At 37.0% G+C, this 57,671-nt stretch carries 65 protein-coding genes and 1 other RNA gene (2 of these 66 running past the window's edge); 16 read left to right on the top strand and 50 right to left on the bottom strand.

The features are described from left to right. The 8 genes from ABC371_RS15640 to ABC371_RS15605 all read right to left on the bottom strand — a co-directional run. On the bottom strand, window positions 1-465 hold the 5' portion of the coding sequence (locus ABC371_RS15640) for a class I SAM-dependent methyltransferase (protein WP_412897620.1). 216 nt of this gene lie to the left of the window's left edge; 465 of the gene's 681 nt are visible here — the first part of the coding sequence; its start codon is at window positions 463-465; the stop codon falls past the left edge of the window. A 72-nt stretch (window positions 466-537) separates the two neighbouring features. After that, window positions 538-660: a hypothetical protein gene (locus ABC371_RS15635; protein WP_412897619.1), complete on the bottom strand. Its 123-nt coding sequence runs from the start codon at window positions 658-660 to the stop codon at window positions 538-540. Between the two features lie 36 nt (window positions 661-696). Continuing rightward, entirely contained in the window at window positions 697-1,599 is a 903-nt protein-coding gene (locus ABC371_RS15630; RefSeq protein WP_412897618.1) for an SDR family oxidoreductase, read from the bottom strand. 49 nt (window positions 1,600-1,648) lie between these two features. Further along, entirely contained in the window at window positions 1,649-2,011 is a 363-nt protein-coding gene (locus ABC371_RS15625) for an SCP2 sterol-binding domain-containing protein (protein ID WP_412897617.1), read from the bottom strand. A gap of 66 nt (window positions 2,012-2,077) precedes the next feature. Next, on the bottom strand, window positions 2,078-2,689 hold the full coding sequence (locus tag ABC371_RS15620; RefSeq protein ID WP_412897616.1) for a TetR/AcrR family transcriptional regulator: 612 nt from the start codon (window positions 2,687-2,689) through the stop codon (window positions 2,078-2,080). A gap of 122 nt (window positions 2,690-2,811) precedes the next feature. Continuing rightward, window positions 2,812-4,992 (bottom strand): DNA topoisomerase III, encoded by a 2,181-nt coding sequence (locus ABC371_RS15615; RefSeq protein ID WP_412897615.1) that lies wholly within the window; start codon window positions 4,990-4,992, stop codon window positions 2,812-2,814. Window positions 4,993-5,116: 124 nt separating this feature from the next. Continuing rightward, on the bottom strand, window positions 5,117-5,398 hold the full coding sequence (locus ABC371_RS15610) for a hypothetical protein (RefSeq protein ID WP_412897614.1): 282 nt from the start codon (window positions 5,396-5,398) through the stop codon (window positions 5,117-5,119). Between the two features lie 15 nt (window positions 5,399-5,413). After that, on the bottom strand, window positions 5,414-6,364 hold the full coding sequence (locus ABC371_RS15605; protein ID WP_412897613.1) for an HD-GYP domain-containing protein: 951 nt from the start codon (window positions 6,362-6,364) through the stop codon (window positions 5,414-5,416). A gap of 320 nt (window positions 6,365-6,684) precedes the next feature. Between ABC371_RS15605 and cspD the strand changes: the two genes are divergently transcribed. After that, the gene (gene cspD, locus ABC371_RS15600; RefSeq protein ID WP_010283969.1) at window positions 6,685-6,885 is read left to right on the top strand and encodes a cold-shock protein CspD; all 201 of its coding nucleotides are present in this window, start codon (window positions 6,685-6,687) and stop codon (window positions 6,883-6,885) included. Between the two features lie 93 nt (window positions 6,886-6,978). Here the strand turns inward: cspD and ABC371_RS15595 are convergent, their stop codons facing one another. Together ABC371_RS15595 and ABC371_RS15590 are read right to left on the bottom strand one after the other, a co-directional pair. Continuing rightward, window positions 6,979-7,155 carry a zinc-finger domain-containing protein gene (locus ABC371_RS15595; protein ID WP_136378016.1) on the bottom strand — a complete coding sequence of 59 codons (177 nt, stop codon included), beginning with the start codon at window positions 7,153-7,155 and terminating at the stop codon, window positions 6,979-6,981. 109 nt (window positions 7,156-7,264) lie between these two features. Beyond that, the gene (locus ABC371_RS15590) at window positions 7,265-7,924 is read right to left on the bottom strand and encodes a ribonuclease H family protein (protein WP_412897612.1); all 660 of its coding nucleotides are present in this window, start codon (window positions 7,922-7,924) and stop codon (window positions 7,265-7,267) included. Window positions 7,925-8,110: 186 nt separating this feature from the next. Here ABC371_RS15590 and ABC371_RS15585 point away from each other — a divergent pair, with 186 nt between their 5' ends. Further along, window positions 8,111-8,794: a queuosine precursor transporter gene (locus tag ABC371_RS15585; protein ID WP_412897611.1), complete on the top strand. Its 684-nt coding sequence runs from the start codon at window positions 8,111-8,113 to the stop codon at window positions 8,792-8,794. Between the two features lie 97 nt (window positions 8,795-8,891). After that, on the top strand, window positions 8,892-9,284 hold the full coding sequence (locus ABC371_RS15580) for a reverse transcriptase-like protein (RefSeq protein ID WP_412897610.1): 393 nt from the start codon (window positions 8,892-8,894) through the stop codon (window positions 9,282-9,284). A 33-nt stretch (window positions 9,285-9,317) separates the two neighbouring features. Here ABC371_RS15580 and ABC371_RS15575 read toward each other — a convergent pair whose 3' ends face one another. Beyond that, complete coding sequence (locus ABC371_RS15575) at window positions 9,318-9,596, bottom strand: DUF6123 family protein (protein ID WP_412897609.1); 279 nt, start codon at window positions 9,594-9,596, stop codon at window positions 9,318-9,320. A 65-nt stretch (window positions 9,597-9,661) separates the two neighbouring features. Continuing rightward, complete coding sequence (locus tag ABC371_RS15570) at window positions 9,662-10,123, bottom strand: divergent PAP2 family protein (protein WP_309536658.1); 462 nt, start codon at window positions 10,121-10,123, stop codon at window positions 9,662-9,664. Between the two features lie 99 nt (window positions 10,124-10,222). Here ABC371_RS15570 and sspL point away from each other — a divergent pair, with 99 nt between their 5' ends. Then, a complete protein-coding gene (gene sspL, locus ABC371_RS15565; protein ID WP_412897608.1) occupies window positions 10,223-10,363 on the top strand; it encodes a small, acid-soluble spore protein L in 141 nt (46 codons plus the stop codon). Window positions 10,364-10,504: 141 nt separating this feature from the next. On the opposite strand, the gene ABC371_RS15560 is transcribed toward sspL, so the two are convergent. The 7 genes from ABC371_RS15560 to ABC371_RS15530 form a co-directional block, all read right to left on the bottom strand. Beyond that, a complete protein-coding gene (locus ABC371_RS15560) occupies window positions 10,505-11,368 on the bottom strand; it encodes a 5'-3' exonuclease (protein ID WP_412897607.1) in 864 nt (287 codons plus the stop codon). Between the two features lie 295 nt (window positions 11,369-11,663). Next, a complete protein-coding gene (locus ABC371_RS15555) occupies window positions 11,664-11,921 on the bottom strand; it encodes a YpbS family protein (RefSeq protein WP_412897606.1) in 258 nt (85 codons plus the stop codon). Beyond that, on the bottom strand, window positions 11,918-12,115 hold the full coding sequence (locus ABC371_RS15550) for a hypothetical protein (RefSeq protein WP_412897605.1): 198 nt from the start codon (window positions 12,113-12,115) through the stop codon (window positions 11,918-11,920). The genes ABC371_RS15555 and ABC371_RS15550 overlap by 4 nt, the downstream gene beginning before the upstream one ends. Further along, on the bottom strand, window positions 12,115-15,795 hold the full coding sequence (locus ABC371_RS15545) for a dynamin family protein (RefSeq protein ID WP_412897604.1): 3,681 nt from the start codon (window positions 15,793-15,795) through the stop codon (window positions 12,115-12,117). The genes ABC371_RS15550 and ABC371_RS15545 overlap by 1 nt, the downstream gene beginning before the upstream one ends. A 322-nt stretch (window positions 15,796-16,117) precedes the next feature. Continuing rightward, on the bottom strand, window positions 16,118-16,690 hold the full coding sequence (locus tag ABC371_RS15540; RefSeq protein ID WP_412897603.1) for an isoprenylcysteine carboxyl methyltransferase family protein: 573 nt from the start codon (window positions 16,688-16,690) through the stop codon (window positions 16,118-16,120). Window position 16,691: 1 nt separating this feature from the next. After that, window positions 16,692-17,780, bottom strand: a complete 1,089-nt coding sequence (locus ABC371_RS15535; RefSeq protein ID WP_412897602.1) for a type III polyketide synthase — start codon at window positions 17,778-17,780, stop codon at window positions 16,692-16,694. 213 nt (window positions 17,781-17,993) lie between these two features. Beyond that, complete coding sequence (locus ABC371_RS15530; protein ID WP_412897601.1) at window positions 17,994-19,073, bottom strand: PRK06851 family protein; 1,080 nt, start codon at window positions 19,071-19,073, stop codon at window positions 17,994-17,996. 558 nt (window positions 19,074-19,631) lie between these two features. Between ABC371_RS15530 and ABC371_RS15525 the strand changes: the two genes are divergently transcribed. The 3 genes from ABC371_RS15525 to ABC371_RS15515 all read left to right on the top strand — a co-directional run bounded on the left by ABC371_RS15525 (window position 19,632) and on the right by ABC371_RS15515 (window position 22,019). Continuing rightward, entirely contained in the window at window positions 19,632-19,787 is a 156-nt protein-coding gene (locus tag ABC371_RS15525) for a cytochrome c oxidase subunit 2A (protein ID WP_136378003.1), read from the top strand. A 109-nt stretch (window positions 19,788-19,896) separates the two neighbouring features. Next, window positions 19,897-20,367, top strand: coding sequence for a cytochrome c oxidase subunit II (locus tag ABC371_RS15520; RefSeq protein WP_412897600.1), 471 nt, complete (start codon window positions 19,897-19,899; stop codon window positions 20,365-20,367). After that, window positions 20,367-22,019, top strand: coding sequence for a b(o/a)3-type cytochrome-c oxidase subunit 1 (locus tag ABC371_RS15515; protein WP_412897599.1), 1,653 nt, complete (start codon window positions 20,367-20,369; stop codon window positions 22,017-22,019). Before ABC371_RS15520 ends, ABC371_RS15515 begins: the two co-directional genes overlap by 1 nt. Window positions 22,020-22,061: 42 nt before the next feature. Here ABC371_RS15515 and ABC371_RS15510 read toward each other — a convergent pair whose 3' ends face one another. The 12 genes from ABC371_RS15510 to ABC371_RS15455 form a co-directional block, all read right to left on the bottom strand. Then, window positions 22,062-23,579 carry a carboxypeptidase M32 gene (locus ABC371_RS15510; RefSeq protein WP_412897598.1) on the bottom strand — a complete coding sequence of 506 codons (1,518 nt, stop codon included), beginning with the start codon at window positions 23,577-23,579 and terminating at the stop codon, window positions 22,062-22,064. Between the two features lie 16 nt (window positions 23,580-23,595). Then, window positions 23,596-25,527, bottom strand: a complete 1,932-nt coding sequence (locus tag ABC371_RS15505; protein WP_412897597.1) for an ATP-dependent DNA helicase — start codon at window positions 25,525-25,527, stop codon at window positions 23,596-23,598. A gap of 116 nt (window positions 25,528-25,643) precedes the next feature. After that, window positions 25,644-25,829 (bottom strand): hypothetical protein, encoded by a 186-nt coding sequence (locus ABC371_RS15500; RefSeq protein ID WP_412897596.1) that lies wholly within the window; start codon window positions 25,827-25,829, stop codon window positions 25,644-25,646. A 78-nt stretch (window positions 25,830-25,907) separates the two neighbouring features. Further along, on the bottom strand, window positions 25,908-27,050 hold the full coding sequence (locus ABC371_RS15495; RefSeq protein WP_412897595.1) for a THUMP domain-containing class I SAM-dependent RNA methyltransferase: 1,143 nt from the start codon (window positions 27,048-27,050) through the stop codon (window positions 25,908-25,910). Window positions 27,051-27,219: 169 nt separating this feature from the next. Beyond that, an RNA gene (rnpB, locus tag ABC371_RS15490) (RNase P RNA component class B) lies at window positions 27,220-27,614 on the bottom strand. An 87-nt stretch (window positions 27,615-27,701) separates the two neighbouring features. Continuing rightward, window positions 27,702-28,001: a cell division regulator GpsB gene (gpsB, locus tag ABC371_RS15485; protein WP_136378034.1), complete on the bottom strand. Its 300-nt coding sequence runs from the start codon at window positions 27,999-28,001 to the stop codon at window positions 27,702-27,704. Between the two features lie 94 nt (window positions 28,002-28,095). Then, window positions 28,096-28,653 (bottom strand): SLOG family protein, encoded by a 558-nt coding sequence (locus ABC371_RS15480; protein ID WP_412899370.1) that lies wholly within the window; start codon window positions 28,651-28,653, stop codon window positions 28,096-28,098. A 132-nt stretch (window positions 28,654-28,785) separates the two neighbouring features. After that, window positions 28,786-29,022, bottom strand: a complete 237-nt coding sequence (locus ABC371_RS15475; RefSeq protein WP_412897594.1) for a CotD family spore coat protein — start codon at window positions 29,020-29,022, stop codon at window positions 28,786-28,788. A gap of 511 nt (window positions 29,023-29,533) precedes the next feature. Next, the gene (locus tag ABC371_RS15470; RefSeq protein ID WP_412897593.1) at window positions 29,534-30,796 is read right to left on the bottom strand and encodes a ribonuclease H-like domain-containing protein; all 1,263 of its coding nucleotides are present in this window, start codon (window positions 30,794-30,796) and stop codon (window positions 29,534-29,536) included. Window positions 30,797-30,811: 15 nt separating this feature from the next. Continuing rightward, on the bottom strand, window positions 30,812-33,097 hold the full coding sequence (locus ABC371_RS15465) for a DEAD/DEAH box helicase (RefSeq protein WP_412897592.1): 2,286 nt from the start codon (window positions 33,095-33,097) through the stop codon (window positions 30,812-30,814). Between the two features lie 134 nt (window positions 33,098-33,231). Then, complete coding sequence (locus ABC371_RS15460; RefSeq protein ID WP_412897591.1) at window positions 33,232-34,692, bottom strand: protein adenylyltransferase SelO; 1,461 nt, start codon at window positions 34,690-34,692, stop codon at window positions 33,232-33,234. A gap of 25 nt (window positions 34,693-34,717) precedes the next feature. Continuing rightward, entirely contained in the window at window positions 34,718-35,590 is an 873-nt protein-coding gene (locus ABC371_RS15455; protein ID WP_412897590.1) for a TetR/AcrR family transcriptional regulator, read from the bottom strand. A 154-nt stretch (window positions 35,591-35,744) separates the two neighbouring features. Here ABC371_RS15455 and ABC371_RS15450 point away from each other — a divergent pair, with 154 nt between their 5' ends. Continuing rightward, a complete protein-coding gene (locus ABC371_RS15450; protein ID WP_412897589.1) occupies window positions 35,745-37,250 on the top strand; it encodes an MDR family MFS transporter in 1,506 nt (501 codons plus the stop codon). 108 nt (window positions 37,251-37,358) lie between these two features. On the opposite strand, the gene ABC371_RS15445 is transcribed toward ABC371_RS15450, so the two are convergent. The 7 genes from ABC371_RS15445 to ABC371_RS15415 form a co-directional block, all read right to left on the bottom strand. Then, window positions 37,359-37,559, bottom strand: a complete 201-nt coding sequence (locus ABC371_RS15445; protein WP_136377992.1) for a cold-shock protein — start codon at window positions 37,557-37,559, stop codon at window positions 37,359-37,361. A gap of 142 nt (window positions 37,560-37,701) precedes the next feature. Continuing rightward, window positions 37,702-37,908: a cold-shock protein gene (locus ABC371_RS15440; protein ID WP_116352318.1), complete on the bottom strand. Its 207-nt coding sequence runs from the start codon at window positions 37,906-37,908 to the stop codon at window positions 37,702-37,704. A 210-nt stretch (window positions 37,909-38,118) separates the two neighbouring features. Beyond that, complete coding sequence (locus tag ABC371_RS15435) at window positions 38,119-39,012, bottom strand: ABC transporter ATP-binding protein (RefSeq protein ID WP_412899369.1); 894 nt, start codon at window positions 39,010-39,012, stop codon at window positions 38,119-38,121. Between the two features lie 81 nt (window positions 39,013-39,093). Beyond that, window positions 39,094-40,092, bottom strand: a complete 999-nt coding sequence (locus tag ABC371_RS15430; RefSeq protein ID WP_412897588.1) for an ABC transporter ATP-binding protein — start codon at window positions 40,090-40,092, stop codon at window positions 39,094-39,096. Window positions 40,093-40,108: 16 nt separating this feature from the next. Further along, entirely contained in the window at window positions 40,109-41,038 is a 930-nt protein-coding gene (locus ABC371_RS15425) for an ABC transporter permease (protein ID WP_412897587.1), read from the bottom strand. Continuing rightward, entirely contained in the window at window positions 41,035-41,964 is a 930-nt protein-coding gene (locus tag ABC371_RS15420; protein ID WP_412897586.1) for an ABC transporter permease, read from the bottom strand. The genes ABC371_RS15425 and ABC371_RS15420 overlap by 4 nt, the downstream gene beginning before the upstream one ends. A gap of 131 nt (window positions 41,965-42,095) precedes the next feature. Next, entirely contained in the window at window positions 42,096-43,775 is a 1,680-nt protein-coding gene (locus ABC371_RS15415; protein WP_412899368.1) for a peptide ABC transporter substrate-binding protein, read from the bottom strand. 262 nt (window positions 43,776-44,037) lie between these two features. Between ABC371_RS15415 and ABC371_RS15410 the strand changes: the two genes are divergently transcribed. The 5 genes from ABC371_RS15410 (at window position 44,038) to ABC371_RS15390 (ending at window position 46,016) form a co-directional block, all read left to right on the top strand. Then, a complete protein-coding gene (locus ABC371_RS15410; RefSeq protein ID WP_412897585.1) occupies window positions 44,038-44,733 on the top strand; it encodes a Crp/Fnr family transcriptional regulator in 696 nt (231 codons plus the stop codon). Window positions 44,734-44,846: 113 nt separating this feature from the next. Beyond that, the gene (locus ABC371_RS15405) at window positions 44,847-45,326 is read left to right on the top strand and encodes an Hsp20/alpha crystallin family protein (RefSeq protein ID WP_412897584.1); all 480 of its coding nucleotides are present in this window, start codon (window positions 44,847-44,849) and stop codon (window positions 45,324-45,326) included. Window positions 45,327-45,392: 66 nt separating this feature from the next. Then, window positions 45,393-45,590: a hypothetical protein gene (locus ABC371_RS15400; protein WP_136377983.1), complete on the top strand. Its 198-nt coding sequence runs from the start codon at window positions 45,393-45,395 to the stop codon at window positions 45,588-45,590. Between the two features lie 19 nt (window positions 45,591-45,609). After that, a complete protein-coding gene (locus tag ABC371_RS15395; protein ID WP_412897583.1) occupies window positions 45,610-45,858 on the top strand; it encodes a sporulation protein in 249 nt (82 codons plus the stop codon). 14 nt (window positions 45,859-45,872) lie between these two features. Next, window positions 45,873-46,016: a hypothetical protein gene (locus ABC371_RS15390; RefSeq protein WP_412897582.1), complete on the top strand. Its 144-nt coding sequence runs from the start codon at window positions 45,873-45,875 to the stop codon at window positions 46,014-46,016. A gap of 55 nt (window positions 46,017-46,071) precedes the next feature. Here the strand turns inward: ABC371_RS15390 and ABC371_RS15385 are convergent, their stop codons facing one another. From ABC371_RS15385 to ABC371_RS15375, 3 genes are all read right to left on the bottom strand, one after another. After that, window positions 46,072-46,467, bottom strand: a complete 396-nt coding sequence (locus tag ABC371_RS15385; protein ID WP_412897581.1) for a YppG family protein — start codon at window positions 46,465-46,467, stop codon at window positions 46,072-46,074. A 121-nt stretch (window positions 46,468-46,588) separates the two neighbouring features. Then, window positions 46,589-46,954 carry a YppE family protein gene (locus tag ABC371_RS15380; protein WP_412897580.1) on the bottom strand — a complete coding sequence of 122 codons (366 nt, stop codon included), beginning with the start codon at window positions 46,952-46,954 and terminating at the stop codon, window positions 46,589-46,591. A 29-nt stretch (window positions 46,955-46,983) separates the two neighbouring features. Continuing rightward, complete coding sequence (locus ABC371_RS15375; protein WP_412897579.1) at window positions 46,984-47,244, bottom strand: hypothetical protein; 261 nt, start codon at window positions 47,242-47,244, stop codon at window positions 46,984-46,986. Between the two features lie 203 nt (window positions 47,245-47,447). On the opposite strand from ABC371_RS15375, the gene ABC371_RS24735 reads away from it, so the two are divergent. Continuing rightward, window positions 47,448-47,552 carry a hypothetical protein gene (locus ABC371_RS24735; RefSeq protein ID WP_488192745.1) on the top strand — a complete coding sequence of 35 codons (105 nt, stop codon included), beginning with the start codon at window positions 47,448-47,450 and terminating at the stop codon, window positions 47,550-47,552. Between the two features lie 23 nt (window positions 47,553-47,575). On the opposite strand, the gene ABC371_RS15370 is transcribed toward ABC371_RS24735, so the two are convergent. After that, window positions 47,576-48,595: a DUF2515 domain-containing protein gene (locus ABC371_RS15370; RefSeq protein WP_412897578.1), complete on the bottom strand. Its 1,020-nt coding sequence runs from the start codon at window positions 48,593-48,595 to the stop codon at window positions 47,576-47,578. Window positions 48,596-48,783: 188 nt separating this feature from the next. Here ABC371_RS15370 and recU point away from each other — a divergent pair, with 188 nt between their 5' ends. Together recU and ABC371_RS15360 are read left to right on the top strand one after the other, a co-directional pair. Further along, on the top strand, window positions 48,784-49,386 hold the full coding sequence (gene recU / locus ABC371_RS15365) for a Holliday junction resolvase RecU (RefSeq protein WP_412897577.1): 603 nt from the start codon (window positions 48,784-48,786) through the stop codon (window positions 49,384-49,386). 89 nt (window positions 49,387-49,475) lie between these two features. Further along, a complete protein-coding gene (locus ABC371_RS15360; RefSeq protein WP_412897576.1) occupies window positions 49,476-52,004 on the top strand; it encodes a PBP1A family penicillin-binding protein in 2,529 nt (842 codons plus the stop codon). A gap of 33 nt (window positions 52,005-52,037) precedes the next feature. Here the strand turns inward: ABC371_RS15360 and ABC371_RS15355 are convergent, their stop codons facing one another. The 8 genes from ABC371_RS15355 to dinG form a co-directional block, all read right to left on the bottom strand. Then, complete coding sequence (locus tag ABC371_RS15355) at window positions 52,038-52,394, bottom strand: YpoC family protein (RefSeq protein ID WP_412897575.1); 357 nt, start codon at window positions 52,392-52,394, stop codon at window positions 52,038-52,040. After that, the gene (gene nth, locus ABC371_RS15350; RefSeq protein ID WP_412897574.1) at window positions 52,387-53,046 is read right to left on the bottom strand and encodes an endonuclease III; all 660 of its coding nucleotides are present in this window, start codon (window positions 53,044-53,046) and stop codon (window positions 52,387-52,389) included. Before nth ends, ABC371_RS15355 begins: the two co-directional genes overlap by 8 nt. A gap of 36 nt (window positions 53,047-53,082) precedes the next feature. Beyond that, on the bottom strand, window positions 53,083-53,793 hold the full coding sequence (locus ABC371_RS15345) for a DnaD domain-containing protein (RefSeq protein ID WP_412897573.1): 711 nt from the start codon (window positions 53,791-53,793) through the stop codon (window positions 53,083-53,085). Window positions 53,794-53,924: 131 nt separating this feature from the next. After that, on the bottom strand, window positions 53,925-55,217 hold the full coding sequence (gene asnS / locus ABC371_RS15340) for an asparagine--tRNA ligase (protein ID WP_412897572.1): 1,293 nt from the start codon (window positions 55,215-55,217) through the stop codon (window positions 53,925-53,927). 150 nt (window positions 55,218-55,367) lie between these two features. Then, entirely contained in the window at window positions 55,368-56,549 is a 1,182-nt protein-coding gene (locus tag ABC371_RS15335; protein WP_412897571.1) for a pyridoxal phosphate-dependent aminotransferase, read from the bottom strand. A 19-nt stretch (window positions 56,550-56,568) separates the two neighbouring features. Next, a complete protein-coding gene (locus tag ABC371_RS15330) occupies window positions 56,569-57,042 on the bottom strand; it encodes a cell wall elongation regulator TseB-like domain-containing protein (protein ID WP_412897570.1) in 474 nt (157 codons plus the stop codon). 15 nt (window positions 57,043-57,057) lie between these two features. Continuing rightward, entirely contained in the window at window positions 57,058-57,228 is a 171-nt protein-coding gene (locus ABC371_RS15325; protein ID WP_116352338.1) for a YpmA family protein, read from the bottom strand. Window positions 57,229-57,626: 398 nt separating this feature from the next. Next, window positions 57,627-57,671, bottom strand: partial view of an ATP-dependent DNA helicase DinG gene (gene dinG, locus ABC371_RS15320; RefSeq protein ID WP_412897569.1) — the end only. Its footprint extends 2,724 nt past the window's final position; the window shows 45 of its 2,769 coding nt (coding positions 2,725-2,769); its start codon lies beyond the right edge, outside the window; the stop codon is at window positions 57,627-57,629.

Here is a 57,671-nt window from a genome sequence, read left to right as displayed (position 1 = left end):
CCGAGGACCTGCAGTTGGACCCAACAGTCCCGCACAAAAGATACCACCTGGTTTTGTAACTCGTTTGATTTCATTGATCGCTTGCAGCGGATCCTCCGTCCACTCTATCGAGTTAATTGCCATTACCCCTGAAAATGTTGCATCTTCAAAAGGAAGTGCACTTAAATCACCTTGTACAAATGAAAGACCTTTAGACGTGCTTCGTTTATTTGCCTTTTCAATCATTTCAGCTGAAATGTCCGTTCCTATCACCCGATAGCCACGCTCAGCCAGCAAAAATGACCCGTATCCGTCACCACAGCCCGCATCTAATATTAGCGTATCGTTCTGCAGGAATTGTGTAAAAAACGGGATAATTGTGGAGCGACTCCCCGAATTCCACATTGCTTGGCTTTGTTTACTCCAAAAATCCGCCCGACCATCCCATTGCTTTTCCGCCTCTTCATGCCATTTGAAATCAGTCATCCTATCCGCCCTCCCCGCTATCTACCAATCATTATAACAAAGAAAAACAATGAGACACCAGCCTCATTGTAATTACGTAATATGTATTTTTTTATCTTGATCATGACGATGTTGCTTATAATACGTTACGATGTTTCGTACATAATCCTTGAAATCAGGGCAAGTCAATCCACCTTTTTCAAGAACTTTTTTCACTTCACTTGCGTCATACTGCGTTGAACATCTAAAATATTAGACGGCTTCCTTCTCCACTCCAAAGAATTTCCTCATAAAGGACAATGAGAGACCAAGCTCAACTAGTCTTGGAGAAATCGTCCAGGTTGGCTTTTTGCCAAGTAATTCCTCACAAATCATACGGTATAAATCTCGTGCTTGATGTGGGTTCGGATCTGTCAGATGAAAGGTTTTCCTTTCTGCTCCTTCTGCCTCTGATAAATAAACCGTAGCATCAATCAGGTAATCGTACGGTACAACATTAAATAAGACATCTCCTTTTCCCAAGTAAGGAATAGGCATAAAGCGGATCCTGTCTAAAATCCGCATGATAAAATAAGGTCCATCGAATTTCGACGTCTCACCGGTTTCGGAGTTTCCTACAGTAATTCCTGGGCGAATAATGGTAAAAGGAACATCCTCAAGCTCCTGAACAAGTATCTCAGCCTTGTATTTTGTTTCTTCGTAATGATTTTTAAATTTCTGCCCCATTTGAAGTTCAGTTTCTCTAATCATCCCTGTACGGTCTCCCGATACATATGCCGTACTAAAATATACATATCTTTCCAATCGTTGCAATGACTGAACGAACTGATTGATATTTTTAGTCCCCTCGATATTTACTTTTTCAGCAATCGGTTGTGATACAGCCAAATCATATATAGCTGCTAGATGAAAGACATGGGTTACTTTTTCACGAAGCAGATCTCTATCAACCTCTGAAAAGCCAAGTGATTCTTCGGTGATATCCCCTATTTTCACTTCAACATTATCTAAATCTTTGATTCTATCATTCGCTAGTTCAAATTGACTTGGATGAACCAACAATACAAAATGAGCACTTTCGTATTTTTGCATCAATGCATGTAGCAGTCTTGTCGCTAAAAAGCCCGGAAACCCAGTCATTAACATATGCTGCATACTTTCACTCCTTTCAAAAAGGCCAATAGCAGCCCTAAAATGAATTAACTTATAAATGTTCTTTAAGATTATATTCGCGTAAAAGCCCTTCCAACTTAATAGCTTTGCCAAGATCCCCTTTTATTTTTAATTTTCCTGTCATGAAAGCTGCAGTCCCATTTAGCTTTCCTACTAAAAATTTTCTAAAGTTTTCGATTGATAAAACCAAGGTGCAATTTGCATCTTCCACGTTTTCAGACACTGTCGCTTTACCATCTGCTAAATGAAGCTGGAATGTCCCTTCTTCATCCCCTGTTATATTAAATTGATAAATAACATTCACACCTTCAATTGGGCTTGGGTTTTGGTTAATGACCTTTTCAATTTTTCGCATTAATTCCGGTAACCTATAATTATCAATTTCATTGACCATACTACTAACCTCCTCTAAAACCGATCTGGAAAACGAGTACGCATTCGTATCCACTACTCAAAAAACTTATTCCTGCATTCCCAAATGGACGAATGCAGAAATGACAATGCGGTTAAGCAAACGAGAAATTTCTTCAAAATGAAGTTCTTCCTCTTTCGTTTCAAAAAAGAACTTCATAATAACTTCATTGATCGCCCCAACCATAGCCTGGGCAACAATTCTCATTTCTTTTTGTGAAACAGTTTCTGGGAGCTCTGTTTCTACAGTCTGTAGAATGATGTTCGCAAATACTTGGTGTGACCGTTGCCTGACTAGTTCAACATTTCGAGACACACCGACTGATTCAACAAGTAAAATTTGAGCAACATTTTTATTTTCAAAGCAAATTTGGATATACCGATTAATCCCCCCAAATGCCTTGTATGTCATTCTTTCTTCCTGTAAAATTGCACGCTTTACTTCCTCGGTCATTTCATCGCCAAGTTGTTCAAACAAGGCAACCATTAAATCTTCTTTACTTTTAAAATGCTGATAGAAGGTTGTCTTTGAAACTCTCGCCATTTCCACAATTTCAAGCACAGATGTCTTTTGGTATCCCACTTGGGTAAAAAGTGTTAGTCCAGCAAATAAAAGTTTATCTCTTGCCTCAATGGGCATGTCTGTAACAAATAACAACATTCATCCATCCATTCTTGTACGTGTACGTATCAGTATTTCTCTTTTATTGTATTAGTTTGAAAAATAAATTTCAAGAAAATTAAAAAATATTCAGTCGACATAAAAATATCGACTGAATATCCTTAGTTCCCATTTGGCACTTTTGCAGGAAACTCAAATTCTATTTTCTGAGTTTGGTCATTCCACTTCAAGTAAGCATCAAAGGTTTTATTGTCCTTTTTAAAGCCTTTGATGAGATTGGTCTTATTTCCTGAAAGAAGCTTCCCGGCATTTGTGTTCGAAATCGTTTTTCCTAAAATCTTCCCTGAAATTGTGAATTGGCATCCATTTGTTTTATAGTTTGCACAGCCATAAAATTTGCCTTTATTAATCACATTACCTCCACATTTCTTACAAGTTCCTACTACAGTACCGATTTCTTTTTTCTTATATTTGCTTGTTTGAGAACTCACATTCTCCACGTTCACATTTGAAAGATCCCATGCTCCACTTTGTTCTTTTGCATCGTCGATAATCTTTTGAGAAAGCTTTTTTGTCTGCAGCATAAAGGATGCTGGTGATGCTTGGCCCTGTCCAATTTCATGTAGACGCTGTTCCCATTTCGCTGTCATTTCAGGAGAGGCAAGGATTTTATCCCCAATCACGTCAATTAAAAGAATGCCTTTTTCCGTTGCAAATACTTGGTTCTTCTCAACCTTAATGTAGTTCCGGTCTTTAAGCATCGTGATAATGCCAGCACGTGTTGCTTCCGTACCAAGTCCTTCCGTCTTGGCTAAAATCTTCTCCAATTCATCATTTTCAATATGCTTACCAGCCGTTTTCATTAATGTAATAAGCTGCCCTTCCGTATATCGCTTTGGAGGTTGAGTTTTGCCTTCTTTTGTGTAGCTTTTTTCAACCACACCAGATTCACCTTTCTCAAGTGGAGGTAGAATGACATCCTTGTCCTTTCCATCTTCTTGAAAAAGGACTTTTCTCCACCCTTCCTGGATCATCACCTTTCCCTTTGTGATGAATTCAGCACGCTTGTCCACCAACGTTTTAACAGTTGTATAGTTAAAAATGGCTGGCTGATAATGAGCAGCAATTAATCGTTTTACAATGAGGTCGTAAATTTTCTTCTCATCACCTGATAGCTTATTAGGATCTGGGACCTGCTCCGTTGGAATAATCGCATAGTGATCTGTTACCTTCTTCTCATTCACATAGCGAAAATTATTATAAATGGATGTGATTGGAGTTGGAAAATAAGCTTGATAATCTTCCAGTTTTTGAAGCTTTGAAAAGATATCAGGAATGGTTTGAGCTTCTCCTTTTGTAATATAGCTGGAATCAGCTCTCGGATACGAAATAATTCCTTTTGTATAAAGGCTTTGTGCCACATCTAATGTTTTCTTCGGCGAAAATTTAAAAGCCTTGTTTGCCGTTGCTTGAAGACTTGACAAATTAAATAATAAAGGCGGTTGATATTCCTTCTTTTCGATTTCCACTTCAGCTATTTCAGCAGGCTTATTCTTACAAAATGCCGCAATTTTCTCTGCCATTTCCTTTGAAGAAACTCGTGACTCGTTATCCTTCATCCATTTTCCTTCATATTGTTTACCCTCAATTTGAAAGTTCGCAAAAACCTCCCAAAAGGGTTCTGATTTAAAGTTTGTGATTTCTTTTTCCCGTTTTACAATTAATGCCAACGTCGGTGTTTGAACTCTTCCTGCGGAAAACACGTCAGAAATTCCTTTTTGCTTTAACAATAAAGTATAGACTCTTGAAGCATTCATGCCGACAATCCAATCAGCGCATGCACGGGCTTTTGCTTCATAATAGAGATTTCTTGTGTCCTGCTCTAACAAGAGATTTTGAAAACCTTCCCTCACCGCCTTTTCCGTTAAGGAAGAAATCCATAAACGCTTCAATGGCTTTGTCACCTTAGCCATCTCAATAATATTTCGTATAATCAATTCCCCTTCACGACCAGCATCACCCGCATGAATGATCTCTGATACTTCAGGCTTTCGAAGAAGATTTTTGATTATCGTAAATTGCTTTGATTTTGATCTCATGACCCGATATAAGAATTGGTCTGGAATGATAGGGAGGGTTTCAATTCGCCAGCTTTTCCATGAAGGATTATAATCTTCTGGGGGTAACAACTCACAAATATGGCCTACTGCCCATGTAAAATAAGCCCCATTTGGAAATAGTGGATTGGGTGCAACCTCAATAAACCCTTGAGATTTCTTACTCTTAAAGGGAGCAGCAAGCTTCATCGCTTGATCTGGTTTTTCCGCGATTAACACTTTCATAATTATCCTCTTTTCAATCGTACTAATTATTTAATTGTATCAAAATTCAATTGTATAGTGGAATAAAGTTTTTATGGGAGAATATGGAGACTAGCATGCAGAACTTAATGGGCTAAAAAACCATTCATGATGGTTTTTTAGCTTCTCTTTTCTGTAGATACATTTGTGTTTGTTCGACGAGATGATGGATGGTTATGACCGTTAATTCCCCGTGCTGTACAGTTCCTACAGCAAAGCGACCTTGATCATCCTCCACAATAAACGAGGTACCATGATCGGCGTCCACGATTTTATCACGAATAGAAATGATTTTATTATACAAATCATTCTTATTAAGATTGATATTTTTTGTTTGTGAGGTAAACCGAATAATGAGTTCTTTTCCATTATAATTGTATCTGAACATATGAATAACCTCCATCTAATCTGCTAAAACGCGTTCGATTTGAATTGATTTTTGAATAGATAAATCGAATATTGTATTAGATACCTCAACTAATGGATTTAATAAATCATATGGATTAATGTACTTAATTCTTCCAATTTTACCGTCTGTAAGCAACACATGATGGCCAATTAATGCATTCATAATTTGCTGTAGAAATGGGACTAAAATGGTCGGATCAAGCTTTCCGAACATATCGTCATTCATTTGTTTGATGACCTGATAAAATGGTGTTGCATCATGATAAACCCGATTCGATGACATTGCATGAAAGACATCTGCTACAGCTACAATTTTGGATAAATAACTAATTTTGGAACCCTTTAAACCGAAGGGATACCCTTTCCCATCCTCTCTTTCGTGGTGTTGGAGGGCAACAAGGCTTATATCGGGGCTAATTCCAGCTGTGTTTTTTAAAATTTCATAGCCATAAATCGTATGTTTCTTTACAATTTCATATTCGGCTTTCGTTAATTTACCAGGTTTATTTAAAATTTCAGTGGGAATTTTTGTTTTACCAATGTCATGCAAGGTTGCTGCGATGGTGAGTGCTGATAAATCCTCATCAGACAATGAAAGCCATTTACCGATTAACGTCGCAATGACACCCACGCCGATATTATGTCGATATGTATAATCATCTGCAGATTGAAGCTGGTAAAACAAATGAAAAAATTGTGGTATTTCGGATGCAGTTTGGATAATTGGGATAACCGTTTGTTTAATCTCGTCTAGCGGTAGCTTTGTATGTTTTTTAACAAAATAAAAAATATCTTCTACCTGATCAATTGCTTCCTCTAGCTTTCCAGTAATGATTGATACGGGTTTAATTGATAATTCATTATTGTAATCGCTGTCAAGTGAATTAATAATACTATCAAATTCCGCTGGATGAATAACAGTGATTTTTGTTTGATCGTTCTTCATTTTGTACGACTCCCCAATAAAGCCTGTTTCTATTATTATATCAAAAAATGGAAATACCACAATAATTATTTGAAAATACAAAAATATTAAGCGTTTTTTGTAAGCGCATTTTTATTTAACACAAATTTTTTCCAAGAATACGTAAAAAACCCTCTATTCCCTTGACTTAACACGATTTTGGTTGTATATTATAAGCATCATTTAGCTAGAAGTTTAGTATTTTTTTAATGTTTTTATTATTAAAGATACATAAATGAGTGGCTATCTGAAAAAATTTTTACGTTGCACGGTTGTGCCGAAGGTTTAGGAGGAAAAGCATAATGCAAAACGGTAAAGTAAAATGGTTTAACAACGAAAAAGGATTTGGCTTCATCGAAGTTGAAGGTGGAGACGATGTATTCGTACACTTCACAGCTATCCAAGGTGAAGGTTACAAATCTCTAGAAGAAGGTCAAGAAGTTTCATTTGAAGTAGTTGAAGGTAATCGTGGACCTCAAGCTGCTAACGTTGTAAAGCTATAATTCTATTCTTACATTTTATCTTAAGAATGTGAAACCAAGGCTGATTTTTATCAGCCTTTTTTGGGGCTCTTTATCGGAAAGAGCCCTACTTAATTATGACAATTTTTCTCCATACTCCTTCAGTTTTTGACCCACTGTACAATTTTTAATACAGAAATTTTGAGCATACCGTTTTCCATATTCCTTCCGAAAATATTCTCTTACGAAACAATCTTGGCAATATGTGTCAAGCATTTCACCAACTTCCAAAATAAGTTCCTTCCGGTTCATTAACATTCAACTCCTAATTTAATCAGTTTCACTTATCTTCATCGTTATAGTCATCATTACCCGTCAGTTTTTTACTTATTTTAAGAGTATGAGGGGTAGGCTTAATTACTTAACCTTTTATTTCAAATTTACTAGAAACGAATGTCCCTTCCAATGCTTGGGTAGCTAGTCGATCTGCTTCTGTATTTTGCTTACGCCCAATTGAATGGTAATTAGCCTGAATCCCCATTTTTTGAATTTTCTCCTCGATTCGATCCAGCCATCTATTCAGGTTTTCTTCAAAGCACGGCCATTCTCCAGAAAGCTGGTTTAACACAACTTGGGAATCCCCTTTAAAGGTCACTGTAGTGTGGTGTACGCCTAATTCCTCCAATGTATTAAGCATCAGCCAAAATGCGGCATACTCTGCTTCATTATTCGATTCCATCTCTTCAAACATTTCATTAACTCTGACACGATATGTTTTTTTGTTTTGCGTATAATAAATGGCAACGCCTAAACCGGCATTACCTGATTGTATATCATATCCTCCATCGAAATAAGCCAAAATATCCTGAGGTTCAGTTTCAATTTCTTTAATCAACTTGATGAGTTCTTTTTTTGTCCACTTTGTTTGTCGCTCATCATAAAAGACAAGATCCTTCGTACGTCCTGTTCGCTCAAAGTCTTCTGCTATTCGTAAAGCATCTTCAGCAGTAACCTCATCAGACATCAAGGTGATGACTTGGTTTTTTGGCGTTTTATATGTCCATTCTAGCTTAAGTTTCATCAGGCTCATCCTCTCTAATGGAACGTATCTTCATTTTTCCTAATATTTAACTCATTATACACTTTTTCCATTCACTAAAGTACTTCCACTTTCATTCATATCGTACTATAATAAAACTTTGACAATTAAATGCGTCCTTTCGCGGTTCGTGAACTCCCGCGTTATCAAAACTATAGGAGGAATACTATGTATAATGAAGTACTTTGGTTTATTTTTGCTATTGTCAATTTTATTTTAGTCCTGGCGATTTATCGACTTTTTGGAAAACCCGGGTTATTTGTTTGGATTGGTTTTTCAACGGTGGCAGCCAACCTACAGGTTGTAAAAACGGTTGAATTATTTGGACTAACAGCTACTCTCGGTAATATTATGTATGGAACAAGCTTTTTGATTACCGATATTTTAAATGAAAAATACGGAAAAGAAGAAGCGAAAAAAGGTGTGTGGCTTGGCTTTTTCACACTGATTGCAATGACAATCATCATGCAATTTGTGCTAGCTTTTGATCCGCATGAAGTGGATTTTGCACAAGGATCTTTGGAAACCATTTTTGGACTTCTCCCACGGATTGCATTGGGAAGTTTACTTGCGTTTCTTATTAGTCAATATTCCGATGTCATTATTTACTCAAAAATTAAAGCACGGTTTCCAAAGGACAACCAACTTTGGATTCGAAATAATGGGAGTACAATGATTAGTCAGCTACTTGATACATTAATCTTCACAAGTATTGCGTTTCTTGGTGTGTATCCATTCGATGTGTGGATCCAAATTGTTGTAACGACTTACTTTATTAAATGGTTAGTAGCCTTAATAGATACACCTTTTATCTATATTGCTCGTACATTCCATAAAAATAAAAACGCATAATTGATACAATAGGATGTCTGAAAAGGCATCCTTTTTCAATTTCTTTTGAGTCTTATTAGTGATAAAATTTACTTATTCATTGATACGGAGGCATTATATGATTGAAGTGTATATCGATGGTGCAAGTGCAGGAGACCCAGGTCCATCTGGCGCCGGCATTTTTATTAAAGGAAATGGTATTGTCGAAAAGCATTCGATTCCACTTGGTATTATGACAAACCACGAAGCTGAATATTACGCTCTACTTAAGGGGCTGGAAATTTGTATTCAAAATGACTACAGAGTCGTTTCCTTTCGAACAGATTCCCAACTTGTTGACCGAGCAATCGAAAAAGAATATGTGAAAAATAAAAAATTTATACCCTTGCTCGAAAAAGCCTTACAATTATCAAAAGAATTAGATCTCTTTTTTCTAAAATGGATCCCAAGTGCACAAAATAAAGTAGCTGATGAATTAGCTAGACAGGGCATTAGAAAAAACGAAAACTGAAGGAAACCCTTGGACTTAATAGCTCCAAGGGTTTTATGACATAATATTGCGTTCTTCCACGAATTGATAGGCTTGTTTGCGATTTTGAATTTGATTTTCCTTTAGCATTTCTAATAAAGAGATGAAAAAGCTGCCGTCAAATTCCTTTTGGGCTTTTAATGTAATTTCGATTGCAACATTCACAATTTCATCGGTTGCTGCCGTATAATGCTGTCCAAATGTAATAAAACCAACTGCGTCTTCTCCGAGTATAAAACCTTTCTGGGCTAAAAACTGCAGATATTCTTTTACACGATTTTCTAATTTAAACAATTGTCCCCATCCCCAACAAAAAATACAGAATCTACCCTAATACTACCGCATTTTTTGTCGAAATTCTACGACTTTTTTGTTAAAAAATGGGCTATTGTGCCTGTAATCATTCCAAAAAGTGCACCACCAATTACTTCTTCCGGCTGATGACCAAGTCTTTCCTTCAACTTTTTTTCCTTTTGATCATGGTAATGATGGTCCTTTTGACCTGCTAATCGTTCCAGTTCTTCATCTAGTTCGTTCACTTTTATTGTTAGTTCACCGGATTGCCTACGAATTCCTTGGGCATCATACATTACGATTAACCCAAATACCGTCGATAACGCAAAATCAATGGTCGGAATTCCTCTTTTTAACGCAATAAAGGTAGCTAATGAGGATACCCCCGCTGAGTGAGAGCTTGGCATGCCACCTGTTTCAAAAAAAGTACCCCAATCCCATTTATTCGTTTTCACTTTCTTAATTGGTATTTTTAAAAATTGAGCTAGTCCAATTGTAAGTAATGCGGTTAAGATTCCTTTGTTCACGCTTCTCACCTCATGGTTAGTTTCCTAGTTCTCTTCCCTTTCTATACAAGACATAATCCAAAATAGGTTGGAAATAATACGAAATGGAGGTGACATGTCATGGCGAAAAAAGCAAACAACCGCGGGAAAGCTCCTAAAGGCGTGAATCCACAAGGGTATAATGAGAATACAGAAGAATTCTCTATGGAACCGAAAAGCGAGCTAGAAAACAGAGCAAAGAAAAAGAATACAAAGATATAATGTTGGCTAGGGTGCCCTTGGGGCATCCTTGTTTTGGAAAAATATTGCTAATGACAGTATTCCAAGAATAGTGACAGTATTTTTGGTCAAGCACCAAAATTTCTTTTGATTTAAAAAAAGAGCACTCCCAAGAGCACTCTATTAACTAATAAATTGATCCAAGCCCTTAAATTCAAGCTCGGTAAACTTTTCATGAACTTTTTCACGGTCAATTTGGATTAATGCATCCTCAAGTGAGCAGTTAATCGGAACTTCACAATGAATTCTCGCTAATTTTCGAGATAAGTGAAGCATGTCCAAATCTTCTTTAATCTTCGTCTTTTGACCTTTTGTTAAATTCTCCACATTTTCAAGAATACCTTCAATGGTTTCAAATTGCTGAAGGAGTTTCAGTGCTGTTTTCTCACCGATTCCTCGAACACCAGGATAATTATCACTTGTATCACCCATCAAAGCTTTAAGATCTACCATTTGCTGTGGGCGAATACCTTTTTCCTCTAAAAAGCTTTCACTTGTGTATTCCGCGTAATTTCCGATTCCCTTTTTCATAATAAGAACCATTATATTGTCATCAAGTAGTTGCAGAATGTCTTGGTCACCGGTCAGAATGATCACTTCGGACTCCTGGCTATATTGTTTAGCAAGCGTTCCGATGCAATCGTCGGCCTCATACCCGGATAGCCCCACATTCGGGATGTCAAATGATTCAACTACATCTTTAACAAGATCAAATTGTGGAATCAGCTCTTCTGGTGGTGCACCGCGATTTCCTTTATAATCGTTATACATTTCCGTCCGGAATGTGGAGCTGCCCATATCCCAGCAACAAATCACATGCGAAGGTTTGTACGTATTGACTGCTGTCATCATATGCTTTACGAAACCGTGAATACCATTTGTTGGTATCCCTTTACTATTTACCATAAAATAACCACTCATTGCGGTAGCATAAAAAGAGCGAAACAATAATGCCATTCCATCTATTAACATGATCTGATTTTTCATCAGCATATCCTCCCTATCAAAAATTCCTCATAAAAGAAATTATACCACATATTCACCATGCTATTGTTTGTATCTTCCTTCCAAGCAAAGAAAAAAGCCCTCTTTGTTTAGAGGACTTATTCTTAATTACTTTTCAATTTTTCAGCTTCTATTTCCGCATAGGAAGGAAATTTACGTGGTGTTATTACATTTCTTTCCGACTTATTTTTCTTTGAAGCCTGCGATCTTTCCTTTTTCAACATGCATGTCTCCTTTATAAGAGAGTTGTGGTTAGTATTAACCTAGAATGCATGTTTTATTTTCGGAACGCATATTCCTTCACCATATCTGCAGTTACAAGCTTACGTAATGGGACGATTCCTTTTTGAGCAAGTTTATTCATTTCAATCGTCACTTGATTGATCTTATCTACGGTAAATTCCTTGTTTTGCTTTGCTAAAGCAACCGCCTCGTCAATAAACAGTTCTCTTTTTTGTTCAAGAGTAACGAATGTTTTCACGATATTGTGCTGTGCATTTGAATGTTTTGTAATTGCTTCATGGACGTTTGTCATTTTTTCTCCTCCGATGTTTCCATTAGCTTTAAAATATGGGGCTTAGGTTCCCAGCAATTAAATCGATATTCTGGTTTTGTATCATAGCCTAAGCGTACACATCTGTATGTCATTATACCATTTTTTCGTTCAGCAGCGAAATTCATACAGGTTGCACATGCATGATACTTAGATTTTGATTCAGACAAAATCATCACCCCATATGTTCTGTATAATAACTTTTTAACGTTTCATGGACTTGTTTTAAACTGTCGATATCAATATCTTCAGATAAGATCTTTGTGACCCCATCAAAATACTCGTTAATTTCCTTTAATGCATTATTTTGAAGAACTTGTAGCCCTTTATTAAATTCTCGGTTATAAAAAGCAATAAGTTTTTTATTATTTTCTTCAAGATAAGAACTTACAGGTGCATCCAACAATACTTCAAGTTCATCCTGCATTTGCTTTTTTTCGTTTTTCTCAAAAAATGATTTTGGATTTTTAAACAAACTAAGCGCCTTTTTATAACGTGAGAGTTCTTCATTCACAAGACCATTTTTAAATTCAATCGATTCAAAGTCAAGTTTAACAGACTCCGAAATACTCATGTTTGGATTGATTGATTTTATTTGTTCATTAAAACTACCAAGCTGGCCATGAAGTCGCTTTGAAATAAAGGTTTCAATTCTTAATGAAGTGGCACGCATTTCCTGTGCCAAATCAAAGCCAACTGATTCCAAAAATTCCACTAAACAAGATTGTAGGGCATTTTTTAAATCACGTCCATCATCTCTAAGCGATGACGGATTAAACGCTTCCTTAAACATATCCGAAACACGAAGAAAAACTCTCTGCTTTATATAAAAGGTCAGTTCCTTAATCTCCTGCTCGACAACTCCAAATGCAGCGTTGTGATCAACACTTGTAACAATAGACTTCATTTTGGCATGCTGCTCTTTCGCTTTCTCTAGCTTAGAACGCTTAATATCCTTGTCTTCCTTCGCAGACTGAATATACGAATTAATAATAGCTGTAGCACGCTGAATATCAACATATCCTTCATTCACCGCAACCTCTGTTAGTTCATCAATAACAAAAGAATGAAAGTCCCTTTCAAATCGTTCAATGCCTGATGTTTGAAGAATACCTAGATCCTTTTCACTAACTTCATTACGCTTCTCAAGTAAAGCAGCTCGACTTGATACCGTATAAAGTCGCGGAAAACGAATTCCGTAACTAACAAGCTGTGACCCCACATACTCTTTTACATCTTCCAATTCATCAATCGTATTTGCCAAATCCGCTGCATTGATGACGAAGAACATTTTATCCATGCTGAAGGTATCTTTGACACGACCAAGCTGAATTAAAAATTCACGATCTGCTTTAGAGAAAGCATGGTTGTAATACGTCACAAATAGAATTGCATCCGCATTTTTGATATATTCAAAAGCGACCCCTGTATGGCGAGCGTTAATTGAATCAGCCCCTGGTGTATCTACTAATGTAATGCCCTGCTGTGTTAATGGACAATCATAGTAAAGCTCAATCCATTCCACAAAGCATGCCTTTTCTTCCTTTGCAACATATTCATTAAAACCATCCATGTCAGTTGTTAATGTTTGGTCTAAATGAGCAGATATGTTTTTAAACCCAGCAACTACCGCTTTTAAGAATGAAAAATGAGGTTTTTCCTTCGCATCAATTTTTTCGATATTGCTAATTTTTGAGTTAATGATCTCTATGCTTGCTTCAAGATTACCCGCTTGTTCTCCAAAAATGTGTAAGGAATGGTTGATATCATCTAGTAATTGTTTTGTTGATTTTATCTTAACAAGTACAGTCCCATGCTTGTGTTCTTCGGTTGGGAATGTAATTTTATTAATGGTTGCTGTGGTTGGATTTGGCGAAACGGGAAGAGCGTGCTTTCCCATTAATGCATTAGCAAATGACGACTTCCCAGCACTAAACGCACCAAATAATGCAACGGTAAAATGTTTATGCTTTAAACGATATGCCTTTTCCTCAATATCCCTCGCCAGTACTGAGAGACCGGTGATAGGCTTGATTAGTTCATGCGCTTTTTCTAAATGAAGAATCGCCTGGTCTGACGAACCCTTCTTTTCTTTCTGCTTTTGGTCTGGTTTATTTTCAACTTTGGACATTTCTTCTTTCTGCTTCTTTAGCTCATGGAGGATTTCTTCAGTAGAGGAAATCTCCACATGCTCAGTAAATTGCGAAAGTAAGTTTTCAACTGATTCGACACGATTGACTGTAGATTTCCCGTCCAAGATGTCTTCAAGCTTCATTCGGACTTCTGCACGTTTCTCTTCAAATTTCTTTAATGTCGAAAAAGCTTCTGAGTATACCTCATATTGTTGTAACTCGTCTTTTAAATTGGTTTCATCCTTAGCAGTACCAGCCTTTAGTTGTTCAAGAATATCGTGTAATAATGCAACTGCTTTTTGTTTATATTTTCTTTTAATATAATTTCCAACATCCTCTGTATAGGTAAGTATATACTCCCCTGTTACACCAGCACCTGGTTTAATTAAATTTTTCAACTCATCTGGAGTCAACTCAGTTGCTAGCTCGTTGCCAGTTGGTTGTTTCGTAAGTCGCAAACCTTCAACGAATCTCCCAACAAAGTCCTTCAAATGCCATTCTAATTGAGTGGACATTTTCTCTTTAACATCATGAAAGAAAGCTTGTAAACGCTCCTCACGTTCTTTTTCCGTTTTATTTTTGGAAAATAATAATCCCACTTTAAAATCCGGTTGAACAGATTCAACAAAGCGCTTGGCAAGATCTCGTGTTTGGAACGGCATAAGAATCGCATTTGATAAAATGGTTTCGATTTCTTCCATAAACTCTGTTTCGATTTTTTCGCGTTCTTTAGCAAAACTTTCTAAACGATTATTCAATTCTTCAATTCGAACTGAAATCGTTTCCCTCTCGCCCGCTGCTAATGAACGAAGCTTTTCTTTTGTAGCTTCAAGTTCCAATGCATTTTGATCATCTAAAAATGCAATATGCTCAAGAATAATTTGTCTTGCCGAATGAAAAATGCCTTCTAATAGAAGCTGATCTTTATTAGCCATTTTTTCATGAAGAAGCTGCTGAACTTGTTTGAACTGATTATGCTCGTGATCTGGCTCCTTCAATGTTGTGTAAAAAATGTCTGAGTATGCCACATTCCAGTTTTGGAATGCCTCTTCTACCCCTTGTTTAAAGGATACAAAACGTAATTCTGATTCTTTATGTTTATCGACTTGGTTTATAATTAAGTAAACTGTCTTATTTCGATCCGTTAATTCCTTTGTAAATTGGAAATTCAGCTCGGAAAGGACATGATTATAGTCCATCACGTAAAAGAGTATATCTGCTAAATGTAAAGCTGATTCTGTTGATACACGATGGGCATCATCGGTTGAGTCAATCCCTGGCGTATCCATAATGATCACTTGCTCGGGCAGTTTCATGTTGGCATGACTAATCTCAATCGATTCGATTGCTTCTCCGTCTTTCGCATATGACTTGATTACGTCATAGTCGTAGGGATGCGGGTATTCGATGATTTTACCGTTACGATAATAGACGCGTGCATATTCACGTCCTTGTTTTACTTTAACAAGGTTTGCACTCGTTGGAATTGGGCTTGATGGTAACAAACTCTCTCCAATGAGTTCGTTAATCATGCTTGATTTACCTGCTGAGAAATGACCAGAAAATCCAATCATATATTCAGTGTTATATAGTTTTTTTAGCAAGTGGATGATTTTCGAACTACTTTTTTTGTCCTTATTTTTTTCGAAAATATCATATAGGGAAGATAGACTTTTTTCTAAGTCTTCCTTTGTAATTTGTTTAACTTGTTGTGTTTGAATCATTTCTAATCCCCTTATTGAGCGATGCATAATAGTGTATATATGTATTTTACTCTACACCCCAGCTTTTGACAAAGCAGAATATTAAGAAACTATTTTTTTGCATAAAAATAACCAGGTATTCACCTGGTAACATGAATGGAATGATGATGTTTTTGACGACTTTGTTTTGGATTCGCCACATGTTGTAAGACGTGATACATAATAAACCCATATATACCAATTGTTAGAGATACAAATAATGTAAGCATCTTTTCACCAGCTTTCAACTGATAGTGATAATTATTTTCATCTACCAATTAGTGTATCACAGTTTTCATTGTTTTCAATCTTTTTTTATTGGTTTCATACCATTTAGATGTAGTCGGCTGCGAGCTACTCCAGACTGTTGATATTCCTCATGGATACTTAATGCCCGTTCTTCAACTGGAATGCGGATAGACATCATCACAAAGTTAAGCAACGAAAAGATCAATCCGGTATAATACGCCTGAAATAACAAAGGGATTAAAATGAACTCAAGAGCGACAATGATATAATTCGGGTGTTTGACATATTTATACGGACCTTTAGTCTGCACCTGACTTCCCCGCAAAATCATAATTTTCGTATTCCAAAACATCCCCAGGGAATGAAGCGCCCACACTCTTCCAAGCTGGGTTAATGCAAATAAGAAAAATAATATCGGATACAACACCGATAATTCTTTTTCACCATAGACAACCTCAGTAATAAGAGATACAAAAAATAAGCCATGGATAAGAACAATATATTTATAATGCCCATGTCCAACCTCATACCCACCTTGAGATAAAATCCATTTTTCATTTCGTTTGGCAATCCGCAGTTCAATCAGTCTCTGAGCAATTACTAGACCAATAAAAATCCAAAATATCATCCTATTTCCTCCATTGTAACAGGACTAATTCAGAGCTAAACCCTGGCCCTAAGGCAATAACTAGCCCATAATCGCCTTCTTTTCCCAGTTGATTCTCCATAAACTCCTTTAAGACATAAAGCACTGTTACTGAAGACATATTTCCTTGCCTGCGCAACACTTCTCTTGCGATCACTGTCATCGAACTCGGAAGTTCAAGGGAAGCCTCGTATGCATCCAAAACCTTTTTCCCACCGGGATGGGCAATAAAATGCTTTATATCATTAATAGAAAGTTGATTTCCATGTAAAAATGCCTCCACATTTCCCTTCAACCATGACTTCACTATGCTAGGAATATCTTTTGAAAAAATGACGTGTAGTCCTGAATTTTTAATATCCCAGCCCATTACATCCTCTGAATCTGCCATTAAGGTCGATTGCGCTGAAACAAAGGACGGACAAATAGGAGTTGCCGCATGATACTCCACTTCATCGCCAGCAATGCAAACACATGCCGTACCATCAGCAAATAATGAAGTTCCAATTAAATTGCTTTTCGTGAAATCATTTTTTTGAAAAGTTAAGCTACAAAGCTCGACTGCGAGGACAAGGACTTTTGCTTTCGGATACGCTTTACAATAATCAAACGCCCTCGCTAAGCCAGATGCTCCTCCAGCACACCCCAGCCCCCAAACTGGAATTCGCTTAGTATGTGGTTGGAACTCCATCTTGTTCATGATTCTCGCTTCAATACTTGGGGTTGAGATTCCTGAGCTCGAAATAAAAAAAATGGTTTCAATCTCTTCAGGATTTATCTTTTTCGCAAGCATTTGTTGATTCGATAAACAATTATGAATAGCTTCTATCCCATATGTAATTGCCTTTTCAATATATGTATTATTTTTATCCTCAAAGCTATGTTCTTTTCCATACCAGTCCAATGATTCACTGAAATATCTTTCTTCAATTTCACTATTAGCAAATACCTTTATGAGCCGATCAATATCTGGAAAATGTTCATAAAAGAGGTCTTTAATAAATTCAGTTGTCTTCATTTGATTGATTTTATTTGGTGGATTGCATATACCTATCGAAATTACTTTAGGCATGGAACGCACCCTTTCTCTAAACGTCATCTATAGGTTACTTTTTCCATTTTTTGAATAAGTATGCAATAAGAAAAATAGGCGTAAAAAAAGCCTTCCCAGTTAACGGGAAAGCTCACGTTTCAAAGGAGTTATTTTGTTGTTGTGCATTAATAGTATAACTCAAATTTTTCAAACATTCACTAGTAAAATTTTGGTTTGCAAATACTCTTCAAGCTATAATAATGTCGTGATGAGTTCCTCACGTTTTTTGTCGATTGCTTCAAAGTCCATTGCCGCTTTGTAGTATTCCTCAAGCTTGTCGTGAAGTCGTTTTGCCTCACTTAAAAAGTTTGTGCCGATTGTCATCTTATTTTTATATTCAAGGTTTAACTCTTCGATTTCCTTTTTAAACGTGTTTTCAATTTTTGGATCCATACATAATGCAAACATATCAACAACTTCATCCTGCTCCCGGAATGGGTCGACAACATGAGGAGCTGTACCATCTACAATTGACACACTTAGTTGTGGAATAATAATCATATCAATGCTTTTCGGATCAAAAGCACAATGGAAATACTCTACTGATAGACCATGTTGTTCGGCGTGCTTTCCTACCTTTTTCATCAATGTTGACTTTCCGCTTCCCGGTCTTCCTTTAATAATATAACGTTTTTCATATTCTTCGGTAATATTATCGATAAAATTCACCGCCCCCTTTGGTGTTGCTGCACCAAAAAACCGTCTCCGTATTGTCGGGTAATTTTCCGCTTCAAATGGCTTGCTAAAAATCGTATCAATTAAATTTTGAAGGACTGCATCTGCCTTTTTAAAGCTCATGGAAGAGACATAAATATCCTCACGCTTTAAATGAATTTTCTTTGCTTCTGCAAAAGTCTTATAAGCATTTTCAAAGTTCTTCGAGATATCATCTGTTAGTTCGATGATTTCATTCTTATATTGAATTAAGTATTCATCATTGCGATACTTCCCAAGGTCTATTACCTTCTCGACAACTCCTGGGTATCTAGGCTCGATAACATGTGGTGCCGTACCGTCTACAAATCCTAATTTTCGTTCTGGAATCACAATTCCATCTATAGAGTGATTGTCTGAAGAACAGTGTAAGTATTCGAGGTCATAGCCTTTATCCATGAATACAAGACCGATTTTTCGCATGAAGGTAGATTTACCTGTACCTGGTCCCCCTTTTAATATATAAAGAGTTTCCAATCCCTTCAATGCTTCATCATACAACGAGTAAAAACCTACACTTGAATTGGTACCTGCATAATAATTTTTTATTCTTGCCATATAAACTACCTACCTCCTTGTAGACATTCGCCTATCTTTAGACTATGGCACAGGTGCAATACGTGTGATTATAAATAAAAAAATTTTTCACTTTGTCACCAAGGAAGATGGTTTAGCAATATAATGACGATTTGATCGAGACGTAAAAAAATCACTATTCAAAAATAGTGATTAAGAGGACTTCTGATCGTTTTTCTGAACATGAATATTGATTTGCGTAATTACACTATTTCCACATTTAAAACATCTTTCTTTGTTATTTAGTAAAAGTGAATGGCATCTTGAACAATAGTATCTGATCATTTACACACTTCCTTTTTCATATAGATTATGTTTCCGTTTCCAAGACTGTTATTCGTTTTGTCACAAATTATTCAAATATTTTTCTAACCTATTGTGATAAAAATCACTGTTTTACTAGGTTTTCACTATTAATATAGTGATTAGATTAGGAATGAACAATTTGTGAAAAGCTCAAAATCGTCTAGATTTTAACAAATTGTTTTGTATGATGAAAATGTAAAAAGTTTCATAAACGCTTGAAGGGGGTCGTGATGAATGGCTAAGACACAGCTTACTAAGACAAACCAAAAAACAAAAATTGAAGATGAAAAAACTTCTTTAAAAGGAACATTAGCATCTGTATTATTACTTGGACTTTTCTTAATTTTATCTTGGTTAGGTGTCTATTTCTTGTTCTTAGATCGGGTGTAGTAATACTTCCCGTTAGGAATTCGAGGCAAGTCTTCATAAGAGTGGCTTGTACTATTTTATGAAAAAACATAAAGAAAAAGAATGTGAAAATTTGAAAGGGGAAGAAGCCATGCATTTGCATAAATATGAAAAAATATGGCTCATTTTTGGTATTGGAATCCTTTTTGTGTTCCTAGGAGTTGTTGGTGTTGGAGCGTTCGCAATGGGGCATCAGCCAGCAAGTAGCATTAAAACAATTGATCCAGAAAAAGTTGCTGAAACGGCACCGTTTGATAATCCTGGACTTGTTCATATTGAAGGAAATAAATATGAATTAAACCTTGTTGCTGAAGCATTTGCTTACACACCTAACACTATCCAAATTCCAAAAGATGCAGAAGTAACAATTAATGTAGCAACAAAAGATGTAGTTCACGGCTTTTCAATTGCCGGCACTAACGTCAATATGATGGTTGAGCCAGGATATGTGAGCAGCTATACACAAACATTTTCTAAAACCGGTGAATTTTTAGTGTTATGTAATGAATATTGTGGAGCTGGGCACCACTTAATGATGGCAAAAGTTGAGGTGACCGAATAATGTTAAATTCAAATGTCAAGGTAGACAAAAAAGATGCTAAACTAGCAATGGCACACTTTTATGTAGCCTTTATTGCTTTATTTCTTGGTGGTACTGCTGGATTACTTCAGACACTTGTTCGTTCAGGTAAATTTACATTACCTGCAGGTATTGGCTATTATCAATTATTAACCGTTCACGGAGTTTTATTAGGACTTGTTCTTACTACATTTTTTATAATTGGATTCTTATTTGCAAGCATTAGTAAAACGGCAGGTACCCTTTCAGCAAAGGGCCGTTTAGCAGGCTGGATTGGTTTTTGGACAATGACTATTGGTACTGCTTCCACAGCAACTACCATCCTTTTAGGTGAAGCATCTGTTCTTTATACATTTTATGCTCCCCTACAAGCACACCCATTCTTTTATATTGGACTTGCGCTTGTAGTAGTAGGTAGCTGGATTGGTGGATTTGCAATGTTCTCCCATTTTGGAAAATGGAAAAAAGCAAATCCTGGTAAAGTTACACCTTTATTAAGTTTCATGGCTATCATGACAATGATTTTATGGTTAGTTGCAACACTTGGTGTTGCTGCATCCGTGCTTATTCAATTTATTCCATGGTCATTTGGTTGGGTTGAAACAATCGACGTCCTTATCAGTAGAACATTATTCTGGTATTTCGGCCACCCTCTTGTATACTTCTGGTTATTACCAGCATACATGGCATGGTACGTTGTTATTCCAAAGGTTATCGGGGGTAAAATTTTCTCTGATGCACTTGCAAGATTGTCATTTATATTATTCTTATTATTCTCAATTCCAGTTGGATTCCACCACCAATTAACTGAACCTGGAATCGATCCAAATTGGAAATACTTACAAGTTGTTTTAACTTTCATGGTTGTTATTCCATCTTTAATGACTGCATTCTCATTGTTTGCATCATTCGAACTATACGGAAGATCAAAGGGCGCAACAGGTTTATTTGGTTGGTTTAGAAAGCTTCCTTGGGGAGATGCTCGTTTCCTAGCACCATTCGTTGGTATGTTATTCTTTATCCCTGCTGGTGCAGGAGGTATTATCAACGCAAGTCACCAGATGAACCAAGTTATTCATAATACAATTTGGGTAACAGGACACTTCCACTTAACCGTTGCAACAACCGTCCTGTTAACATTCTTTGGAATTGCCTACTGGTTAATTCCACATCTAACTGGACGTGTAATGACAAAAGCGATGAACAAGCTGGCAGTTGTTCAAACAATCGTATGGACAATTGGTATGACATTCATGTCAACAGCTATGCACTTTGCGGGATTACTAGGAGCTCCTAGACGTTCTGCTTTCTCAACTTATGGAGGTTCTGCCCAAGCAGCAGAATGGGTTCCATATCAAATAGCACAAGCAATTGGTGGCTCTATTCTCTTTATAGGAATCATCCTAGTTCTTGTTATTTTTGTTAACCTAGCCTTCTTTGCACCAAAAGGTGAAACTGAATTCCCTGTCGGTGAAGTGGCCGAAGAAGCAGAAAAAACACCAATGATTCTAGAAAACTGGAAGCTTTGGGTTGGTGTCCTAGCAGTATTAATCTTAATCGCTTATACCATTCCATTTGTTGATATGATTCAAAATGCACCACCTGGAGCTAAACCATTCAAACATTTACTATAAGTAAAAAAGCTACGCAACTTAAGTTGCGTAGCTTTTTAAATTTTATAATTTGTAAATCGCACGATATTTTTCATCTAAGTACTGGATTAAATAGTCTGCATTTAATCCTTCACCTGTCACGTCTTTGATGATTTCCAATGGCTTCTTAAGCCTTCCATATTGATGAATATGTTTCGTTAACCATTCTTTAATTGGATTTAAGTTCCCCTCTTCTAAAAGATCATCAAAGTTTGGGATATCCTTTAACATGGCATGTTTAAATTGAGCCGCATACATGTATCCAAGTGCATAAGACGGGAAATAGCCGAAGCTACCACCTGCCCAATGGACATCTTGTAACACCCCTTTTGCATCATTCTCAGGACGAATGCCCAAATACTCTTCATATTTCGCATTCCAAATTTCTGGTAGGTCCTTTACTTCAATCTCATCATTAAAAAGGCTTTTTTCAATTTCATAACGGACCATGATATGTAATGGATAAGTTAATTCATCCGCTTCAATTCGAATAAACGATGGCTTTGATTCATTGATTGCTCGGTAAAAATCTTCAACTGAAACTTGATCAAACTGACCACTAGCATATTCTTTTAATAACTCAAAGTTATTTTTCCAAAGTGGTAGACTTCGACCGACAATGTTTTCATAGAATAAGGACTGAGATTCATGGATTCCCATTGAAGTTCCTTCTGCAAGGTTTGTACCAACTAAATCTGCGGAAATATTTTGCTCATAAAGGGCATGACCACCTTCATGGATGGTACCAAAGACAGCTGTTCTAAAGTCATTTTCCACATAATTTGTTGTTACACGTACATCCCCTGGATTTAATCCGGTTGCGAATGGGTGAACTGTTTCATCTAGACGGCCAGCGTCAAAGTCGTAACCCATTTTCTTAAGAATTTCAAGGCTAAAATCACGTTGGTTTTCCTTTGGAAATTCTTTAAATAAAAATGACGTTTCCGGCTTATTCTGTGACTCAGTGACAGCTTTAACAAGTGGCACGATTTTTTCTCGTAATTGAGCAAATACTTGATCGACTACTTCCACTGTTATTCCTGGTTCGTACATATCAAGTAATGTGTTATATTTGTTGCCCTCGTATCCCCAGTAGCCAATAAATTTTTTCGTAAAATCGACAAGTTTTTCTAGGTACGGACGAAACATTTCAAAATCAGATTTTTCTTTTGCATCCTCCCAAACGGATTCTGCTTTAGATTGTAAAATAATATACTCACGGAACTCATCCGCTGGAATTTTTTTATTTCGTTCAAAGTCTTTTTTACATTCTTCTACGACTTTCTTCGTAATTTCATCAAGTTGTTTTTGTGCCTCAGGAGTCGTTAATTCGTTTAAATAGGCCTCCATTTCGGTAGAAGTTGACATAGCAAAAACCTCTGATGAAAGCATACCAATTACTTCAGATCGTTGCTCTACTCCCTTTTTCGGAGCACCCGTACGTAAATCCCAGTACATTACCCCAATTGCCTCATTATAGCTTGTCATTTTTTTAACTAAATTAAGAAAAGCTTGCTCAGTTTGTTGTAGTTGTTCTGACATTTTTCGTCCTCCCCCTCTATATTATATCAACCTTTGTCGGTAGAACATTTTTAATGTTGTCAATGACAAGGTTACTTGTATTATCTTCTACAAAAATACTGACAGTTCCTGCATCTTCACTTGAACGAATCAAACGACCGATGCCTTGTCTTAGTCTTAATAGCATATATGGAAGATCAACCTTCTCAAATGGTGATTCGACTCTTTTTCTTTTTGCTTGAAATACAGGATCATTTGGCGGGAATGGCAATGACCAAATGATGACATTCGATAAGGAAGGTCCAGGAATATCAAGCCCTTCCCATAAAGAAGTGGAACAAAGTATGCTGTGTTCATCATTTTGGAACGTGGACACAAGCCTACTTATTTCTTGATCCCCTTCAAAGAGAATTGGGTATTTTTCCGTGATGCAGTTCTCTTTAAACATTTGCAGTTCTTCCTTAGAATTAAATAAAAGAAGAGCCCGGCCTTCTGACTTTTCAATTTCATCCCATGCAAATTGAAATTTTGAACGGAACAGATCCTCATTAACATGAAACACAGGCATCTGAATCCTCATCTGATTTTCATAATCAAATGGGGATTCAACCGAAAACGATTGATAGTTACTAATTCCTAAGCTCTTTGCAATATAATCAAAAGATTTATTTTCAGATAAAGTAGCCGAAGAAAATACAAATGGGATCTTTTTTGAAAACACGTTTTCCGCTAAAATGGTTTCCACAGCTTGTGGCATAATGACTAGTGTGTAGCTTTCACTATCTGCCTCCCCCCAGCAAATGGCATCATTTTCTTCACCGAAGAGTTTTAATGAATATTCCATTTGATCTAAATATTCATCAACAATATGTAATTCGTATTGATCAATTGTATAAGTCTCTGCTTCGAACACTAGATTATTGCCAATCTCCACAATCATCTGATGAAGTTTATTTGCATCAGCAATTAAGTTCGCGGTTCGAACAATATCCATGCGTGCAGATCCCTCAACTGTTTGACTTTTTTCTCTAAGACATTTATAAAAATGGTCATTTTGCCAAATCGTATCTTCTATTAATTGCGCAAATTCTTCACGAACATCGTTTCCTAATAGCCTTGTTAACAAACTTTCTAAAGTCGTTTCCTGAACACGATAGGTTAACGCTTTTTGCGCAGAGAATTCAAGTAAATGACCTTCATCAAAAACAACACAACTACTCTCAGGTAAAAAGGGAAGTTGTCCTTCTCTTTTTCTGGCTTCCATTGTCCACACATGCTCCATATAAAAATCATGAGAACAAATAATTAAATCAACCGCCTTACGATAATGATCTCTAGATAATGTGAGTCCACAACGATGGCGCAAATCACATGAAAAACAATCCTGAAAGCTATCCCATGCGACAGTTTTCCATTCCTCATCTGTAAGCTCAGAATATGTTTTTCGATCCCCGTAATGATGGAATGTTTGCATAGTCGAATGACTGTGAACAAATTCTGGTAACTCCTTATAAATTTGTGAAATTTTCTCATTTGTTGTTCGACGTGTGGCATGATCCAACTTTTGTAGACAAAGATATTGATCCTGTGCCTTTGCAAGACGAACATCAATATTCAAATTTAATGCGTCAGCGATTTTTGCAATGTCTCCTTCAGGCTTCACGAGCTGTTCAATTAACGACTCGTCTGCACATGAGATAATCGCCGGCTTTCTCATATATCTCGCATAACAAATTGCATATAACAGATAAACAATTGTTTTACCAGTACCTACACCTGCTTCTGCGAACACAATTGATTTTTCCTTGAATGCTTTTTCTAGCTGAAATGCCATATATATTTGCTCATCACGAAGCTCAAAGCCTTTTTCTGGAAGGATGTCGTAAAACACATCACCGATCCATTCATTTAATTTATCAAAAAAATTTTCATTTCTGGATATTTGAAAGGGTAACCCTTCTCCAATCATCTGTAAAACCCCCAAAATCAAGGTACGCGCCAAATTTTAATTATCTACTAGTGAAGGAACTAAGTCAATATGAAAACAAGAAAACCCGCCGTAGCGAGTTTCCTTGTGATATTCGTTCATTCACTTTTATATCGTAATAAATCAACATCAATGGAAGTTGAATGAGACATTGCATGGAGTAGGTCATTTTTTGCTTGAACAATGGATTTAAGTGGATCAAGTTCTTCCCCTATCTCATTTTGAAGAGTCCGATATGTATCATTCAACGCATCTTGAATTTTTTTGAAATCTAGGTAATTCATTACTCATTCACTCCTGAATATTTATAGACACCAATAAAGTATATGTCCTTTGGAGTTGAACTATTCATGAAATCAAATTTAACGGTCTCTAGGTGGTCTCTTACCCCAATACTGATAATAGTCAGTCCGAATAAATCCGTTAAACAACTTACGTTTTTTCGTTGCAGGCTTGCCGTATATTTGTTCGAAATCAGGATGTGAAGTTAGCATATAGACGGACCATGTATCAAATGGACGAAGGGCCTCCCCCATACTGCGATACATTTCCTCAACGGCCTTTTTTTCACCAAGTCTTTCCCCATAAGGAGGATTTCCGACAATTACACCGTATTCCTTTGTTGTTGTAAAATCTCGAACCTGCATTTGTTTAAACTGGATCAAGTCTGAAAAACCAGCTTCCTCTGCATTATCCTTTGCGATTTGGATCATTCGGTGGTCAATATCAAAACCGCTGATATCAAGTGGCTGATCGTATTTAGCTAAATCTTCAACCTCTTGGCGTGCTTCATCCCATCGTTGTTTTCCAATCCAATTCCATTCCTCAGATACGAAATCACGGTTAAAACCGGGAGCAATGTTTTGCCCGATTAATGCAGCTTCTATTGGTATCGTTCCTGAACCACAAAATGGATCAACAAACGGTCTCTCCGGTGTCCAGTTCGTTAACATGACTAAAGTTGCGGCTAATGTCTCTTTTAACGGTGCCTCCCCTTGGTCGACCCGGTAACCACGTTTATGTAGCCCGACCCCACTACAGTCGATTGTGAGTGTTGCGACGTCTTTAAGTAAAGCTACCTCGATTCGGAATAATGGACCGGTTTCCTCAAACCAGCCTGATGTTTTGCGGTAATGCTTCTTAAGGCTTTCAACGACTGCTTTTTTTACAATACTTTGACAATCTGAGACACTAAAAAGTTTTGATTTTACTGATTTCCCAATAACCGGAAACTCTGCATTTTCTGGAAGTAAATCTCCCCAATTTAGGGCCTTTGTTTTTTCGAATAATTCATCAAAGGTTGTGGCTTTAAATTCTCCAACTTTTAGCTTGATACGGTCTGCAGTTCTTAACCAAAGATTACTACGGCAGATAGCTTGTTCATCAGCATCAAATGTAACCTTCCCGTTTTCAACTGTACATTCATAGCCTAAATCCCGTACTTCCTTTGCAACTATTGATTCAATCCCCATCGCTGCAGTAGCAATAAGTGTTACTTTACCCATTCACGTTCACCCTATCTATGTACAATCATTTTTATAGTAAAAGAATAAAGAATCTCAACTTGTAAAGCAAGATTTGCAACTTAAATGGTTATGTATGCAAACAAAAAGCTCTTCATCATGAAGAGCTTTGTTTCTTTATTCATCATGTAAGTATCGTTAATTAATAACGTTCTGTAAGCCATGTTTTGTTCCATCGTACTTCAGTCGGTAAAACGAATACCTCGTACTCCGGTGGTAATCATCTATCTACAAACGATAAATCGTTTGTCCTTCTCCTTGTTCATTTCCAAGAGAGAAAGTGCCCCTACCATAATTTGGGTTTCTCGCTCGTGGGGTTTACCTCGTTCCACTCTTGTAATTTCTTACAAGACTTCGTCACTGTGGCACTTTATAGGTAGTCAAACCATATCCAAAATGGACTTAGGTTTTTTTCCTGCCGTTAGCAAAGATTGCTCCTCACTACCCTAGCTTATCATTTCGCTAGGCACGAACACTACGGACATCTCAGCCCGTGCGAGCATGGACTTTCCTCTGCAGGTCACCCTGCAGCGATTACCCGAACGTTATTAATGTGTGCAAGAAATAGTATAGTAAAAAAACATTACAATTGCAAGTGATAACCGTTGGTAGTTTTTCCCAACAGTACAATCCTCAATCGTACAGTTTACTACCAAATACATGTTTTTCAAGGTTTGATAATCGTTTTAAAATATCAAAATTAGTTGTACCCGTTTGCGCCTGTGGTTGTTTCTTAAAAGAATCCTCTAGTTGACGCTTTAATCGAAGGTTCTCTTGTTGAAGCTCTTCAATTTCTTGATAAAACGTTTCATAATCCTTGATGATCACATCTAAAAATTTATCAACTTCTTCTTGTTTATAGCCTTTCATGGCCGACTTAAATTCTTTCTCAAGTATCTGCGTTGTTGTTAATTTTATTTTATCAGATAACATTAGTTTCACCTCGATACACTTTCCCCATTATTTCTGTTTCTATTTTTTCAAAAATTTAACGTATTGTCAATTTATATTCCAAAAGCTGAACCTTTCAATATTCGTTATTGGCGTATTGTTCTTCTTCAGCAATTACTTGGAGATCATATGCGTTAATCGTAATAAGCTGATAGCCTTCATTTTCACACTTCTTTTTCGCATCAGCATAAATATAACGTGGACTCCCATCCTTTTCCTCATCATATAGTATTATGAAAGCATCACTTTTGTCTAGAAAGAAAGCATTTTTCAGTCGGAATTGTGATGGATTATCATATTTTCGGTTTGTGATACTGTTTACATAGTCTGCTTGCGACAGAATTAATTGGTAGTATTCTCTGTTTGTTTCGTTCCATTTTTCATCTTGCTCAAGGAATGGAGTTATTACAGCAAGCTTGAGGTCGGGATATTCTTCTTGAAGCTCAAAAGTGATTTCAGCAGCCCAAAGCTCGACACCAAGTTGTCCACTAATGATGACCCATTCTAGTCCATCCTCAATTAAGGGGAGAAGCGCTTTTTTAAGGGCTAGTTTGATATAGTGGATTCCAGGATGGTCTTGTCCAAAAATTCCAAGTTCAAACGGTTTATATCCTGTAATTGCAACAACTTTTATCATGTCAAGACTCCTTTATTTATTGATCTTCTCTTTAGGTATCCAACTATCATATGTAAAACAGGAACCATTACAGTTCCTGTTGTGTTTTTGTTCATTTTATTTGTTACGTTTTTAAATTAAGTGAATGGTTTACCGGCCAATAAATGGTCCAGGTGGCATTGCTCCACAATTGAAGTGTTGGTTTGTTACTTCAGTCGCAACAGATTCTGTATGCGGGTAATAATGCATATGTTGATACATATGATGATTTATATGTTGCGTATGTGAAGGATGAATATGTGGAACAATTGTTTTACAGCAGTGGTGTTGAACACAACATTTCGTTGGTGATACAATAGGTTGCATTACATTTGTTGGACAATACATATTTTTTATCTCCTTTCCTTCATCTGTCTTACAGTAATAGCCTATGAAGGAAGGTAGAGTCATGTACTAATCAAAACACCTATTTTTTAGAGGATGTTTAAAAAGTGCGGTGAATATGACGCATCGAATTTCTTCGTTGGCTTGCTTCTCCGTTCCTCACGTATTAACTGCATACGCTCCGGTACTCAAAGCTGCACCGCCTCGAAATTCTCGGTCCTCTTCATCCTCCTTTTAAAACACCTATTTTTATTAGAAAATGGCATATGAGCCGTCTTTAATTCCGGTTAATATAAGGACAATTAATACCAACACAAAAAAGTATAGAAATAAAATTTTCTTATACATTCTATTCTCGCTCCATCTAAAATAATATTTCCCTTACACAAAACACTATTTTACATGGTATTACATTGTTCTACAATGACAAAAGAAGGAAGTAACCAAATTTTCATAAAATCGACATGCAAAACGCGAAAAACCGCTAATTTTGCGCTTACCCGGGTAATATTTTTTAACTTTTCCGAAGTTTTCTACATATCCTTCCGATTCGTTTCTCAAAGTCGCTCTCTATTTTCGCATTTTTTGTCTTATTATCTGAAATCCTTGATTCTTTCCATCTCATGAATCCACTATTTGCAAAGTCCCATGCGGTTTCGAAATCTTTTTCATGATGCTCAAAATATTTCGCAAGCTCTATACTTGCTACAATCGCATCCTGATCCTCCCCATTTTCATATACTTCCATGAATAGCCTCATTGCTTCTTCAAGCTTTTTCTCCTTTTTTAAAAGAAAAGCGAGGGCAAGCTTTGCTTTCGTTTCCTTTTCGGAATCTACATCAACTACTTGTTGATACAATTCCAGTGCTTTTCTGGTCTCCCCTAAGTCTTCAAGCCACCTTGCGACTTCGTATTTATCAGAGGTATACCTGTTTTTTTCATTCAAAATTACAGCACCTGATAAATGAATGTATAAAGTTAATAAAGATAAAATATCGATTTCATTATGCCTCATGACGCCAAAGATTCCATCTGGAGCCTGATTTTCCACAAAATCAAAATAAAGTATCGGTGCTAAATATCCCGGGACATCACCTTCACGTTTGATATCAAGAATTTCCTTTTCAACATTAGACAGCCTTACAGAATCAAGTTTGTTTTTCCATAGCCTTCTAGCTGCATGATACAAATCAAAATGTCCAAAATCAGGTAAGTTTGGCAGTGCATCCCGAATTAACGTATGCCTTGTTTTTACCTGTGGCCAATCAAAAGATTTTCCGTTATATGTGACTAGGGTTGTATAATCAACACTTGAAAGGAAGCTTTGGTACAACGCAACCTCAGCTCCAGGATTGGGTAAAAAATGTTGAGTGAGAATTATTTTATCATCATGAACCCTTGCATGTCCTAATAAGAAGATTGTATTGCCTGTCCCCCCACCTAATCCTGTAGTTTCAGTGTCAAAGAAGAACAAATCAGATGGCTGATGTCCCTTTGCGGACAACGGATGCCTTATGGAAGATGAATTCCACATGTCAATCACATCGTTTAATTTAGAAAATGAATATAAACCATGCTTATAATTCAATGGATATTCTACTTTACGAACCATGCAATATGTGTCATCAAAATAAAAGGGTTCGGCTCCAAATTCTTTCCATTTATCAAGAAAGGGAATTTCCTCCATCAAAACAGATGATTCGACAATTTCCGATTTAGTGTAATCTTCTTTTACAATATGATTTTTTAGTCGGTTTAATTTCCCTTTAATCGACATAATGAAACTCCTCTACTATATTCCATACTTACTCTGTTTCAGCTTGGAAATTAAGGTTAGTGCGTCCATTTTGGCTTTTTTCTGAATGACATCTGTCCCAATACAGGATGGACAGCCAGTTTCACAGGCGCATTTTCGGATTAATTCTTCAGATTCAGTAAGAAGATTTTCCATTGCATCATAGACTTTTTCACTTAAACCAATTCCACCTGGATAACGGTCGTATAAAAAGATTGTCGGCTGCTCATTGTGTACGGCTTTCACCTGTGGAACAACATGCAAATCGGACGAATCGCACATTGTCATAAGCGGAGCAACATGCCTTAACACATTCGCAACACCTACCAAGCCTTCTTCAATTCGCTCGTCACTAAATCCTTCTAGCTCTGATTTTTTTAGACTTATCCATGCAGAAGATGTATGGAGCTCCTCTTCTGGTAGATGAATCGGTCCTGATCCGATATTCTCATGTGTTTCAAATTTTATTTTTTTAAAAATCGTTGCCATCGCTTGAACGGATACATCTCCAAAACCAATTTCGATGGATTCATTTGAGCGTTCCTTATCAACCTCTAAAACCCGAAGATTAACTGCTAAGTTTGCATCTGTGAAATAATCCACATCTACCTCTCTCACAAAAGCCTTCTTTTCTTCCCAATCTAGCTTTTCAACCTGATATTGTACACCTTGGTGCAAGTAAATAGCTTCCTCATGAAGTAAGGTCATTGCACTAAACCGATCCATTTCCCCAATCACTTTCACCGCCGCAACATCCGTCTGATCAATAATCACAACATTCTCTTGTGAAGCTGAACGCAGGCTAATATTGTGGGCAGGAAAGGAATCATTCATCCAGTACCATTTATCCCCGTTTTGATGCAGAACCCTCTCCTCAGTTAAAAATTCTAAAATATCCTCAAGATCAAGGTCACCAAATGTATCTCCCGTCTTAAACGGCAATTCATAGGCTGCACACTTAATATGATCGATTAAAATCACAAGATTATTAGGGTTAATTCGAGCTGTTTCTGGATTTCTACTAAAAAAGTATTCTGGGTTTTGAATCATATATTGATCAAGTGGATTTGAGCTTGCGACCATGAAGATGACAGCTTCTCCTTGGCGTCGACCAGCACGACCTGCTTGCTGCCAAGCACTAGCAATCGTTCCAGGGTAGCCAGTCATAATACACACCTGAAGTTGTCCAATGTCAACACCTAGTTCAAGCGCATTTGTGCTAACTACCCCGTAAATATCACCATTCCGAAGGCCATGTTCGATTTCACGGCGTTGCTTAGGCAAATACCCCCCACGATAACCACGGATTGCTTTCGGTCCGAGCTTATGTTTCACGAGTTCCTGCAAATACGTTAAGATTATTTCTACTCTCACCCTACTTCGCGCAAAGACTATCGTTTGAATTTTATTTTGTAAAAATTCACTGGCTAGTTTTCGCACCTCAAGTGTCGCACTTCTACGTATATTGAGGGGTTTATTAACGATTGGTGGATTGTAAAAAACAAAATGCTTTCTACCCGTTGGTGCACCATTATTTTGGATTAATTCCATTTTAGTTCCGGTCAAATTTTCAGCGAGTTCCTGCGGATTTGCAATAGTCGCTGATGTACACATAAAAATTGGGCTACTTCCATAAAATTCACATATTCGTTTCAAACGCCTAATGACATTGGCAACATGGCTTCCGAAAACACCACGATATGTATGTAGCTCATCTATCACAACATATTTCAGATTTTCAAACAATGAGACCCATTTTGTATGATGAGGAAGAATAGCCGAATGCAACATGTCCGGGTTCGTAATGACAATATGTCCTGCTTTTCTTACCTTTTGACGGATATTTGCTGGTGTGTCCCCATCATATGTATAGCTGTTAATCGCAACTCCCATTTCCTCAATGATTTCATTTAGTTCACTTTTTTGATCCTGAGCTAAGGCTTTTGTAGGAAACAAATAGAGTGCACGTGCCTGATCATTTTCAACGATTGTTTGTAAAACAGGCAGATTGTAGCAGAGGGTTTTACCGGATGCTGTCGGAGTCACGGCAACGAAATTCTTCCCACTTTGTGTTATTTCGTAGGCAGAATGCTGATGGGTATATAACTGATGGATCCCTCTTTTATCTAAAGCTTCTTGTAATCTATCATCAATAGATTCTGGAAGGTCCTTTGTTTTGGCGGAGGTAGCCTCAATCGTATGCCAGTGAACAATGTTTTTTGCGTATTGCGGGTTTTCTTTTATAAAATCCATTAATTCATGGATGTTTTTCCGAAACTTCATTAACCATCACCTCAGAATTTCTACCTTTATTGTACAGAATAAATGTTCGTTTTTGAAGTGATTTCACCTAAATATACAGTTGGTATTTTTAGCATAAAAAAAGCACACCATTAAAGGCATGCTCAAAGTTTTCATTACGTTCCACAAAAAGTTCGATATGGAGTATTTGATGGTTCCGGGAGATTTGCGAATTCCGCCTGCTCCTCTGAGTGTGCAAACGGGGCTTTTAATACTTCTAAAAGTTTTCCCATGACACTGTAATTACCTTCAAGAGCCTTCTCAAGTGCTTCTTCAACTCGATGGTTTCTCGGTATGACTGCTGGATTCGAATTTATCATTAAATCCTTAATATCTTTTGCTGTTTCCTTCTGTCTTTTTTGTCTTTCCTTCCATTTTTGATGCCAATTTTTAAATCTATCTACGCTACTACTGGCAAGATCATCTATCTTATCGAAGGTTAAAGCGATAAACATATTTGTATAATCTGCTTGGCTTTGTTCCATCAACTCTAGGAATTCTTCAATTAGTTCCTTATCACCTTCCTCTTGATTGAATAAGCCCAGCTTTGCCCGCATTCCGGTCAGCCATTTTTCCAGATAAATTCCATTGTATTTCGATATTTCTTGCTGTGCTAATTGAAGTGCTTCTTCCTCGTTTTCATGTAGTAAAGGTAATAGGCTTTCAGCAAAACGAGCAAGATTCCAACCACCGATATATGGTTGATTTCCATAGGCATAACGCCCTCCAGTGTCAATAGAGCTAAACACTGTTTTCGGATCATATGTATCGATAAATGCACACGGTCCATAATCGATGGTTTCCCCGCTTATTGCCATATTATCTGTATTCATAACACCGTGTACAAACCCTACAAGCTGCCATTTCGCGATTAAGGCCGCTTGACGTTGAATCACCTCACGTAAAAGTGCAAGATAACGGTGTTCCTCATCCTTAATTTCGGGGTAATGACGTTCAATCGTATAATCCGCTAATTTCCGCAGTTCATCTTTTTTTCCAAGTCCTGCAATAAATTGAAATGTGCCCACCCGAATATGGCTAGATGCAACACGAGTAAGGATTGCGCCTGGTAAAACCGTTTCTCGATAAATCGGCTCACCTGTTGTTACCACAGCTAGGCTTCTAGTGGAAGGAATTCTTAAACCATGCATAGCTTCACTAATGATATACTCACGCAACATCGGACCAATTGCGGCACGGCCATCTCCACCTCGGGAATATGGTGTACGCCCTGCCCCCTTCAGCTGTATATCATAGCGAGCACCATCAGGTGTAATCTGTTCACCGAGCAACACAGCACGGCCGTCTCCTAGCATCGTAAAATGCCCAAATTGGTGACCGGCATAGGCCTGGGCAATAGGTGTAGAACCATTAGGAATTTGATTTCCAGCAAAGATTTCGACCCCTTCTTCCACCAGAACCTGTACACCTAAACCGAGTGATTCAGCTAATTGTTTATTTAAGATAACGAGCTCTGGATCACGTACAGGTGTTGGAGTTGTCTTTGCAAATAATTCTGTTGGCAACTGCACGTAACTGTTATCGAAGTTCCAACCCCATTCATTTTTCGTAATCATAAACACCCCTTTTCACTTCATAGTATTACTGCATTCTTATAAAATACCAAAGAAAATTTGTAAATGTGTTAACTTGAGTTTCCATTTCTGTTTGTATAAAAGACTGCTGAAATGGTTTTATTAAAGGCTGCAATACACTCTTGCGAATTCGGTCCCGCTGCAATTCTGACACAATCGTATCATAAAGATCTTGCTGGTCTGTTGTAAATGTGGCTTCCTTCTCTAAATTCTTTGCCAAATCTAAAAGTTCTTCAAGTGAAAGCACTTTTCGATCAATTCTAGCTTGTAAAAAATGGAGTGATGTGGGATCAAGCAAGGAACTCCCCTTTTCTTTCATAATTGGAATAATAGCTTCTAAATACGTCAACACAACTTCGACAATACGATGAATCGATTGTTCACTATTGGTTATTTTGATTGTAAATATGATATAATGCATCATTCCATAAAAGAGAATCGAAAGTTCAAACCCATATTCCCTAACTTCTTCACCATAGACTTCCACAAATCGTCCAGCCAACCATTCCAATTCATGAATGCGATGATGCATCACCATTTTTTTAAGTTCAACTTCATTTGAATTTAATATTGATTCAAATATAGTATTAAGATTTCGTTCCTTATTTAATTCAGTCAAAATCGATATTTGATCAATTAATACGGTTCGATCTGTCTCGTCTTTTCCAACCTGCATCTCCATCCGAATTTGACTAGCATCGTAACGAAGCCCCTCTAATATTTCAGCAATACAATCATTTTTATTCGAGAAATAATTGTAAAAAGTACCTTTTGAAATATTTGCATGTTCAATAATATCTTGTATGGAAGTTTGTTGAAATCCTTTTTCAACAAATAACTTTAATGCGATATCCGCTACTCGTCTCCTACGCTTATTCATACGCCCTCCACTAATTTCCTTCTTATTCCATGTAACCAATTTATTTTTTTCATAAGAATATTATACCTTAAGTATAAATATATTGCACAAATTGAACTTGTGGTATAAAATCATTCAAGTAATAATTTAAAGAATGAATTGAGGGGATACATTTATGGAATCAACAATACAAGAAAAAAAGCCTCCATATTTGATGTTAGCATTACTTTTTGTAGGGGCTTTTGTTTCGTTTTTAAATAACTCATTATTAAATGTTGCATTACCATCTATTATGGTTGATTTGAATATTGAAAATTACTCAACTGTTCAATGGCTTGCAACGGGCTACATGCTTGTAAGTGGTGTGCTAATTCCTGCTTCGGCATTCCTAATTACAAGGTTCTCAAACCGAAGCCTATTTATTACATCAATGCTAATCTTTACAATCGGTACTGCCATGGCTGCATTCGCTCCAAACTTTGGAGTATTACTTGCAGGACGTATGGTTCAAGCAGCAGGTTCTTCTGTAATGGGGCCATTGTTGATGAACATTATGCTCGTGAGTTTCCCGCTAGAAAAACGTGGTACTGCAATGGGTGTTTTCGGATTGGTTATGATTACGGCACCAGCAATTGGTCCTAGTTTATCAGGCTATATTGTTGAGCATTACGACTGGCGCGTTTTATTTGAAATGATTTTACCGCTTGCAGTGATTAGTTTAGTTCTCGCAATTTGGAAATCTAGAAACGTGATGGAAGTTAATAAAAATGCAACAATCGACTACCTTTCTGTAATATTATCAACACTTGGTTTTGGTGGGTTATTATACGGATTCAGTTCTGTAAGCAGTGATGGATGGACGGATTCCCTTGTATTGACATCATTAATTATTGGTGGGATTACACTCATCTTATTTATTTTACGTCAATTAAAATTAGATAAACCAATACTCGATTTAAGAGCATATAAATACCCTATGTTTACACTAGCTTCTTTAATTGCCATTGTGAATGCGGTAGCGATGTTCTCTGGAATGATTCTAACTCCTGCTTATGTGCAAAGTGTTCGTGGTATATCGCCATTCGAATCTGGACTAATGATGCTTCCGGGTGCCATTGTTATGGGAATTATGTCACCAATTACTGGTAAATTATTTGATAAATTTGGTCCTCGACTTCTATCAATTTGTGGTCTTATCATTACAGGAATCTCAACCTATTTATTAACACAATTACAGATTGATTCTTCATACACCTATATCATTACAGCATACACTCTTCGTATGTTTGGAATGTCAATGGTCATGATGCCAATTATGACAAACGGATTAAATCAGCTACCAGCACATCTATATCCACATGGAACAGCGATCAATAATACTGCTCAACAAGTTTCTGGTTCTATCGGAACCGCCGTTTTAGTAACAATCATGAATAGTGTCGCTAAAACTGAAGGTGAAAGCCTTGTAGCAAATATGGATCCAACTACAATAACTGAAACAACACAAGTTCTTATTGGCAAACAAGCTTTACTTGCGGGCATTAATTATTCCTTCCTTGTTGCCCTAGGTATTAATATTGTTGCCTTAATTTTAGCTTTGTTTATTAAACGAGTAGATGTACGTGGAAAAGGAATGCCAACGCTTGAAAAAGCAACTTCAGGCAAGACCGCTACAAATTAATATAATGCCCCCTGACTTTTTGCTCAGGGGGTTTTTCATTTCCTTTTAACAATCAAAAAAACAGATCCTAAAATAGAATCTGTTTTGAACGGTTTATATTTGGTTCATTTACATTTTTTGAACATTAGCCGCTTGTGGTCCTCTGCTACCTTCTTCGATATCAAAAGTAACTTCTTGACCTTCTTCTAACGTTTTGAACCCTTCGCCTTGGATTGCTGAAAAGTGTACGAATACATCGTCTCCACCTTCAACTTCGATAAATCCAAAACCTTTTTCACTGTTAAACCATTTTACTTTTCCTTGTGCCATTATGTTTCCTCCTATGTAATGCAACAAAATATTGTTGCAAGGTATTGCATGAATTATTATGTCCATAGAAAAAACTTTTTATAACCAAAAAGTCGATTCTATTTTTCAAAAAAAATTTAGTGGAGGAAAACAACGTATAATCTTATGCTAAAAAGCTTTTATTATGGTTATTCACAACCTGTAATAATCTTGTATTTGTCTCCATTTCTGATCCACACAATGGGCAGTTTGGTTCTGTAGTACTCTTAAAATTATCTCGTACCCATCCATTACATTCCTCAGATGTGCATTCCCACACCTTCGTTTCTTCAGTAACAATTTCTTCGACTGGTCTTCTTCCAAAAGCCATTCAAATCATCTCCTTTGTTTTGGTCGGCACGAAACGTTACAAAAACCATTACAGCTATAATAAAAAAACTTATTATAAAAAGTAGTTCTAAGAGCGCAAACAAAGCGCTAGGTTTCCCTGAGAAACTCCTTATAATAAGTATTATTATTAATTTATCTCTATTAATTAAATATTATACCACTTTCTGCCTATATTTGTAAAACTGCCGTATTATTCATCATATAAATGGCACGCTGTGAAGTGAGACGGCTTTACTTCCTTCCACTTTGGAATTTCAATTGCACATCGTTCCATTGCATATTTACATCTTGTTCGAAACACACAACCCGATGGTGGAGATAATGGAGTAGGCACCTCCCCTTCTAGTACAATTCGCTCCCGTTTCACAGTTGGGTCTGGGATTGGAACCGCGGACAACAAAGCTTTTGTGTACGGGTGCAGTGGTTCATCATACAGAGACCCGCTATCCGAGAGTTCGACCATGTTTCCTAAATACATCACAAGGATTCGGTCTGATATATATTTAACCATTGATAAATCATGGGCAATGAATAAATAGGTTAAATCCATTTTTTCCTGTAAACTCTTTAACAGATTAACAATTTGCGCCTGAATGGACACATCCAATGCTGAGATTGGTTCATCACAAACTATAAATTTTGGGTGAACCGCCAATGCTCTCGCAATTCCTATTCGTTGCCTTTGTCCCCCGCTAAATTCATGCGGGAATCGATTGGCATGCTCTGGACGAAGCCCAACCAATTCTAAAAGTTCATGGACCCGTTCTTTTCTCTTTTTACCTTTTGCGAGATGGTGAATATCAAGTGGCTCCCCAATAATATCCTCAATTTTCATCCTTGGATTTAGTGAAGCATATGGATCTTGAAAAATAATTTGCATATCCTTGCGTAGTTCCTTCATTTGCCTTTGATTAAACTCATAAATATTTTCCCCTTCAAAAAGGACCTCACCGGCTGTAGGTTCCATTAAGCGGATGATTGTTTTTCCCGCAGTTGATTTTCCACAGCCACTTTCACCTACCAACCCAACCGTTTCCCCTTTATTAATAATTAAATTTAAATCATCAACCGCTTTTAGTGGCATCTTTTGGATGGGAAAGTATTTCTTCACATTTTTCACTTCAATCAACTTTTGAGTTTTTACAGCCACTTGCAAACCTCCTCCTTAGACGAAATGCTTACGATTTTTAGCCATCGGATGCTTTAACCAACACGAGCTGTATTGGGTCGGGCTAACTGCCTCAAATTCCGGTTTATGCTCTGCACAAATTTTCATTGCCATTTCACATCTTGGATAAAATGAGCATCCCTTTGGCGGGTCAAGTAAATCTGGAGGGGTACCAGTAATGGTTGAGAGTTTTTCATGTTTATCCATATCTAGCCGTGGGATAGATTTTAACAATCCCTTCGTATATGGATGAGTCGGTTTAGAAAAGATTTCTTCAACACTACCTGTTTCCACGATTTCACCTGCATACATCACAACAACCTTACTACACATTTCTGCTACAACACCTAGGTCATGTGTAATTAAAATGATTGATGTATCTGTTTTCTGCTGAAGTTCCTTCATTAGTTGCAAAATTTGAGCCTGAATGGTTACATCAAGTGCAGTAGTGGGTTCATCTGCTATTAAAAGTCTTGGCCTGCAGGCAAGGGCGATCGCAATCATAACTCGCTGCCTCATTCCACCAGAAAATTCATGAGGATATTGATGAATGCGTTTTTCAGGCTGTGAAATCCCTACCAATTCAAGCATTTTAATAGCATGCTCAAGTGCATCCTTTTTGGAAATCCTTCTATGACGAATAATTCCTTCTGCAATTTGAAACCCAATCTTTGTGGTAGGGTTTAATGATGTCATCGGATCCTGAAATATCATCCCTACCTCATTTCCTCTTATTTTTCCCATCGCTTTTTCTGATTTTCGGACAATATTTTCTCCATTTAACATGATCGAGCCTTTTTCAATTTTGGCTTGTGGAGATGGAAGAAGTCGCATGATTGATTTGGCTGTCACACTTTTCCCACAGCCTGATTCCCCAACAATGGCGATTGCTTCCCCTTTTTTCACTGAAAAGGAAACTCCTCTAACCGCCTTAACCTTCCCAGCACTTGTATCAAATGAAACATTCAAATCATTAATTTCTAATATATTTTCCATCTACTTATCCCCCTATCTATTTCCGCAATTTCGGATCGAGTGCATCTCTTAATCCATCGCCGAACACATTAAAAGCAAACATTGTCAGCGAGATGAGAAACGCTGGGAAAAATAGTTGATAGAAATTACCGATTAATATACTACCTAATGCATCATTTGCCATCGTTCCCCAACTTGCTTGCGGAGCAGGAATTCCAAGACCTAAAAAGCTAAGTGTTGCTTCTGCAAAAATCGCAGTTGGAACGGTTAATGTCACGTTAACTAAAATCGGTCCCATCGTGTTTGGTATCATATGCCTGCGTAAAATCCACGAGGTTTTCGCCCCCATTGCATTTGCAGCTTGAACATATTCATATTCCTTGAGCTGAAGTACCTGTCCGCGTACTAGTCTCGCCATCGGTATCCAACCGGTTATTGACATTGCTATAATAATCGCCCATATTCCTCTTTCAAGTACAATCATCACTAAAATAACCATCAATAAGTATGGAATGGCATAAAGCACTTCCGCGATTCTCATCATGATATTATCGGTTCTGCCTCCACGTATACCGGAAATACCTCCGTAAATAATCCCCGCTACAAAATCAATCAGAGCTGCCATTAGCCCAATAAACAACGAAATCCTAGCACCATACCATGCACGTGTAAACAAATCTCTTCCAGATGCATCCGTTCCAAACCAATGCTCTGCATTCGGTCGAAGGTTCTTCTTTGTGAAATCCTGCTCATAATACGTGTATCCGTTTAAATAGGGTCCGATAATCGCCAAGATTCCAATAATGATGATGATAATGAGCCCAAGCATCGCTAATTTGTTTTCCTTAAGCCGGTTCCAGACATCCCCCCAATAGGAAATGCTAGGTCTAGCAATTTTTTCTGCTTCCGTATATTTTTGCTCAACAGGTGCAAACATGTCTTCTGTAAGATTTGGTTGATTTTTCATTTACTCTCCCCCGTTACTTTAATTCTAGGATCAATCCACGTATAGGCGATATCAACAATGAGAATAAAAAGAATGAGGATTGCAGAGTAGAAAATCGTCGAACCGAGAATGACTGGATAATCTCGATTAAAAATACTCGTTACAAACATTTCTCCCATCCCTGGGATACCAAAGATTTTTTCAATAATAAAGCTTCCTGTTACAATATTGGCAATAAGGATTCCAACAATTGTTACAACAGGCAAGATTGCATTTCGAATCGCATGCTTCAAAATAATTGCACCTTTTTTAAGTCCCTTGGATTTTGCAGTTAATATATAGTCCTGGCTCATCACTTCTAGCATGCTTGACCTCATTAACCTCGCGATAAAGGCCATTGGCATCATCGCAAGTGACAGAGTTGGAAGTACCGTATGGGACCAAGATTTCCAGGTTGCAACTGGAAACCAACGTAATTCCACGGCTAAGTAATTAATAAGAAAGGTTGCCAGAATAAAGTTGGGTACGGAAATCCCGATAATTGCTAGAATCATAGAGGAATAATCTGGCCATCTATTACGATAAAGTGCCGCAATGATTCCAAAGAGCAAGCCTAGTGGGATTGCAATCAATAAGGCTTGTGTTCCTAAATGCAAGGAAACAGGGAAGCCATGCACGATCAAGTCATTCACTGTTAGGGTTGAGGATTTGTAAGAAGGCCCAAAATCAAACTGTAAAATAGAAAGTAAATAAAGACCATATTGTACAAGTAAAGGTTTGTCCAAATTATAATAGCTTTGAAGATTATTATAGACTGCCTCTGGCATTGTACCTTCTTGGGCAAATGGGTTTCCTGGAATACTATGCATTAAGATGAATGTAAGTGTGATAATTACCCAAAGGGTTACAACTGCAAGGACTATCCGTTTTCCAATATATTTAAGCATGTTATCCCCCTTATTTAATGGATCGTCAACTACAAACGGCCATATCCTTTGGCAAACGTAGTCGTCAGCACATCATATGCAAGTAAAAATCGGGTATGCTGGATTCCAGCATACCTCGATTTCCTAGATACCTATTTTTTGATATCTGCATAAATGAACTGTGGATAACTATTAATTGGTGTGAAGATGCCAGTTACATGTGGTTTTACAGTAAATGGTTTTGTATAGAAATAAACTGGAACAACCGGCATTTCATCCATTAAGATTTTTTCTGCATCATGCATGGCTTTCATTCGTTCTTCTTGATTCATTGTTGTTTTCGCCAAGTTAACCAGCTTATCGTATTCAGCATTGCTCCAGTTCGCATCATTATATGGTCCATCTGTTACCCATAGATCCATGAATGTCATTGGATCTACATAGTCACCAACCCAGCCCGCTCTGGAAATTTCATAATCTCCTGCTTTTTCTCGGTCTAGCTTCACTTGGAACTCGACGTTTTCTAATGTAATGTCAACTCCAAGATTTTTACGCCACATTTCCTGAACAGCCTCCGCTATCATCTTATGTCCTTCAGACGTGTTGTAAGTTAACGTTACAGCAGGAAACTTATCGAGCCCTTCTTCAGCTAGTCCTTCTTCCATTAACTTTTTCGCTTCTTCAATATTAGCTTCGAATAGTTTTCCTGTATTTTCTTGGAAATCACCTGAAACATCAGGAATTCCTGGCGGTACAATCGAATAGGCAGCTTTTTGACCACCTTGAGCCACATGCTCCACAATCGTTTCACGATCAATCGCCATTGATAATGCTTTTCGAATCTTTACATTAGTAAATGGCTTCTTCTCTGTGTTTAAATTGTAGTAATAAACAGCAAGATCCGTTCCAATTTCGAACTCAGGGTTGTTCTGATCCTTTAATTGTCCAATGACATCCTGAGGTAAAGGATATACTAAATCCAACTCATCCGATTGGTACATTTGCCATGATGTATTCTCATCATCGATAATAACAAAATGAACTTCATCTAAATTGATTTTGTCTTTATCATAATAGTTTTCGTTCTTTGCAAGCTTCATGCTTTCTTTATGCTTCCACTCAGTCAATTTAAAAGCACCATTTGATACATAGGAATCTGCTTCCTGGTACCATTCTGGATTTGCTTCCTGTACGGATTTATTAATTGGATAATACGTATAGAAAGATGTTAAATCTAGGAAATATGGAGTTGGTTGGGCTAGCTTAACTTCTAATGTTGTATCATCTACTGCTTTTACACCAACCGCAGCTTCAAGTGCAGCTAAATCCGCACCATCTTCTGCAGAGTTGTATTCCTCTCCACCCTCTAAATAATAGAGTTGGTATGCATATGTAGATGCAGTTTCTGGGTTTAGTGCGTATTTCCAAGCATACTCGAAATCATGAGCGGTAACAGGGTCACCATTGGACCATTTTGCATCACTACGAAGCTTGAAAGTCCATGTGAGTCCATCCTCACTTGGCTCCCATGATTCAGCCATTCCAGCTACGATTTCTCCTTCAGGCGTCTTTTTTGTTAAACCCTCAAATGCATGTTCAAGAATCCATGAATCATGTGTTCCTTGTGCAGTACCAGGATGTAATGAACCAGGCTCTTCATTATTATTAAGGCGAAGTATCTTTGGTCCAGATGCTTCCTGATCGTTCTCTTTTCCTTCCTCACTAGGAGTTGTTGGCTTTTCTGGTTCATTCGTTGTTGATTCACCACTAAAACAACCAGATAAAGCTAAAAAGATAGAAAGCAATAAGACCAATGCAACTGAAAGCTTCATTTTCAAACAATTGACCCCCTATACTATTTTTTGAAACCATTTTGATTTCTACATTAAATCTATAAATAAAAACGAGAAAATATTACATATGAAGTAAATTTCTTTATTATTTAAGTGATAAGGACTAGTTTTTCTTTCATACTTTAATACAACGACCTTTTAGCCTGGTAAATTCTCTCTGCCTGAAATCTGGTAATACTTTACCTATAATCTAGTAGTTTGGTACACTTAAAGTAATAGAGAAAACATGGAGTGAAAGCAAATGAATCGGATTGAAATAACTGAGGTTTTACGAACGGTACCACTTTTCAAAGAATTAACGAGCAATGAATTAAATGAGATGGTGAACATTGCTCAATATCGTCAATATAAAAAAGGTACACATGTTTTTATGCAGGATGATCCTTTAAAGAATGTTTATTTTATCTATAAAGGTAAAGTCAAAATATATAAAAATGATATAAATGGGAAGGAACAAATTGTAACAGTCCAAAAAGATGGAGATATGTTCCCCCATGTTGGTTTTTTCCGAAAAGGGAATTATCCAGCTTATGCTCTAGTTATGGAGGATACGCAAGCAGTGGTTATTTCCATTTCTCATTTCGAGAATGTTCTTTTACAGCATCCACAGGTTAGCATTAAGCTTTTCCGCGTAATGGGAGAGAAAATTGTAGACCTTCAAAATCGTTTGGAGGCTCAAATTTTAAATAATACATATGAACAAATAATTAAGTTAATCATGCGCCTATGTAATACAGATGGCCGAGTACTCTCCGATGGTAGGATCATGATGACCACACAATTCACGAATAAAGATTTAGCGAATATGATTGGAACTACACGTGAAACAGTCAGCAGAACTTTAACTAAATTAAAGAAAAAAGAGATTATCGAAATTGATGAAAAAGGGAATATCATTGTTGATCCAGAAACCTTAGAGGATGAACTATTCTTATAAGACAGAACTGAGCCCAATTTAAGCTCAGTTCTTTTTTCATGCCTAAAACAAAAACATTTTCAATGGAATTGAATATAGTGTGAGTAGATAAAGCGTCTAGGGAGGAGAAAAGCGTGAAAGACGAAAAGTCAGATAAACCAATCCGAAAATATGATAATGAGTCATTCGGTCCACTGATGAAATCAATGAATGAATTCTTTAGCCAACAACCTATTAAACGTCTGTTAGATACCATTGATGATTTCTTTGAAAGGCCGTTTCCCTTTGCATCCATACCCGTGGAAATGTACGAAACAGATACAGAACTTATTATTTCAGCAGAGATACCTGGGATTAAAAAAGAACAAATCGACATCGAATATTCAGAAAGATATGTTACAATCACTGTCAATCATGTTGAAGAATTGGAAGAAACCAATGAAAAAAAGCAATATTATGTAAAGAAGCATTCATTAAATAAAGCTAGTCGGACTATCGCATTACCATATCCGATTCATACAAATAATTTAAATGCATCATATGTAAATGGAGTCCTCAAAATTCGTATCCCTAAACAAAGAAGGCGTAAAATTACGATTGATGAGAGCATGTAAAATAACATGCTCTTTTTTACATACTTTCGATGGAAGATTAGCATCATATGGCTAGGAGGTGTAATAGTGGAGAAGAAGTTAGGCAATCAAAATTTACCTGATTTTAAAGAACTGAATGACCGTTTTATTGCAGAAGCTAGTGATGAGCCCATTCTTGTGATAAAAACGAATCTAGATCCAAAAAACTCAACGGAAGAAAACCCCTATTATAAAGAATCTGAATCAGATGATGAGGAATTTTCCTCATTTTTCGAAGAATCCTAAAACGAAACGGGGATTAACTATGGACAAAACGCTAGGCTATTTAGTAGAATCTATTTCAAATTATGGAGATGAAAATAACATAAGTCGCGCTATATTAACAAAATTGGTAAATAATCAATACCGCTCTGAGGAAGCTTTGGTTAGGGATTTGGATGAGGAAGAAATCGAATTTTTGAACAAGATCCTTCCTGATGAAATCAATTATGCAATGGATGAAAAGGATTTTACACGTGTAAATCAATTAAACGAAGTATATGAATTGCTTTAGAAAAGGTGGAACGGATGGTAAAAGGATTTAGTACTAAGCAATATTCAAATACAGACGTCGAGGAAGTAAAGCGTCTTAATGCGAATTCTGGATTATCGTATAATGAAGCATTACAGCTTTTAGCAAAACAATATAATGAACAAAAGAAGAAACCATAACTTATGTAAAAAAGAAAGCTGAAATCCTTATGACAGCTTTCTTTTTGTTTATCTTCTAAACCTTAAATGCTTTCGTTAACCCTTTTACAATTGAATTAACTTGGTTTATCGTACCGACCATTTGACCCGCTGTGTCCATCATTTTATTGATGTCGTAGGTACCATCATCTTTCTTAAATTGATTGAGGATGGTCCCTCCCCCTTTTTTCTGCAACTGCTCCATCCCAATTGGATAGGGTGTTGGATATGGTGTTTGGGGTGTTTGGTACCCAGATGATGAATATCCAGGATAACTGTTGATATTATAATGCATGTACGAAGGAGGATAATAGGGATTCCATTGGGCCTGATTGTCTCCACCATAAAATTGTTGATAGGTCGCCTGGTCATAAAATGGCCACGAATAACCATAAGGTCTTAAAGCTTTGTTCCTGCCAAAAGATTGATACATGTGGAACAAACCTCCTGTGATGTTCGTTTTCTATAGATTATGTAAAAACAGGCTTAGGTGTTCATCCCTATAAAAAAAGATACCATTTAGGTATGGGTATCTTTTAACAATAGGTATTTACTTAATTTGGAGTTGTCACCTTCACAAGGATGTTATCAAGAACGTACTGGATTGATTCGTACATATTTTTAAAGCGTTTGACTTTAGTATCCTGGTAAAAGCTTTGGATAGTGATATGTTGGATGTTTTCATGGGTCGCATCAATCTGATTGGGATGAAGGTTTTTAGGAAATTCTTTGTTAATCCAGAAAATTGCCAACTCTCTCCAATTGTCCGCTATTGCCATTGTATCATCGACAAAAGGCTTTACTTCTTTATAAAAATCTACCTCATATGATTCACTTTCTTTAATATCCTCTAATCGTTTAAGCGATTGATCACAGAGATCCTTTAGCATATTTGTTTTTGCGAGTAAATCTGTATACATTGTCTCACCTCAACATCTATCATACCGTTTTAGTAGCTTAATGTTAAGTGATAGGAATGCTCCTTATCGGTTTCTGATACTCGCCCACCCTTTTGATTGTGATACTCATTACGCAATGAGGTTATATCATTTTCAATCTGCTTCATATGATAAATATTCTGACTTCCTTCTTCATGTAAATGCTTCCCTACCTCTGTCTGAATTTGCATATCAATTTTGTTTAACGTAGAAATCAATTGATCAATACTTTCAAGAACATGTCCTTTTTTCGTAAGTTCATCCTTCAACATATCCACTCTCCTATACGAACTCTTTTTAAAGTAAATTCGATGTGAATTATTTTCCTCCTGCACGCTTGACAAAACTAGTTTGCATTCGTCAAAGAAAGTGGAATTCTCCCATTGTTTATCCCTGTTTTCGACAAGGGATTCATACATTTTAAGAATGGTTTCCCCGAAAGATGCTCACACTACCTGTAGGAGGTGAAGATTCTATGGCAAAGCAAAATAAAAAGAAAAACAAACAAGTACGTAATGAAGAGAAAGCACCTGGTTATGGAGACAAAAAACTGGAAGGACCTGATCGGCCATCCACATAATATACATACAAAGGCTGAAAAGTTCAGCCTTTGTTTTTTCCTAGTAAATCCTCTATTAATATCCCAAGTTTCATCTGCTTTTGCTTTTTTAGAAACCAATTTGTAAGCTCAACTTCGTCATTTAACTCAACTTCGTAAAACCATTTTTCATTCCTTTTACCTTTATACCAATCAACTATTTTATCTTGTTTATGCCTAATAATCGGATAAGTAGTGCGTAAAAATGGAGTATTACGAAATCTTCTTTCCGAAACATATTGCTCATAATCAAATCTTGACCCTGTGTGCTCTACCTTATTAGAAAATCTGAGGAATTGCTCATAATACCTGTTGTGAAATAACAAGGATGCAAGCTTTTTACCAAGTTCAATTCGTGCATCTAATTTTGTGAATTGATGAACAGAGAAACCGTATAACCTTCCTTCAAGTGTTGGAAAAATGACAGAACTAAAGTGAAAAAAATCTTGAAGATTATAAAAAAGGCGTTGAAAAACCCTTTTCCTATAAAACGGATGCTCGATAACTGGCTTTTGGATGATGTTTTGTTCATTAATGATTTGGGCGGTTACTAAACGGTTTCCTTCTCGATGCCTCCAGTAATATTCCCATTCAACTTCAATAAATCGAGATACAGAAAAATATTTGAGCAAGTGAAAGTAAGGTTTACCTAATTGATTTGAATATTCGTAAACTAAGAGTTGTGGGTACGCATCGGAAAAAATAAGCCAATTCGCTCGTTCATATGTATGGAACAGAAATTTCCGCTCTTTTTTACTGAATATCTTAGGAAACCACTCTCCTTCAAGATCCGTCATGTTCCAACCAGCATTTCGAGATACTTGACTTGCTAAAAAGGACCATCTTATCTCATTATGTCTTCGATAGTAGCTTGCGTAACTTTTGGTCCTCGAGATATTGTCAAGATTTCCTTTTGCCGTTTTTTCATTTATTTTATATAAAAGTTCTTTTTCTTCTATCGTTAATTGAAAATCTTGCATTCTTCGTTCATTAACCTTTTTTTCAATTTCTGCAATCTCATTCATGCATGCACACCTCTTACAGTATAGTGTGCCCCATCCCTTAGAGCTCCACGCCCCCAAAAGTATATTTTCAGACGAATAGTATGGTATAGTGATTGTAATTCTATTGACCTTAACCCAACTGTTTAAATTTCGTTAAACTATTTACCAAATTTTTTTGGTATAATAGGTGTCTTAAGGGGGATGGGAGAATGGAATTTCGTTATCCAAATGGAAAAGTATATAAGCCCCAGCAGGTAAAAAACAAGCCACATCTCAAGCAAAGAATCTATGGAAATCGTGGGATGACATTAGAAGAGGATCTAAATGAAACCAATCAATTTTATTTGGAACAGGAAATCGCCGTTGTCCATAAAAAACCAACACCTGTTCAAATTGTAAACGTAGATTACCCACAAAGAAGTGCTGCCGTCATTAAGGAGGCATATTTTAAGCTAGCGTCAACAACCGACTACAATGGCATTTACAAAGGCCGTTATATTGATTTTGAAGCGAAGGAAACGAAAAATAAAACCTCTTTCCCGCTCCAAAATTTTCACGAGCATCAAATTAAGCATATGTCTGATTGTTTAAAACAGGATGGAATTTGTTTTGTGATCTTACGTTTTACAACGTTAGATGAAATCTATTTCCTTGAAGCAAAACACCTTTTGACCTTTTGGAAACGAAAATTAGAAGGCGGTAGAAAATCGATTACGAAACAAGAAATCGAAACGTTTGGTCATCATTTAGCTATTGGTTATCGTCCAAGAATTGATTATGTTAAAGTTATTGACAAGCTTTATTTTAACTAGAAAGAACAGCAATTACGCCAGGAATGAAACAAATCTTTCCTCTCATACGTCATATTATAGGAAAGCATTTTGAAAGGCAGGAAACAAGTATGTCTGAAAAATATCAATCACGTGAAGAGCGTCGACATGCAAATCAAAAGAAAAAAAAGCGAAAAAAATCTAAAGGCTCGATTTTTAAACGAATCTTATTAATTATCCTATTAATTGGAATTATCGGTATGGTAGCAGGCGCCACAACATTTTTCGTGATGGCAAGCGGTGCTCCAGAATTAGATGAATCCCTCCTAAAGGATCCACTTTCATCTAGGGTATATGATATGAATGGCAATAAAATTTATGAATTCGGGGCAGAAAAACGAACATACGTGCCTCTAGATCAAATACCTGATGATTTGAAAAATGCTGTATTAGCGGTTGAGGATGCCCGATTCTATGAACACCACGGTTTAGATGTGATACGTCTTGGTGGAGCTGTTGTTGCCAATCTCACTGAAGGATTTGGTGCAGAGGGTGCTAGTACTATTTCACAACAGGTTATTAAGAATTCCTTTTTCGTTGAGGGTGAGAAAAAGCTCAAAAGAAAAGCACAGGAGCTATGGCTTGCATTTCAATTAGAACGCAAATATTCAAAAGATGAAATTCTTGAAATGTATTTAAACAAAATTTACTACGGTGTTGGAAACACATATGGTGTTGCAAAAGCCGCAGAATTATACTTTGGAAAGCCACTGGATGAACTCGAGCTTCACGAATCTGCATTTATAGCAGGGCTTGGACAAAATCCAGGAATCTATAACCCATTTGTTCATCCTGAGAATGCAGAAAAGCGAAGAAATATCGTGTTAAATCTCATGGTTAGGCATGAATTTATTACGAAAGAAAAAGCAGATGCTGCAAAAAAAATTCCAATTGAATCATCAATTGTAGAATCAAAAGAACAGTCACATCCTATCGATTCTTTTATGGACCAAGTAAAAAATGAGCTTAAAGAATATGGCGATATTGATGTGTATAATGCTGGCGTGAAAATTTACACAACTTTTGATCCTGAAGCACAAGCACATGTTGATTCATTATTGGCAAATGAAAATCCAGATATTCAATTTCCAGATGAGCAATTTCAAGCTGGAATTGCAATAGTAGATACGAAAACAGGTGAAATTAGAGCATTAGGTGGCGGAAGAAATCAAGCACAAAATACACGTGTTAATTTTGCACTTGATAACTCCAACCAACCTGGCTCAACAATCAAGCCTATTTTGGACTACGGTCCTGCAATTGAGTATTTAAAATGGTCAACCTACCATCAGATAAAGGATGAGCCATACACCTATTCAGATAAAAAACCTATAAACAACTTCGACAGAAAATATATGGGGCAAATTACAGCAAGAGTTGCTTTAGCCCATTCAAGGAACATTCCAGCACTCAAGGCATTCCAAGAGGTTGGCGTTACAAAGGCTACGGAATTTGCAAACAACCTTGGCATTACATTTGAAGAACGAATTAATGAAGCATATGCAATCGGCGGAATGTTAGGAGGTATCTCCCCTCTTGAAATGGCTGGTGCCTACGCAACTTTCGGTAACCAAGGAAACTTTATTAAACCACATGCAGTTACTAAGATTGTCTTTCCAGATAATCGAGAAGTTGACCTTGCACCAGAACCTGAGACAGCAATGTCTGAAGCAACAGCTTTCATGATTACAGACATGCTAAAATCAGTTATGGACTTTGGTTCTGGACGAAGATATGATGTTTCTGGATTGCAAATTGCCGGCAAAACGGGTACAACAAACTACACCGCAAAAAATATTAAAGACTATAATATTCCTGCTGGTGGTGTTCCAGATATATGGTATAGTGGTTACACTCCAAGCTATACGGTTTCCATTTGGACAGGTTATAGAAGTAACAAAAACGCAATCATGCCTGCTGATCAAGGCTTAGCACTAAAACTATTTAGAGACATCATCACCAACCTTTCTGAAGGTAAAGAAGCAGAGGATTTCGTAATGCCGAAAACAGTCGTTAAGGTCGGAGTGGAAAAAGGATCTAATCCTGCGAAACTTCCAAGTGAATTTACGCCAAAAGATGAAATTGTCTATGAATATTTCATTAAAGGTACAGAACCGACTGAGGTGTCAGATAAATATGATAAGCTAAATCCACCATCAAATCTTGATGTAATGTATGACCAAGTTACAAATCAACTTAATTTAACATGGGCTTATGCAGAAGGAGAAATGGAAGGAAATAGCTTTGAAGTTAGTGTTTCAATTGACGAAGGACCTGCAAAAGTTCTTACAACGACCAAAGAATTAACCTATACGGTTCCTGATGCGATCCCAGGGGCAATATACAAGTTTAGTGTAGCAGCTGTGAATGATGAAAATTCTGAAAAGCGCAGCGACCCTACTTCGACAACGATAGAAGTTCCAGAACCACCTGAAGAAGAAATCGAAATCCCACTACCTCCTACTAATCCAGGAAATGGAAATGGAAATGGTGGCGAAAACGATGGCGATACTGGTGGTGATGGTGAAGGAAGCGGAGAAGGTGACGGTGGAGTACCAATCTTCCCTCCACTCCCACCTACAAACGGAGACCGAGAATAGGAATAAAAATAACGCACAGATCATAACTGTGCGTTATTTTTTATGCTTACGTATTTTCGTTTTGGCATAAAGTTTTAATAATTCATGATAAAGTTCATTTAATTGAACAAATGAGTGATATTGACTCGGCTTTTTTAAAATAAATGAAAGACGCTCATCAAGATTAATTGGTTTATAATCCAAGTCTTTAAGGCCATTTTGAAGGATTTCTTTATCCGGAGGTCTCTTCTTTCCATTCATTACGAATAAAAAGGTTAAAAAAGCATCAAGAGTTTCATCCATTGGCTCTTTTACTGCTGATTTTTCCCTGTTGCGAAAAAGATTCGTTAAATGTTCTTTCCGAGCAGTCCACTTTTCAGTTATATCCGCAATGATTTTTTCATTATCCAATCTTGTCTTTCCCCTTCATACGCTTTTTGCCTTCTCGACAAACCTCAAGGAGTGGACAAATTTCACATTGGGGATTCTGTGCCTTACAATGGTATCTTCCGAAAAAAATCATCCTATGATGGGTTGCAGACCATTCTTCCTTAGGAACCTTATTCATTAATGTCTTTTCAACCTCTAAAACAGAGTCCTTCCATCTACAAAACCCAAGTCTTTTGCTAACTCTTTCCACATGTGTATCAACTGCAATCGCCGGAATACCGAATGCAACGGAGACAACAACATTGGCCGTCTTTCTACCAACTCCGGGGAACTTTGTTAATTCATCACGGTCTTGTGGAAGGATACCACCATAGTCTTCTAGCAACATTTGACATAGCTTACGTATGTTTTTTGCCTTGTTTCGATAGAGTCCAATAGAACGAATATCATTTTGAAGTTCTTCTAGAGAAACTGCTAAATAGTCCTCAGGGGTTTTGTATTTTTCAAAAAGGGATGCCGTTACTTTATTTACCAATGCGTCTGTACATTGGGCAGATAATGAAACAGCAATCACCAATTCAAACGGATTCCTATGGTTTAACTCACAATGAGCATCTGGGAACATCTCCCCCATTGTGTCTAGACAAAATCGAATTTGTTGTTTGTTTAACATAATATATCACCTTATATACTTTAACTTATATATTCGTTAGCTTTCTAACCAATTATAAAACGGGATTGTACGCTTATAGTTTCCTTGTTGCGTTTGATCCGTTTGTTTTTGCTTATGTTGATATTGACGAAACTTTTGTGAATGGTTTTGGGCTTGTGTAATTGTACGGATGCCATTCTTTTTCCATTCAAATAGGATTCGATCAATATAACGGAAATTAAGCTTACCAGACATGACAGCTTCACGTAACGCTGCTTTTATGATGGAAGGATCGTGGTGGTCTTGGTCGAGCCACATCGCTAATGATTCACATTCAAAAGGAGAAAGTGGTCGTCCAAATTCTTGTTCAAAAATGCTATAAAGGTCCATTTCATGCTGTTTATCCAATTCTTTTTCTTCGTCCATGTTCTGCTGTACGAGATATTGAAGCATTTTCTCCCATAATGGTCGCATTGAGTATTTTTCGTAGATGACACGATTTTCGTCATTGCCTTCATTTATTTCTAAATATCCACGTTGAATAAGCTGACGTAGGATTTCCATGCATTTTTCTTCTGTAATTGTCATGCGGTTCGAGATTTCAATTGGTGTAGGAAAGAAATTTCCACTGTCCATATAGGTTAGGATGTGGAATAAGACCATCATTTCCTCTTCGTTTAATTGTAGATGTCGATACGAGGACATTAACATTTTCGGAATTGATATATTGCCTTGTTCGAATAAATCAACTAATTTATCCATTTTCATGTATAAACACCTCTTCATAACCTAGTATAACATGAGACCTTAAAGTAGGGTTAAGAAAGAAATATTTGGTTTGGATATTTGTCCAAAATAAAAGGAACCTTCTATTTTGAAGGTCCCTTAATGTTGTTTAATTATGGATATAGACGGTTTAGCAGACGTGGGAATGGGATCGTTTCACGTACATGCTCAACGCCACTAATCCATGCTACTGTTCTTTCTAGCCCTAATCCAAAGCCAGAATGTGGAACAGAACCATATTTACGCAATTCCAAATACCACTCATAGGCACCACTTGTTAAACCATGCGCTTCAAGCTGTTGTTTTAATAGGTCATAATCATGAATTCTCTCAGAACCACCAATGATTTCACCGTAGCCTTCAGGAGCAATTAAGTCTGCGCATAAAACAACATCGTCACGGTCAGGTGCTGGCTGCATATAGAATGGCTTAATCGCCTTCGGATAATTTGTAATAAACACTGGTTTATCATAACTTTCTGCAATAGCCGTTTCATGTGGAGCCCCGAAATCATCGCCCCACTTAATATCATCAAAGCCTTTTTCATGTAAAAACTCAATTGCCTCATCATAAGAAATGCGAGGGAATGGTGCTTTTATCTGTTCTAGCTTAGATGTATCTCGCCCTAAGGTTTTTAGTTCAAGTTGGCAATTTTTCAAGACAGATTGCACAATATGTGAAACATATTCTTCTTGAACTTTTAGGCTTTCTTCATGCTCAGTAAAAGCCATTTCCGGCTCAATCATCCAAAACTCAATTAAATGACGTCTTGTTTTTGATTTTTCAGCACGGAATGTTGGACCGAAAGAGAACACTTTTCCTAAAGCCATAGCTGCCGCTTCCATATAAAGTTGTCCACTTTGAGATAGATATGCATCTTCATCAAAGTATTTTGTAGCGAAAAGCTCAGTTGTTCCTTCAGGTGCACTTCCTGTTAAAATAGGCGGATCAACCTTTGCAAATCCACGTTCATTGAAAAACTCATAAGTTGCACGTATAATTTCATTACGAATTTTCATAACGGCATGTTGTCGTTTTGAGCGAAGCCATAAATGACGGTGGTCCATTAAAAATTCTGTCCCATGCTCTTTAGGTGTAATTGGATAATCAACAGCCTCATGAATCACTTCTACATTAGTGACTGTTAGTTCATAACCGAACGGTGATCTTTCATCTTCTCTTACAACACCAGTTACATATAGAGATGTTTCTTGAGTGATTGATTTTGCTTTCTGGAAAACATCTTCATCCACTTCTGCTTTTACAACGACTCCCTGGATAAAGCCTGTCCCATCTCGAAGCTGTAAAAAGGCAATCTTTCCGCTTGAGCGTTTATTTGCTAACCAAGCACCGATTGTAACCTCTTCACCCACATATTTATTAACCTCTGAAATAGTTATTTTCACAATTGTCCCTCCAAAACCGTAAACCTTATGTATATATACCTAATTTACCTACTTCATTATACATTTGTTAAGTTCATGAATCAAGAATTACCATGGGGACGGTCCTTTGGTTGAAAGAACCAAACCGAATCGTCCCCATTTATCACGTTATTACATTTTTTCTTCAACAAATGTATGAATACGTTTGATCGCTTCCTCTAATAGGTCTAATGATGTTGCATAAGATAAGCGCATATTATCTGGTGAACCAAAACCTGATCCTGGAACAACTGCAACGAGTGCTTCCTCTAATAATGCCTTCGCAAAATCATCTACATCATTATAACCTGTCAATTCAGCACACTTTTTCGCATTCGGAAATAGATAAAATGCTCCTTGTGGCTTAATACATGAAATTCCAGGTATGCTTACCAATTTATCATAAATCACATCTAATCGCTGTTCAAATGCCTGTCTCATTGTTTCAACCGGTTCTTGATTGCCTTCATAAGCAGCGAGTGCTGCATATTGTGCAATAGATGTTGGATTTGAAATGCTATGACTCGAAAGATCTGTCATACATTTAATAATTCCCTGTGGACCTGCTGCATAACCGATTCTCCAACCTGTCATTGAATGTGATTTAGAAAGACCATTGATGATAATCGTCTTTGCCTTCACTTCTTCACTAACCTGCGCAATTGATGTATGTGTAGCCCCAAAATAAACAAGTTTTTCATAAATTTCATCTGAAACAATCCAAATATTATGCTTCACACATAATTCACCAATAGCTTGTAGTTCTTCTTTCGAATAAAGCATACCAGTTGGGTTACTAGGTGAATTTAAGATTAAGGCAACTGTTTTATCAGTAATTGCCGCTTCAAGCTGGTCTACTGTCACTTTAAATTGATTTTCCTCTTTACCTTCTACATATACGGGTACACCTTCTGCAAGCTTAACTTGCTCAGGATAGCTTACCCAGTAAGGTGTTGGAATAATAACTTCATCATCTTTATCAAGAAGGACTTGGAATAGGGCATATAATACAAACTTTGCACCCGAACCAACTATCACTTCATTTGGCTTATATTCTAATTGTTGGTCAGTTAAAAACTTTTTACAAATCGCTTGTTTTAAAGCAGGTAATCCTGCCGAAGGTGTATATTTAGTATGCCCTTCTCTCATGGCATTTACTGCTGCCTCGATGATATAATCTGGTGTATTAAAATCTGGCTCACCAGCACCAAGTCCAATTACATCATGACCCGCTGCTTTTAATTCTTTTGCTTTTGCTGTAATAGCTAATGTTGATGAAGGTGTTAAGGCTGCTACTCTTTTTGCTAATTTCATGGTAATCCCCTTCCACATATTATGGTTTAATTGAATTGCGATATTTACCATTTTCAAAATACAGTTTATGGTAGGTCAAACGATCATCACTACCGATATAAATAATTTCCCATATTGGAATATTATCTTCGAGTCCTAGCTTAACGGAGCGAATTTCTTGTGGATTTCGATCACTTTTTAAAATAGCTAGTGCTTCTTTTTCTGTAATCCCTTCGCGTTTAAAGCGTGTAACGATTTCCCCTTTTTTCAGCGGAATCCAAGCTATCATTGCTTCACCTTCATCATTTTTACCGATGACAACTTGATAAGCTTTTGTTCCAAGATATGTATAACTATCATCTATTGTTTCAATTTGCGTCTTCTCAAGTGCGATTTTATTTCCTTTTGTTTCAGCTTCATTTAATGGCTCAAGAGCCGATTGATAAATGTTAACTCCTTTCCAAATAATAAAGACAAGGAGAACGACAAGTATACCAATGATCCATTTTTTCATATTTTATTCACTACTTTACGTACGATAAATTGTAAAAACTGCTTTATTTTGATCATCTCGATCAAGTGCAAGACCAAACATGAGATCTTCATGCTTCAATGTACGATTTAACAAATCAACAATTTTATATAAATCAGGAGTATTTTGAATTTTAACGGTCGATAGAACTTCTATCTTACTTTCCAAGCAAGAGCTCTCCCTTCATTCATCACAAATTTTACTACTCATACGTTTCACGCATCAGGCAACAATAGTAGTACTACAACATTACAGTTGAAGTTGTCTTACATTTTATTGCCTTACATCATTATAACAGGTGTATTACCATTCACAATACAGTTTTTTTCACTTCGGGATATTTCCCGACTGAAAAAAACAGCCTCCGGCGGATGCCACGATTTTTCAAAGGAAATTATTCGAGCAGTAAGATTAAAGACTAAAACCGCCACATCCTGTGGCAACGTCTTTATGACCCACTTCCTTTGGGCCTAAAAATCGGGCGCAAATACGCCAAGGCGTATTTGATTTCAAAAAAAATCAACTCCAATCCCATGCCTTTACCTGTCTTTTGACAGGTCTTTTTTTTAAAGCCATTCGTCTATATGCTCTAATAGCTCAGGAAGTGGTTT

Source organism: Bacillus jepli (genome assembly GCF_047238305.1).
GTDB lineage: Bacteria > Bacillota > Bacilli > Bacillales > Bacillaceae_L > Ferdinandcohnia.
Note: the sequence above shows the minus strand (reverse complement) of the source record. Positions and strands in the feature narration are given on the sequence as shown.

Coding starts and splice junctions, on each gene's coding strand:
- ABC371_RS15630 (WP_412897618.1), bottom strand. CDS start 1,599: ATGCAGCATATGTTAATGACTGGGTTTCCGGGCTTTTTAGCGACAAGA.
- ABC371_RS15625 (WP_412897617.1), bottom strand. CDS start 2,011: ATGGTCAATGAAATTGATAATTATAGGTTACCGGAATTAATGCGAAAA.
- ABC371_RS15620 (WP_412897616.1), bottom strand. CDS start 2,689: ATGTTGTTATTTGTTACAGACATGCCCATTGAGGCAAGAGATAAACTT.
- ABC371_RS15615 (WP_412897615.1), bottom strand. CDS start 4,992: ATGAAAGTGTTAATCGCGGAAAAACCAGATCAAGCGATGAAGCTTGCT.
- ABC371_RS15610 (WP_412897614.1), bottom strand. CDS start 5,398: ATGTTCAGATACAATTATAATGGAAAAGAACTCATTATTCGGTTTACC.
- ABC371_RS15605 (WP_412897613.1), bottom strand. CDS start 6,364: ATGAAGAACGATCAAACAAAAATCACTGTTATTCATCCAGCGGAATTT.
- cspD (WP_010283969.1), top strand. CDS start 6,685: ATGCAAAACGGTAAAGTAAAATGGTTTAACAACGAAAAAGGATTTGGC.
- ABC371_RS15595 (WP_136378016.1), bottom strand. CDS start 7,155: ATGAACCGGAAGGAACTTATTTTGGAAGTTGGTGAAATGCTTGACACA.
- ABC371_RS15590 (WP_412897612.1), bottom strand. CDS start 7,924: ATGAAACTTAAGCTAGAATGGACATATAAAACGCCAAAAAACCAAGTC.
- ABC371_RS15585 (WP_412897611.1), top strand. CDS start 8,111: ATGTATAATGAAGTACTTTGGTTTATTTTTGCTATTGTCAATTTTATT.
- ABC371_RS15580 (WP_412897610.1), top strand. CDS start 8,892: ATGATTGAAGTGTATATCGATGGTGCAAGTGCAGGAGACCCAGGTCCA.
- sspL (WP_412897608.1), top strand. CDS start 10,223: ATGGCGAAAAAAGCAAACAACCGCGGGAAAGCTCCTAAAGGCGTGAAT.
- ABC371_RS15560 (WP_412897607.1), bottom strand. CDS start 11,368: ATGAAAAATCAGATCATGTTAATAGATGGAATGGCATTATTGTTTCGC.
- ABC371_RS15555 (WP_412897606.1), bottom strand. CDS start 11,921: ATGACAAACGTCCATGAAGCAATTACAAAACATTCAAATGCACAGCAC.
- ABC371_RS15550 (WP_412897605.1), bottom strand. CDS start 12,115: ATGATTTTGTCTGAATCAAAATCTAAGTATCATGCATGTGCAACCTGT.
- ABC371_RS15545 (WP_412897604.1), bottom strand. CDS start 15,795: ATGATTCAAACACAACAAGTTAAACAAATTACAAAGGAAGACTTAGAA.
- ABC371_RS15540 (WP_412897603.1), bottom strand. CDS start 16,690: ATGATATTTTGGATTTTTATTGGTCTAGTAATTGCTCAGAGACTGATT.
- ABC371_RS15535 (WP_412897602.1), bottom strand. CDS start 17,780: ATGCCTAAAGTAATTTCGATAGGTATATGCAATCCACCAAATAAAATC.
- ABC371_RS15530 (WP_412897601.1), bottom strand. CDS start 19,073: ATGGCAAGAATAAAAAATTATTATGCAGGTACCAATTCAAGTGTAGGT.
- ABC371_RS15525 (WP_136378003.1), top strand. CDS start 19,632: ATGGCTAAGACACAGCTTACTAAGACAAACCAAAAAACAAAAATTGAA.
- ABC371_RS15520 (WP_412897600.1), top strand. CDS start 19,897: ATGCATTTGCATAAATATGAAAAAATATGGCTCATTTTTGGTATTGGA.
- ABC371_RS15515 (WP_412897599.1), top strand. CDS start 20,367: ATGTTAAATTCAAATGTCAAGGTAGACAAAAAAGATGCTAAACTAGCA.
- ABC371_RS15510 (WP_412897598.1), bottom strand. CDS start 23,579: ATGTCAGAACAACTACAACAAACTGAGCAAGCTTTTCTTAATTTAGTT.
- ABC371_RS15505 (WP_412897597.1), bottom strand. CDS start 25,527: ATGATTGGAGAAGGGTTACCCTTTCAAATATCCAGAAATGAAAATTTT.
- ABC371_RS15500 (WP_412897596.1), bottom strand. CDS start 25,829: ATGAATTACCTAGATTTCAAAAAAATTCAAGATGCGTTGAATGATACA.
- ABC371_RS15495 (WP_412897595.1), bottom strand. CDS start 27,050: ATGGGTAAAGTAACACTTATTGCTACTGCAGCGATGGGGATTGAATCA.
- gpsB (WP_136378034.1), bottom strand. CDS start 28,001: ATGTTATCTGATAAAATAAAATTAACAACAACGCAGATACTTGAGAAA.
- ABC371_RS15475 (WP_412897594.1), bottom strand. CDS start 29,022: ATGTATTGTCCAACAAATGTAATGCAACCTATTGTATCACCAACGAAA.
- ABC371_RS15470 (WP_412897593.1), bottom strand. CDS start 30,796: ATGTCGATTAAAGGGAAATTAAACCGACTAAAAAATCATATTGTAAAA.
- ABC371_RS15465 (WP_412897592.1), bottom strand. CDS start 33,097: ATGAAGTTTCGGAAAAACATCCATGAATTAATGGATTTTATAAAAGAA.
- ABC371_RS15460 (WP_412897591.1), bottom strand. CDS start 34,692: ATGATTACGAAAAATGAATGGGGTTGGAACTTCGATAACAGTTACGTG.
- ABC371_RS15455 (WP_412897590.1), bottom strand. CDS start 35,590: ATGAATAAGCGTAGGAGACGAGTAGCGGATATCGCATTAAAGTTATTT.
- ABC371_RS15450 (WP_412897589.1), top strand. CDS start 35,745: ATGGAATCAACAATACAAGAAAAAAAGCCTCCATATTTGATGTTAGCA.
- ABC371_RS15445 (WP_136377992.1), bottom strand. CDS start 37,559: ATGGCACAAGGAAAAGTAAAATGGTTTAACAGTGAAAAAGGTTTTGGA.
- ABC371_RS15440 (WP_116352318.1), bottom strand. CDS start 37,908: ATGGCTTTTGGAAGAAGACCAGTCGAAGAAATTGTTACTGAAGAAACG.
- ABC371_RS15435 (WP_412899369.1), bottom strand. CDS start 39,012: ATGCCACTAAAAGCGGTTGATGATTTAAATTTAATTATTAATAAAGGG.
- ABC371_RS15430 (WP_412897588.1), bottom strand. CDS start 40,092: ATGGAAAATATATTAGAAATTAATGATTTGAATGTTTCATTTGATACA.
- ABC371_RS15425 (WP_412897587.1), bottom strand. CDS start 41,038: ATGAAAAATCAACCAAATCTTACAGAAGACATGTTTGCACCTGTTGAG.
- ABC371_RS15420 (WP_412897586.1), bottom strand. CDS start 41,964: ATGCTTAAATATATTGGAAAACGGATAGTCCTTGCAGTTGTAACCCTT.
- ABC371_RS15415 (WP_412899368.1), bottom strand. CDS start 43,775: ATGAAGCTTTCAGTTGCATTGGTCTTATTGCTTTCTATCTTTTTAGCT.
- ABC371_RS15410 (WP_412897585.1), top strand. CDS start 44,038: ATGAATCGGATTGAAATAACTGAGGTTTTACGAACGGTACCACTTTTC.
- ABC371_RS15395 (WP_412897583.1), top strand. CDS start 45,610: ATGGACAAAACGCTAGGCTATTTAGTAGAATCTATTTCAAATTATGGA.
- ABC371_RS15390 (WP_412897582.1), top strand. CDS start 45,873: ATGGTAAAAGGATTTAGTACTAAGCAATATTCAAATACAGACGTCGAG.
- ABC371_RS15385 (WP_412897581.1), bottom strand. CDS start 46,467: ATGTATCAATCTTTTGGCAGGAACAAAGCTTTAAGACCTTATGGTTAT.
- ABC371_RS15380 (WP_412897580.1), bottom strand. CDS start 46,954: ATGTATACAGATTTACTCGCAAAAACAAATATGCTAAAGGATCTCTGT.
- ABC371_RS15375 (WP_412897579.1), bottom strand. CDS start 47,244: ATGTTGAAGGATGAACTTACGAAAAAAGGACATGTTCTTGAAAGTATT.
- ABC371_RS24735 (WP_488192745.1), top strand. CDS start 47,448: ATGGCAAAGCAAAATAAAAAGAAAAACAAACAAGTACGTAATGAAGAG.
- ABC371_RS15370 (WP_412897578.1), bottom strand. CDS start 48,595: ATGAATGAGATTGCAGAAATTGAAAAAAAGGTTAATGAACGAAGAATG.
- recU (WP_412897577.1), top strand. CDS start 48,784: ATGGAATTTCGTTATCCAAATGGAAAAGTATATAAGCCCCAGCAGGTA.
- ABC371_RS15360 (WP_412897576.1), top strand. CDS start 49,476: ATGTCTGAAAAATATCAATCACGTGAAGAGCGTCGACATGCAAATCAA.
- nth (WP_412897574.1), bottom strand. CDS start 53,046: ATGTTAAACAAACAACAAATTCGATTTTGTCTAGACACAATGGGGGAG.
- ABC371_RS15345 (WP_412897573.1), bottom strand. CDS start 53,793: ATGAAAATGGATAAATTAGTTGATTTATTCGAACAAGGCAATATATCA.
- ABC371_RS15335 (WP_412897571.1), bottom strand. CDS start 56,549: ATGAAATTAGCAAAAAGAGTAGCAGCCTTAACACCTTCATCAACATTA.
- ABC371_RS15330 (WP_412897570.1), bottom strand. CDS start 57,042: ATGAAAAAATGGATCATTGGTATACTTGTCGTTCTCCTTGTCTTTATT.